The sequence below is a fragment of the Enterobacter cloacae complex sp. SHL021 genome (assembly GCF_049237765.1).
GTDB classification, from domain to species: domain Bacteria; phylum Pseudomonadota; class Gammaproteobacteria; order Enterobacterales; family Enterobacteriaceae; genus Enterobacter; species Enterobacter cloacae.
This window is the reverse complement of the sequence record NZ_JBMKJG010000021.1, coordinates 57,672-98,155: the sequence shown is the minus strand read 5'-3', so window position 1 is coordinate 98,155 and position 40,484 is coordinate 57,672. Positions and strand designations below refer to the sequence as shown.

General features: G+C 57.6%; 33 protein-coding genes and 1 pseudogene (1 of these 34 only partly in view). 16 read left to right on the top strand and 18 right to left on the bottom strand.

The window, feature by feature from the left end; all coding sequences use genetic code 11:
• Nucleotides 1-125: 125 nt before the first annotated feature.
• Together ACOTZF_RS19610 and rbn are read right to left on the bottom strand one after the other, a co-directional pair.
• Entirely contained in the window at nt 126-1,130 is a 1,005-nt protein-coding gene (locus tag ACOTZF_RS19610; RefSeq protein WP_013098100.1) for a chemotaxis protein, read from the bottom strand.
• A 64-nt stretch (nt 1,131-1,194) separates the two neighbouring features.
• Nucleotides 1,195-2,112, bottom strand: coding sequence for a ribonuclease BN (gene rbn, locus ACOTZF_RS19605; RefSeq protein ID WP_100168257.1), 918 nt, complete (start codon nt 2,110-2,112; stop codon nt 1,195-1,197).
• A gap of 70 nt (nt 2,113-2,182) precedes the next feature.
• Between rbn and ACOTZF_RS19600 the strand changes: the two genes are divergently transcribed.
• The 8 genes from ACOTZF_RS19600 to menE all read left to right on the top strand — a co-directional run bounded on the left by ACOTZF_RS19600 (nt 2,183) and on the right by menE (nt 10,103).
• Nucleotides 2,183-2,644 (top strand): GNAT family N-acetyltransferase, encoded by a 462-nt coding sequence (locus tag ACOTZF_RS19600; RefSeq protein WP_038983959.1) that lies wholly within the window; start codon nt 2,183-2,185, stop codon nt 2,642-2,644.
• A 53-nt stretch (nt 2,645-2,697) separates the two neighbouring features.
• Complete coding sequence (gene elaB, locus ACOTZF_RS19595; RefSeq protein WP_028028061.1) at nt 2,698-3,003, top strand: stress response protein ElaB; 306 nt, start codon at nt 2,698-2,700, stop codon at nt 3,001-3,003.
• Between the two features lie 95 nt (nt 3,004-3,098).
• A complete protein-coding gene (gene menF / locus ACOTZF_RS19590; RefSeq protein WP_129252143.1) occupies nt 3,099-4,394 on the top strand; it encodes an isochorismate synthase MenF in 1,296 nt (431 codons plus the stop codon).
• Between the two features lie 88 nt (nt 4,395-4,482).
• Complete coding sequence (gene menD, locus ACOTZF_RS19585) at nt 4,483-6,153, top strand: 2-succinyl-5-enolpyruvyl-6-hydroxy-3-cyclohexene-1-carboxylic-acid synthase (RefSeq protein ID WP_129252145.1); 1,671 nt, start codon at nt 4,483-4,485, stop codon at nt 6,151-6,153.
• Nucleotides 6,150-6,926, top strand: a complete 777-nt coding sequence (gene menH / locus ACOTZF_RS19580) for a 2-succinyl-6-hydroxy-2,4-cyclohexadiene-1-carboxylate synthase (protein ID WP_129252147.1) — start codon at nt 6,150-6,152, stop codon at nt 6,924-6,926. Before menD ends, menH begins: the two co-directional genes overlap by 4 nt.
• The gene (gene menB / locus ACOTZF_RS19575; RefSeq protein WP_013098093.1) at nt 6,923-7,780 is read left to right on the top strand and encodes a 1,4-dihydroxy-2-naphthoyl-CoA synthase; all 858 of its coding nucleotides are present in this window, start codon (nt 6,923-6,925) and stop codon (nt 7,778-7,780) included. Before menH ends, menB begins: the two co-directional genes overlap by 4 nt.
• Nucleotides 7,780-8,745: an o-succinylbenzoate synthase gene (gene menC / locus ACOTZF_RS19570; RefSeq protein WP_129252149.1), complete on the top strand. Its 966-nt coding sequence runs from the start codon at nt 7,780-7,782 to the stop codon at nt 8,743-8,745. Before menB ends, menC begins: the two co-directional genes overlap by 1 nt.
• Nucleotides 8,742-10,103 (top strand): o-succinylbenzoate--CoA ligase, encoded by a 1,362-nt coding sequence (gene menE / locus ACOTZF_RS19565; RefSeq protein WP_058651757.1) that lies wholly within the window; start codon nt 8,742-8,744, stop codon nt 10,101-10,103. Before menC ends, menE begins: the two co-directional genes overlap by 4 nt.
• On the opposite strand, the gene ACOTZF_RS19560 is transcribed toward menE, so the two are convergent.
• Genes ACOTZF_RS19560 through ACOTZF_RS19550 form a run of 3 tightly spaced genes read right to left on the bottom strand, consistent with a single transcriptional unit; the run spans nt 10,104 to nt 13,050 of the window.
• Nucleotides 10,104-11,615, bottom strand: coding sequence for a tripartite tricarboxylate transporter permease (locus tag ACOTZF_RS19560; RefSeq protein ID WP_013098090.1), 1,512 nt, complete (start codon nt 11,613-11,615; stop codon nt 10,104-10,106).
• 11 nt (nt 11,616-11,626) lie between these two features.
• Nucleotides 11,627-12,058 carry a tripartite tricarboxylate transporter TctB family protein gene (locus ACOTZF_RS19555; protein ID WP_013098089.1) on the bottom strand — a complete coding sequence of 144 codons (432 nt, stop codon included), beginning with the start codon at nt 12,056-12,058 and terminating at the stop codon, nt 11,627-11,629.
• 11 nt (nt 12,059-12,069) lie between these two features.
• Nucleotides 12,070-13,050 carry a Bug family tripartite tricarboxylate transporter substrate binding protein gene (locus tag ACOTZF_RS19550; protein WP_029881726.1) on the bottom strand — a complete coding sequence of 327 codons (981 nt, stop codon included), beginning with the start codon at nt 13,048-13,050 and terminating at the stop codon, nt 12,070-12,072.
• Nucleotides 13,051-13,199: 149 nt separating this feature from the next.
• Between ACOTZF_RS19550 and tctD the strand changes: the two genes are divergently transcribed.
• The 4 genes from tctD to ACOTZF_RS19530 all read left to right on the top strand — a co-directional run bounded on the left by tctD (nt 13,200) and on the right by ACOTZF_RS19530 (nt 17,234).
• Nucleotides 13,200-13,874 carry a transcriptional regulator TctD gene (gene tctD, locus ACOTZF_RS19545; protein WP_013098025.1) on the top strand — a complete coding sequence of 225 codons (675 nt, stop codon included), beginning with the start codon at nt 13,200-13,202 and terminating at the stop codon, nt 13,872-13,874.
• Nucleotides 13,861-15,270 (top strand): sensor histidine kinase, encoded by a 1,410-nt coding sequence (locus ACOTZF_RS19540; RefSeq protein WP_129317576.1) that lies wholly within the window; start codon nt 13,861-13,863, stop codon nt 15,268-15,270. The genes tctD and ACOTZF_RS19540 overlap by 14 nt, the downstream gene beginning before the upstream one ends.
• Nucleotides 15,271-15,401: 131 nt before the next feature.
• Nucleotides 15,402-15,941: a YfaZ family outer membrane protein gene (locus tag ACOTZF_RS19535; protein WP_013098023.1), complete on the top strand. Its 540-nt coding sequence runs from the start codon at nt 15,402-15,404 to the stop codon at nt 15,939-15,941.
• Nucleotides 15,942-16,034: 93 nt separating this feature from the next.
• Nucleotides 16,035-17,234 (top strand): nicotinamide mononucleotide deamidase-related protein YfaY, encoded by a 1,200-nt coding sequence (locus ACOTZF_RS19530; protein ID WP_020690657.1) that lies wholly within the window; start codon nt 16,035-16,037, stop codon nt 17,232-17,234.
• Between the two features lie 32 nt (nt 17,235-17,266).
• On the opposite strand, the gene glpC is transcribed toward ACOTZF_RS19530, so the two are convergent.
• The 3 genes from glpC to glpA are packed head-to-tail and all read right to left on the bottom strand — an operon-like array spanning nt 17,267 to nt 21,289.
• Nucleotides 17,267-18,457, bottom strand: coding sequence for an anaerobic glycerol-3-phosphate dehydrogenase subunit GlpC (glpC, locus tag ACOTZF_RS19525; protein ID WP_129252152.1), 1,191 nt, complete (start codon nt 18,455-18,457; stop codon nt 17,267-17,269).
• A complete protein-coding gene (gene glpB, locus ACOTZF_RS19520) occupies nt 18,454-19,671 on the bottom strand; it encodes a glycerol-3-phosphate dehydrogenase subunit GlpB (RefSeq protein WP_129317575.1) in 1,218 nt (405 codons plus the stop codon). Before glpB ends, glpC begins: the two co-directional genes overlap by 4 nt.
• Entirely contained in the window at nt 19,661-21,289 is a 1,629-nt protein-coding gene (glpA, locus tag ACOTZF_RS19515) for an anaerobic glycerol-3-phosphate dehydrogenase subunit A (protein WP_045292153.1), read from the bottom strand. Before glpA ends, glpB begins: the two co-directional genes overlap by 11 nt.
• A gap of 255 nt (nt 21,290-21,544) precedes the next feature.
• On the opposite strand from glpA, the gene glpT reads away from it, so the two are divergent.
• Nucleotides 21,545-22,897: a glycerol-3-phosphate transporter gene (gene glpT, locus ACOTZF_RS19510; protein WP_013098018.1), complete on the top strand. Its 1,353-nt coding sequence runs from the start codon at nt 21,545-21,547 to the stop codon at nt 22,895-22,897.
• 11 nt (nt 22,898-22,908) lie between these two features.
• Nucleotides 22,909-23,967, top strand: a complete 1,059-nt coding sequence (glpQ, locus tag ACOTZF_RS19505) for a glycerophosphodiester phosphodiesterase (protein WP_058651754.1) — start codon at nt 22,909-22,911, stop codon at nt 23,965-23,967.
• A gap of 24 nt (nt 23,968-23,991) precedes the next feature.
• On the opposite strand, the gene ACOTZF_RS19500 is transcribed toward glpQ, so the two are convergent.
• The 8 genes and pseudogenes from ACOTZF_RS19500 to ubiG form a co-directional block, all read right to left on the bottom strand.
• Nucleotides 23,992-24,315 (bottom strand): LysR substrate-binding domain-containing protein, encoded by a 324-nt coding sequence (locus ACOTZF_RS19500; protein ID WP_277817374.1) that lies wholly within the window; start codon nt 24,313-24,315, stop codon nt 23,992-23,994.
• Nucleotides 24,316-24,431: 116 nt separating this feature from the next.
• Nucleotides 24,432-24,902 (bottom strand): annotated as a pseudogene (locus ACOTZF_RS19495) (LysR family transcriptional regulator); the annotation flags it as partial.
• 49 nt (nt 24,903-24,951) lie between these two features.
• The gene (locus ACOTZF_RS19490; RefSeq protein WP_421636196.1) at nt 24,952-26,472 is read right to left on the bottom strand and encodes a GMC family oxidoreductase; all 1,521 of its coding nucleotides are present in this window, start codon (nt 26,470-26,472) and stop codon (nt 24,952-24,954) included.
• Nucleotides 26,402-28,093 carry a GMC family oxidoreductase gene (locus tag ACOTZF_RS19485; protein WP_058651753.1) on the bottom strand — a complete coding sequence of 564 codons (1,692 nt, stop codon included), beginning with the start codon at nt 28,091-28,093 and terminating at the stop codon, nt 26,402-26,404. The genes ACOTZF_RS19490 and ACOTZF_RS19485 overlap by 71 nt, the downstream gene beginning before the upstream one ends.
• A gap of 119 nt (nt 28,094-28,212) precedes the next feature.
• On the bottom strand, nt 28,213-28,467 hold the full coding sequence (gene yfaE / locus ACOTZF_RS19480; protein ID WP_013098013.1) for a class I ribonucleotide reductase maintenance protein YfaE: 255 nt from the start codon (nt 28,465-28,467) through the stop codon (nt 28,213-28,215).
• On the bottom strand, nt 28,467-29,597 hold the full coding sequence (gene nrdB / locus ACOTZF_RS19475; protein ID WP_013098012.1) for a class Ia ribonucleoside-diphosphate reductase subunit beta: 1,131 nt from the start codon (nt 29,595-29,597) through the stop codon (nt 28,467-28,469). Before nrdB ends, yfaE begins: the two co-directional genes overlap by 1 nt.
• Nucleotides 29,598-29,704: 107 nt before the next feature.
• On the bottom strand, nt 29,705-31,990 hold the full coding sequence (gene nrdA / locus ACOTZF_RS19470) for a class 1a ribonucleoside-diphosphate reductase subunit alpha (protein ID WP_013098011.1): 2,286 nt from the start codon (nt 31,988-31,990) through the stop codon (nt 29,705-29,707).
• Between the two features lie 348 nt (nt 31,991-32,338).
• Nucleotides 32,339-33,067 (bottom strand): bifunctional 2-polyprenyl-6-hydroxyphenol methylase/3-demethylubiquinol 3-O-methyltransferase UbiG, encoded by a 729-nt coding sequence (ubiG, locus tag ACOTZF_RS19465; RefSeq protein WP_020690665.1) that lies wholly within the window; start codon nt 33,065-33,067, stop codon nt 32,339-32,341.
• Nucleotides 33,068-33,213: 146 nt separating this feature from the next.
• On the opposite strand from ubiG, the gene gyrA reads away from it, so the two are divergent.
• Together gyrA and rcsC are read left to right on the top strand one after the other, a co-directional pair.
• Nucleotides 33,214-35,850 (top strand): DNA topoisomerase (ATP-hydrolyzing) subunit A, encoded by a 2,637-nt coding sequence (gene gyrA, locus ACOTZF_RS19460; RefSeq protein WP_129252154.1) that lies wholly within the window; start codon nt 33,214-33,216, stop codon nt 35,848-35,850.
• Between the two features lie 135 nt (nt 35,851-35,985).
• The gene (gene rcsC, locus ACOTZF_RS19455) at nt 35,986-38,832 is read left to right on the top strand and encodes a two-component system sensor histidine kinase RcsC (RefSeq protein WP_020690666.1); all 2,847 of its coding nucleotides are present in this window, start codon (nt 35,986-35,988) and stop codon (nt 38,830-38,832) included.
• An 88-nt stretch (nt 38,833-38,920) separates the two neighbouring features.
• On the opposite strand, the gene rcsB is transcribed toward rcsC, so the two are convergent.
• Both rcsB and rcsD read right to left on the bottom strand, forming a co-directional pair.
• Nucleotides 38,921-39,571, bottom strand: coding sequence for a response regulator transcription factor RcsB (rcsB, locus tag ACOTZF_RS19450; protein WP_003859405.1), 651 nt, complete (start codon nt 39,569-39,571; stop codon nt 38,921-38,923).
• 16 nt (nt 39,572-39,587) lie between these two features.
• Nucleotides 39,588-40,484, bottom strand: the 3' portion of a protein-coding gene (rcsD, locus tag ACOTZF_RS19445; protein WP_023619743.1) for a phosphotransferase RcsD. The gene runs 1,776 nt beyond the window's last position; 897 of the gene's 2,673 nt are visible here — the last part of the coding sequence; its start codon lies off the right edge, out of view — the gene reads right to left on this strand; the stop codon is at nt 39,588-39,590.

Sequence of the window (40,484 nt, the reverse complement as noted above, 5' to 3'; positions counted from 1 at the left end):
GTTAACGAGATGAAAAAGCTGGGAAAAGAGTACAGTAATATGGTCATGGTGGCATGACCATATTACTGGGGATCCCTCAGCCCTGTGGGAGAGGGACGGGGTGAGGGCTCCAGCCCGCACCAGACTTAAGCCAGCTGTTTCCTGCTAATCAACGGCCCGTCAATCTTCTTCATCGAACGGTCCAGCACCTCTTCAATCACCGACGACAGCTCGTTCAACTCAAACTTCGCCACGTAGCCATCGGCCTTCACTTTACGAATATGATCTTCGTTGGCGTTGCCCGAAAGCGAAGAGTGGATCACAACAGGAATATCTTTCAGCAGCGGGTCGGTTTTGATTTTGCGCGTCAGCGTGAAACCGTCCATCTCTGGCATTTCGAGGTCGGTCAGCACCAGGGCAATTTTATCGGTGATCGGCACCCCTTCAGCCTGCGCCTGCGCGGCCAGCACGCCAATTTTCTCCCATGCGTCTTTACCGGTGATATGCAGTTGCGCCGGGATCTCCATAGCCTGTAATCCCTTCTCCAGCATGGAGCGCGCGACTTTGGAATCTTCCGCTACAATCGCCACAGCGCCAGGCTTGATGTGGAACTTAGTGGTCTGCAGATTCGTGGCGTGCAGATCGTGGTTGGCCGGCGTGATGTCATACAGGATCTGCTCAACGTCCAGCACCATCGCCAGCTCGTTGGTATCGGTCTTTTCGTCCAGACAGGCGATACTGGTGATGTAACGTCCGCTGACGGCGGTTTCCGCCGCGTGAACCTGCTTCCAGTCGAGGCGCATGATGTTCTCAACCGATTCCACCGCAAACGCCTGCACGCTGCGGGCATATTCGGTGATCAGCAGGATGTTGAGCCCCGTCGTCGGCTTACAGCCCGCCACGGCGGCCAGGTCGATCACCGGGATCACCTGATCGCGGATATTCACCATCCCCATCAGCGGGGACTTCATCCCTGCGGGTTTGGTGAACTCCGGCATCGGCACAATTTCACGCAGCTTAAAGACGTTAATGCCAAACAGCTCGGATTTATTTTCATTCAGAGACGTGCCCAGACGGAACAGCAACAGCTCAAAACGATTCGACAGGGTGAGATTTGCCCTGTCATCAATATCTTTCTGGAAATTATCCATTCTACCCTCAAGTGAAATGCTGCCCTTTTAATCGTTATCGGCATCCTGAGAGAAAAATGAAGGACTAAACGCTGACCTGAGTGAAATCGTTGGCCAGCTCACATGCCGGGAACACGTCGCGGCACTCTGCCAGCAGTTTTTCACAGCCGTGGGCGTCATAGCGCGAGCTGACATGGGTGACAATCAATCTTCCGACGTTCGCTTCACGGGCAAGCGCCGCCGCCTGACGTGTTGAGCTGTGACCCCGGCTGTTGGCTTTCTCTTCCATCGCCGTTTCAAGCGTGGCTTCGTGCACCATCACATCCACCTCTCGCGCCAGTTGCAGGGCCGCAGGGCAGGGCGCGGTATCGCCAAAAATCGCCAGTTTTTTCCCTGGCTGCGGTGGGGCGAGATAGTCCTGGCCATTAATCGTGCGGCCGTCCTCAAGCGTGACGGTTTCGCCCTGTTTCAGGCGCTGAAAAAGCGGTCCGGGCTTCACACCATCGGCAATCAGCGCAGCGGCGTCGAGCGCGCCGGGCTTATCATGCGCTTCGATGCGGTAGCCATAGCACTCAACCGGATGGTTGAGCGGCCGGGCGGTGACGGTATAGTCCCCGTCATCCAAAACCAGCCCCTCGGTTATCTCAATCACCTCCAGCGGATAATCTGTCCACGACCCGCTCAGGCGCAGCGTGGTTTCAACAAACTCACCAGTACCCGCCGGTCCGTAAATCGTCAGCGGGTTGGCATTACCCGCCATCGAACGGCTGCACAGCAGGCCCGGCAGGCCAAACAGGTGATCGCCATGCAGATGCGTGATAAAGATCTTATCCAGCTTACCGGGATGATAAGCGGTGTGTAACAGCTGATGCTGCGTTCCTTCGCCACAGTCAAACAGCCACAGTCCGCCACGGGTTGGGTGCTGCAGATCCAGCAGGATCGCGGTCACGTTTCGTGTGCGTGTTGGCACGCCAGCGGACGTACCCAGAAAAATCAGTTCCATAACGCAATCAGCCCTTTGCCGAATGGGGGAGGGTTTAGTATAACGTGATGAACCCAGGAAGGAGACCGACATGATCCAGTGGCAAGATTTACACCATAGTGAACTCACCGTTCAGACACTGTACGCCCTGCTCAAACTGCGCTGCGAAGTGTTTGTTGTGGAACAAACCTGCCCGTATCAGGACATCGATGGTGATGATCTGGTGGGCGAGAACCGTCATATTCTCGGCTGGAGGGATAACGAGCTGGTGGCGTATGCGAGGATTCTGAAAAGCGAGGACGATTTTGAGCCTGTCGTTATTGGTCGCGTCATTATTAGCGGCAAGGCGCGCGGTGAAAAACTGGGCTATCAGCTGATGGAAAAAACGCTGGAGGCATGCCAAAAACAGTGGCCAGACAAGGCGTTATACCTTGGCGCACAGGCGCACCTTCAGTCTTTCTACGGCCACTTTGGCTTTATGCCGGTCACGGACGTGTACGACGAAGACGGCATTCCTCATATCGGTATGGCGCGGGAAGTGAAACAGGCGTAATGGCAGGTCGTTGGCTATAGTTAGCGGACTGGTGTACTAACATGGAGAAAAATATGTCATTTCAATCCTGGGATACCCGTGTCGATGACGACCTGACGTTACTGAGCGAAACGCTGGAAGAGGTGTTACGTTCGTCCGGCGACCCTGCCGATCAGAAATATATCGAACTCAAGGCACGTGCCGAACAGGCGCTACATGACGTCAAAACCCGCGTCAGCCATGCGTCCGACAATTACTACTACCGCGCAAAAAAAGCGGTGTATCGCGCCGATGATTACGTCCATGAAAAACCGTGGCAAGGCATTGGTGTCGGAGCGGCGGTGGGGCTGGTGCTGGGGCTGCTTCTGGCCCGTCGTTAACCCCTGAATCGGACGCTTAACCCCTCCCTATACGTGGGTACTGATATTTCTGATGGTACCCCGTATACTAAGCGTTTTTACAGGGAGAGGTTCGCGTGCATTCGATTTCCAACGCGCTGGAACGTCTGCGTACTCAGCTTGCGCAAGCGTTACCCGCTACACCCGGCTTACGTCACGTTGACGTCTCTTTCCCGTTAAACGACGCTTTCGACCCTCTCGCCTGGCTTGGTGCTCAGTGCCTCTTTCCCCAGTTTTACTGGCAGCAGCGTAACGGTGATGAAGAGCTGGCTGCGCTGGGCGCCGTCATCCATTTTTCCTCCCTGGCTCAGGCTTCGCAGTTTTTACAGCAACAGCCTGTAGCGAACGACATGCGGATCTGCGGCCTGAATGCCTTCACCCCGGAGCAGGGCAGTCTCTTTTTACCCCGCCTGCTGTGGCGACGTTCTGCCGGGACCGCCACGTTGCGTCTGCAGCTGTGGAGTGACCGTTCCCTTCAGGAAGATGCCGATGCGGCGCTGGCGTTCTTACAGCAGCTTCGCGATGCCCGACCAATCCGCCCGCTCTCAGCCCAGGTAGTGCAGGAGACCCATCAGCCGCAAAAACCGGAATGGCTACGCCTTATCCGCCAGGCGACAGAGACCATCGCGCGCGGCGAGGTCGAAAAGGTGGTGCTCGCCCGGGCAACCGATCTGCAGTTCAGTCAGCCGGTGAATGCCGTGGCGCTGATGGCGGCCAGCCGTGCCCTGAATCTCAACTGCTATCATTTCTGCATGGTTTTCGATGCCAGCAACGCGTTTCTTGGCTCCACACCTGAACGGCTGTGGCGGCGGCGCGGCAACCTGCTGCGTACCGAAGCGCTGGCCGGTACCGTCGCCAGCCATCCCGATGACAAGCAGGCCCGCCTTCTGGGCGACTGGCTGATGAACGATGATAAAAACCAGCGTGAAAACATGCTGGTGGTAGAGGATATCTGCCAGCGGCTGCAGCACCATACCCGGACGCTGGAAGTCCTGCCAGCGCAGGTTATGGTGCTGCGCAAAGTGCAGCATCTTCGCCGCTGCATCTGGACCGAGCTCAAGCATGCGGATGATGAGCAATGTCTGCATGTGCTGCAGCCGACGGCTGCGGTTGCCGGGTTACCGCGCCAGCCAGCACGCGAATTCATACACCGCGTTGAACCTTTCGACCGGGAGTGGTATGCCGGATCCGCCGGATATCTGTCGCCAGAACAAAGCGAGTTCTGCGTGGCCCTGCGCTCGGCGCGCGTCCATGACGCCACCGTCCGTCTTTACGCCGGGGCGGGGATCGTCAGCGGTTCCGATCCGGAACAGGAGTGGCAGGAGATCGAAAATAAAGCCGCAGGCTTGCGCTCTCTGCTCCTGAAGGATTAGTACTGATTCGCGCAATCCCGATTCATATCAAAATTCTATTTTTTTCTATTATTTATACTGTGTCGCATTCTTGATACCGGACAATCTCATGTCAGTAAGTTCTTTTAACCGACGCTGGGCGACGGTGATCCTTGAAGCCCTGACTCGCCATGGCGTCAGGCATGTGTGTATTGCGCCGGGCTCACGCTCCACACCGCTGACGCTGGCGGCAGCAGAGAACCGGGCATTTATTCACCACACCCATTTTGACGAGCGCGGCCTGGGCCACCTGGCTCTGGGGCTGGCAAAGGTCAGCAAGGAACCGGTGGCGGTGATCGTCACCTCCGGTACTGCCGTGGCAAACCTCTATCCGGCCCTTATCGAAGCCGGGCTGACCGGTGAGAAACTGGTTCTGCTGACGGCCGATCGCCCGCCCGAGCTTATTGACTGCGGAGCGAACCAGGCTATTCGTCAGCCGGGCCTCTTTGCCTCGCATCCTTCGCAGACGGTTTCGTTACCCCGACCCACGCAGGACATTCCCGCAAGCTGGCTGGTCTCGACCGTCGATCATGCCATGGAGACGTTGCGCAGCGGGGCGTTACATATTAACTGTCCGTTTGCCGAGCCGTTGTACGGCGAAATGGACGACACCGGTCTTGCCTGGCAGCAGCAGCTTGGGGACTGGTGGGAGAGCGAAAAGCCGTGGCTGCGCGAGCAGACACACCTTGAGAGCGCAAAGCAACGTGACTGGTTTTTCTGGCGACAAAAACGCGGCGTGGTTATTGCCGGGCGCATGAGCGCCGCCGAAGGCAGGCAGGTGGCCGAATGGGCACACACCCTTGGCTGGCCGCTGATTGGCGACGTGCTGTCCCAGACCGGACAGCCGCTGCCGTGTGCCGATCTCTGGCTCGGGAATGCGAAAGCGGTGACTGAACTGGCGCAGGCGCAGATTGTGGTTCAGCTGGGCGCAAGCCTGACCGGCAAACGGTTACTGCAGTGGCAGGCAACCTGTAGCCCGGAAGAGTACTGGCTGGTGGATCCGCTGGAAGGGCGGCTCGATCCGGCGCACCATCGCGGTCGTCGTCTGGTGAGCGACATTGACACCTGGCTGGCGCTCCACCCGGCGGAAAAGCGCGCCCCGTGGGCCGTTGAGATCCCGGCGCTGTCGCGTCAGGCGTGGGAGTTGACCGAAGCACAATGCGAAGAATTTGGTGAAGCGGAGCTGGCGCACCGTATTTACCGGTATCTGCCGGAGCAGGGGCAACTGTTTGTCGGCAACAGCCTGGTGGTGCGTCTGATTGATGCGTTCTCAAAACTGCCTGCGGGCTATCCGGTCTACAGTAACCGGGGAGCCAGCGGCATTGACGGGCTGATCTCCACGGCGGCGGGTGTGCAGCGAGCCAGCGCGAAATCCACGCTGGCGATCGTGGGCGATCTTTCAGCGCTGTACGATCTCAATGCGCTGGCGCTGCTGCGGCAGGTGTCGGCGCCGTTTGTGCTGATTGTGGTCAACAATAACGGCGGGCAGATCTTCTCCTTGCTGCCGACACCGCAGAGCGAACGCGAGCGCTTCTACCTTATGCCGCAGAACGTGCAGTTTGAACATGCCGCAGCGATGTTTAACCTGAAATACCACCGCCCGGAAAACTGGGAAGCGCTGGATGCAGCCCTGAGCAGCGCCTGGCGACAGCCCGGTGCAACGCTGATTGAACTGGTCGTCAACGAGGCTGACGGTGCGCAGAAGCTGCAAAGTCTGCTGGCGCAGGTGAGCCACCTGTGATCCTCACAGGCGCGCAACAGGCCGGTAAGCCAGGTTACCCCTGGCTGGTCTTTTTGCATGGATTTTCTGGCGATTGCCGCGAGTGGCAGACGGTCGGCGAGGCGCTCAGCGATTATCCCCGGCTTTATCTCGACCTGCCGGGGCATGGCCGGTCCGCCAGTATTGCCGTCACGGGGTTCGACGAGATGAGTGACGTGCTTAATCGAACCCTTGTTAGTTACAACATACTTAACTACTGGCTGGTGGGGTACTCCCTTGGCGGCCGCATTGCGATGTTTCATGCCTGCCAGGATCCTGCGGGGCTTTGCGGCATCATCGTGGAAGGCGGACATCCGGGCCTGAAGGGGGTCGCAGCACGAGAGGCACGAGCAGCATCCGACCATCTGTGGGCGCAGCGTTTTCGCACGCAGCCCCTCTCAAACGTCTTTGCCGACTGGTATCAACAGCCTGTCTTTGCCTCCCTGACGGACAGCCAGCGCAGGGCGCTCATCGCCCTGCGCTGTCGCAACGCGGGCACAAACCTGGCGATGATGCTTGAGGCAACCTCGCTCGCCGTGCAACCAGACCTGCGTGCCGCACTCAGCGAGCGAAATTTCCCTTTTAATTATCTCTATGGCGAACGTGACGAGAAGTTCGCGGCCCTGGCCGCTGAACTGAACGCTGTTCGCCATGTCATTCCAAACGCCGGACACAACGCCCACCGGGAAAATCCCGGGGCGGTTAGCGCGAGTCTGGCTCAGATACTGCGTCGTCGAATAAAGGACACTCTATGATCTATCCTGATGAAAACATGCTCTATGCACCGGTTGAATGGCAAGACTGCTCCGAAGGTTACACCGACATTCGTTACCACAAATCGGCTGACGGTATCGCCAAAATCACCATTAATCGTCCGCAGGTGCGTAACGCCTTCCGTCCCCTGACCGTAAAAGAGATGATTCAGGCCCTGGCGGATGCGCGCTATGACGACAACATCGGCGTTATCGTCCTGACCGGGGAAGGCGAAAAAGCGTTCTGCTCCGGTGGCGATCAGAAAGTACGCGGTGACTACGGCGGATACCAGGACGATGCGGGTACCCATCACCTGAACGTGCTTGATTTCCAGCGTCAAATCCGTACCTGCCCAAAACCCGTGGTGGCCATGGTGGCAGGCTACTCCATCGGCGGCGGCCACGTGCTGCACATGATGTGCGATCTGACCATTGCCGCAGAGAACGCCATCTTCGGTCAGACGGGCCCGAAAGTCGGCTCTTTTGACGGCGGCTGGGGGGCTTCTTACATGGCGCGCATTGTCGGTCAGAAAAAAGCCCGCGAAATCTGGTTCCTGTGCCGTCAGTATAACGCCCAGGAAGCGCTGGATATGGGCCTGGTTAACACCGTGGTGCCGATTGCCGATCTCGAAAAAGAGACCGTTCGCTGGTGTCGCGAAATGCTGCAGAACAGCCCAATGGCGCTGCGCTGCCTGAAAGCGGCCCTGAACGCTGACTGTGACGGTCAGGCGGGTCTGCAGGAGCTGGCGGGTAACGCCACCATGCTGTTCTACATGACCGAAGAGGGTCAGGAAGGGCGCAACGCGTTTAACGAAAAACGCCAGCCAGACTTCAGTAAATACAAACGGAACCCGTAATGCGTCGCGCGCAGGTATACCGCTGGCAGATACCGATGGACGCGGGCGTGGTGCTGCGTGAACGGCGGTTAAAAACCCGTGATGGCTTCTTCGTGCAACTGCAGCAGGGCGAAGGGCAGGGCTGGGGCGAGATTTCGCCTCTGCCGGGCTTTAGCCTGGAGTCGCTGGAGGAGGCGCAGGCTGCGCTGATGGTATGGGTAGATGAATGGCGTACAGGCCTGAATCCGCCGCTGCCCGATCTCCCTTCCGCCGCGTTTGGCATCAGCTGCGCGCTCGCGGAGCTCGACGGCAGCCTCCCTGATGAGGCCGATTACCGTGCCGCGCCGCTCTGCACGGGCGATCCGGACGAGCTGTTTGCCTTGCTCAGCGCAATGCCCGGCGAGAAAGTGGCGAAAATCAAAGTCGGTCTTTACGAAGCGGTACGCGACGGCATGGTCGCTAACCTCTTGCTGGAGGCGATCCCCGATCTCCGCCTGCGTCTGGATGCCAACCGCGCCTGGACGCCGCTTAAGGCGCAGCAGTTCGCGAAGTACGTCAACCCGGCGTACCGCAGCCGCATCGCTTTTCTGGAAGAGCCGTGCAAAACCCGTGAGGATTCACGCGCTTTTGCCCGAGAAACCGGCATTGCCATCGCCTGGGATGAAAGCCTGCGCGAGGCGGACTTTGCCTTTAGCGCCGAGCCTGGCGTCAGCGCCGTGGTCATAAAACCGACGCTAACGGGCAGTCTGGCGAAGGTGCGCGAACAGGTGGCGGCAGCGCATGAGGCAGGGCTGACGGCGGTGATCAGCTCCTCCATCGAATCCAGCCTTGGGCTGACGCAGCTGGCGCGCATTGCCGCCTGGTTAACGCCCGACACCATCCCGGGGCTGGATACGTTAAACCTGATGCAAACCCAGCTCATTCGCCCGTGGCCGGGGAGCGCGCTGCCGTGCGCGGGCGTTGAGGCGCTGGAGCCGTTGCAATGAGTTTTAGCGACTGGCCGTGGCGGCACTGGCGCGAGCAGCGTGCTGATACACCGGCTCTGCGTCTCAACGACGAGGTGCTGAGCTGGCAACAGCTCTGCACCCGCATCGACAATCTGGCTGCAGGGTTTCATCAGCAGGGTGTGGAGGCGGGTGACGGCGTGCTGCTGCTCGCCCATAATCACCCGCAGACCCTGCTGGCATGGCTGGCGCTGCTCCAGTGCGGCGCGCGAATTCTTCCGGTTAATCCCCAGCTCCCGCATCCCCTGCTGGAGGTATTACTTCCGCAGATGACGCTGCGTTTTGCGCTGGTGCTGGACGGTCACTATGACGGGCTCGCCGCGCTTAGCATGCATGCTCCGTCCGGCGAATACCGCGTGGCATGGCAGCCTGAGCGGCTGGCCTCGATGACGCTCACCTCCGGCTCCACCGGGCTGCCGAAAGCGGCCGTTCATACCTGCGGGGCGCATCTTGCCAGCGCTGAGGGCGTCCTCGCGCTGATGCCCTACGGCGAGGATGACGACTGGCTGCTTTCGCTGCCGCTGTTTCATGTCTCCGGGCAGGGGATCTTATGGCGCTGGCTGCAGGCTGGCGCGCGCTTAACCGTACGCGAGAAGCAGCCGCTGGAGCAGGCCTTGCAGGGGTGTACGCATGCCTCGCTGGTGCCAACCCAGCTCTGGCGTCTGCTCAATACCCACCAGCGGATCGCGCTGAAAGCGGTACTGCTGGGCGGGGCCGCCATCCCCGTTGAGTTGACGCAACAGGCGCGCGCGCAGGGTATTTCTACGTTTTGTGGCTATGGCCTGACGGAGTTTGCCTCTACCGTCTGCGCGAAAGAGGCTGACGGTGAGCCGGACGTGGGCAGCGCATTGCCGGGCAGGGAGGTGCAGGTCGTTAACGGTGAAGTGTGGATCAAGGCGCAAAGCATGGCCTCAGGCTACTGGCGCGACGGCGCGTTGCTGCCGCTCACGAATTCAGAGGGCTGGTTTGCCACCCGCGATCGCGGCGAACTGCATGACGGTCGCCTGACGATCCTCGGTCGGATGGATAACCTCTTTTTCAGCGGAGGCGAGGGCATTCAGCCGGAGAGTCTTGAGCGGATTATCGCGACCCATCCGCACATCAGCCAGGTCTTCATTGTTCCGCTGAATGATGCCGAATTTGGTCAGCGTCCGGTAGCGGTGGTGGAGTGTGAACCGGGAACGGATATTACCCGCTTGCCGGAATGGGTACAGGGCAAACTGGCGCGATTTGAGCAGCCCGTGCACTGGCTGGTACTGCCTGCGGAGTTAAAAAATGGCGGGATTAAGATCTCCCGCCAGGCGTTAAAACAGTGGGTGAATGCCCAGCTGTCAGGTTAATTAGCCGACATCGGGCTGCGGCTTACGCTGACGACGCAGCAGGCGCAGCACCGGCGGCACGACCACCACCACAATAGCCAGCACCAGCAGGATCTTCGCCACATTGCTGTCCCACAGAATGGCGACATCGCCATTGCTGATGGACAGGGCGCGGCGCAGGTTCTGCTCCAGCATCTCACCCAGCACAAAGCCCAGAATCAACGGCGACATCGGGAAGTGCATTTTACGCAAGATGTAGCCGAACACCCCCAGCACCACCATCAGAATCAGGTCGAAGGTGGTGCTGTGTACCGCATACACCCCCACCGCCGAGACGGCCGCGATTGCGGGTACCAGGAACCACAGCGGAATGGTCAGCATACGGGTGAACAGGCCAATCAGCGGGATGTTCATGACCAGCAACATTACGTTGGCAATCAGCAGTGCCGCAATCAGCCCCCAGACGATATCCGGCTGTTCGGTGAACATCGCCGGTCCTGGCGTGATGTTATAGAGCGTCAGCGCCCCCATCATCACCGCCGTGGTACCGGAGCCGGGCACGCCGAGCGTCAGCATGGGAATAAACGAGCCACAGGCCGAGGCATTGTTGGCCGCCTCGGGTGCGGCGACGCCGCGAATATCGCCTTTACCAAAGCTGTCGCTGTTGCCGCTGAGTTTTTTCTCCGTCATGTAGGTGATGGCGCTGGCGATGGTCGCCCCGGCGCCCGGCAGAATGCCGACAAAGAAGCCAATGACCGCTGAACGCAGCGTGGTACCGATACACTGCACCCCCTCTTTGGCGTTAAAGAGCATCCGGCCAGTTTTACGCACCAGCGTCTGCCCGCTGCTGGTATGTTCCAGCATCAGTAAGATCTCAGAGACAGAGAACAGACCAATCACGACCACGATAAACTGCACGCCGTCGGACAGGTGAACGCTGTCGAAGGTAAAGCGATAGACCCCGGTGTTGGCATCCACGCCGACGGTGGCTAACCCTAAGCCAATCAGCGCAGACAAAAACGATTTCAGTGGGTTTTGTGCCATCATGCTGCCGAGACAGGCAATGGCGAAGACCATCAGGGCAAAATATTCTGCTGGGCCAAACGCCAGCGACCATTGGGCCAGCGCAGGCGCAAACAGAATGATGCCGCCAATGGCAATCAGCGAGCCAAAGAACGAACTGACGGCGGAAATAGACAGCGCCACGCCGCCGCGCCCCTGCCGCGCCATCGGGTAACCATCCAGCGCGGTCATAATGGCCGCCGCATCCCCGGGCACGTTGAGCAGTATTGACGAGATTCGGCCGCCATATTCACAGCCGATGTAGACCGTCGCCAGCAGGATCAGCGCTGATTCCGCAGGCAGATGCAGGGCAAACGCCAGCGGGAGCAAAATAGCGACCCCGTTGATGGGCCCAAGCCCAGGCAACAGACCGACGATCGTCCCGACGAAGCAGCCGATCAGGGCGATCACCAGGTTTTCCGGGGTCATCGCCACAGCGAACCCCTGTGAGAGGTAAATCCAGGTATCCATAGCGTGCTCCGTTAATTAAGCCAGGCGCCAAGCGGCAACGTCACATCCAGCAGGCGGTCAAAGGCGTACCACAGGAAAATGCCCATCACCACGCCCGAGATCCCCGCCGCAGGCAGGCTGGCGTTAAACAGCGTGCCGATGACCATCGTCAGGATGGCTGTCGCCACCGGGAAGCCGAGCCATTCAAAGCCCCAGGCATACATCAGCAGCACAATGACCATCACCAGCAGCCGCTGCAAAATGCGCTTAGGCGGCCACTCTACGGTATCCGGGTGGCGTAACAGCATGGCCACCGAGCAAAGCAGCATCAGGCCGACAATGCCCATTGGAAAGGGGCGGGGCCCCACGGGTTCATAGCTGTATTCGCTGTGGATCTGCCAGGCGACGAACATCCCGCCAATGCAGAGCAACAACCAGATCCCGGCAAAAATGCGATCGCTCATAGCGCCTCCGGTTATTTGGCCAGGCCAAACGCTTTTGCTTTCTCGCGGTAGTCATTCACCTGTTTTTTGACATACTCGTCCAGCTGCTTGCCGTTCAGGTTGAACTCAAACAGTCCGCGCAGATCGCGCTGCTTTTTAAATTCGTCTGTCTGCTGCAATTTGTTAAAGGTGTCGACCCACCACTGGTATTCGGCATCGGTCACTTTTGGCCCGACAAAGAAGCCGCGGATAATCGGCCAGACGAGGTCATAACCCTGTTCTTTTGCAGTCGGCACGTTTGCCAGCTGTCCCGGCAGACGGTTTTCGGAGAAGACCGCCAGCACGCGGATTTTATCGCCGTTCAGGTAGGGCACCATTTCACTAAGGTCACCGGAAACTGCCTGCACGTGGTTGCCCATCAGCGCCGTCACCGGTTCACCGCCGCCCTCAAACGCCACGTAACGCATTTTGTGCGGATCCACTTTCGCCTGCTGCGCCAGCAGGGCGGCTTTCATCCAGTCCTGGCTGCCGATGGAGGCGCCTGCACCAATCACCACGCTGTTGGGGTCTTTTTCCATGGCGGTGAGCAAATCTTTAAGGGATTTCCACGGGGAATCTGCACGCACGGCAATCATGCCGTAGTCGGTACCGACGGTGGCCAGCCAGCGCACGTCATCCACGCCGTAGCGGCCAAACTTACCCTGGGAGAGGTTAAGCAGCGAGCCGCCGGAGAAGGCCACCACCGTGCCGGCTTCCGCCGGACGTTGCGCGACAATTGCGTTATAGGCCACCGCGCCCACGCCTCCTGGCATGTAGGTCACGCGCATCGGTTTTTCAATGGCCTTCGTCTCCAGCAGGCTGACCTGAATCAGCTTGCAGGTGAGATCGAAACCGCCGCCCGGTTTGGCCGGAGCGATACATTCGGTGCGGGACGGGGCGTCCTGCGCCTGGACAACAGAGGCACTTAACATTAATACGCTTGCAGCAATCGTTGAAAGTAATTGTTTTTTCATCGTTTATCCTCACGCCGGCGATCCGGGGGTACGGGTACGGGTTTTTTTCTGATTATGTGAACCACCTTGTAGCGGTTCCGTTGCGTGATTGTTAAAACAATAACCTTTCATTTCCCTTTCAACGCGACACCAACTTTACAGGATGTGATATGCGTCTCTTACTGGCGGAAGATAATCGTGAGCTGGCTCACTGGCTGGAGAAAGCGCTGGTGCAGGAAGGCTTTGCCGTAGACTGCGTTTCTGACGGGCGCGCGGCCGATCATCTGCTGCAGGGGGAAAATTACGCGGTGGCGATACTGGACATCGGTATGCCCGGTTTTGACGGCCTGGAGGTGGTGCACCGTTTACGTAAACGCGGCCAGACCTTGCCGGTGCTGTTTCTCACCGCACGCAGCAACGTGGCGGATCGGGTGAAAGGCCTGAACGCCGGGGCGGATGATTATCTGCCAAAACCGTTTGAGCTGGAGGAGCTGGACGCCAGGCTTCGCGCCCTGCTGCGCAGAAGCGAGGGGAGAACCCAGGAACGCCAGCGCCTTGGGGAGCTGGAGTATGACGACGACGGTTTTTTCCTGCTGCGCGACGAGCCGCTCTCGCTCACCCCGCGCGAACTGTCGCTGCTGAAGGTGCTGATGCATCGTCGCACCCGCCCCGTTTCCCGGCAGCAGTTGTTCGATCAGGTGTTTAGCCTGAACGACGACGTCAGCCCGGAGAGTCTCGATCTTTACATTCATCGCCTGCGCAAAAAGCTGAGCGGCAGCGGCGTGCGGATCACCACCCTGCGCGGACTGGGCTATGTGCTGGAGTGCGGCGATGAAGTGGGTTAAGCCTCAGTCGCTTTATCTGCAACTGCTGCTTTTTCTCGGCCTGCCGCTGCTGTTGCTGTGGGGATTATCGGCTTTTAACAGTTACGTCAGCGCCCTGCAGGCGGCGACCCAGGCGTACGACCGCACGCTGTTATCTTCGGCGCGTACCGTCTCTGAGCGGCTGGAGGTGCACAACGGCAAGCTGCTGGTTGATGTTCCCTGGGTGGTGCTCGACAGCTTTGAGCTGAACATGAACGATCGTCTCTATTACAAGGTGGTTGACCCGGAGGGGCGGGTGATCTCCGGCTATGACGATCTGCCGAACATGCCCCCCTCCACGTCGCGCACCACGCACTATCCCGCGCTGGCCTGGTTTTATCATACCGAGTATCGCGGCCAGGCGATCCGCGTGGCGAAGCTGCTCCAGCCAATTAACGAAGACAATGTTTCCGGTATGGCGGAGATCTACGTCGCCGAAACCTTGCAGTCGCGGCGCTATCTCGCCACTCAGCTTCTGTTTTCATCGCTCGTTTCGCAGGGATTGCTGGTGCTGCTGACGCTGGTCTTAACCGCCTGGCTGCTGCGCCGCGTGCTGCGCCCGATGCGTCAGCTCTCTTCGCTGATGGTGCGCCGTGAGCCTGGGCTGCTGGCCCCGCTGCCGGAGCTGCTGCCCTGGTCGGAAACGCGGCTGCTGATCGTGGCTTTTAACCGTTATATCGACAGATTACGCGGCGTGCTTTCCCGCCAGGAGCGCTTCAACGCCGATGCGTCTCATCAGCTCAAAACGCCGCTGGCGGTGCTCAAAACCCAGGTTTCCGTTGCCCTGACGCGAAACGATCCGGCCCTGTGGCAGGAGAGTTTACGCGCCATGAACGTGACGCTGGATAACACCATCGTCCTCACCGAACGGCTGCTGCAACTCTCCACGGTGAGGCGCAAAGAGCAGGGGGATCGCCAGTTTGCGCCGGTGGACCTGGTTCAGGTGGTGCAGAACTGCTGTTTCTCCAGACTGACGCAGGCGCGCAGCAAGGCGATCGATTTGGGTTATGACGGCATTCAGCAACCCGTCATCATAGACGGTGATGAGGTGCTGCTGGGGGAGCTGTGCGCCAACCTGCTTGAGAACGCGATCAAGTACACCCCGGCAGGAGGCATTGTTACCGTGTTCCTGCACACCGACGCGGGCGGCGTTGAGCTCAGCGTGGAGGATAGCGGGCCCGGCATCGAAGACAGCCAAATTCATCAGGCAATACTGCCTTTCCATCGGCTCGACAACGTCGGGGACGCCAGCGGATCGGGTATCGGGCTGGCGCTGACGAGCGATATCGCCCGGCTTCACCGAAGCCACCTGCAGCTTTCCCGCAGTGAGGCTCTGGGAGGGCTGAGCGTAAAAATGCGCTTTCTGTTGCTGACGTAAAAAAACCGCGCGTTTCAAATCGTTACAATCTACTTGCCCGCCGCACGCAGAGTGCTTGATCGCCAGGCGTCTCAGGTTAAAATCTCGCGGTTTTTTTGGGACTTTTCTATAAATTGCGCGGGAACATGATAATGAAAAAAGTGGCATTGATGGGCTTAGGCCTGATATTCGTTTCGGCGGCGGCTAACGCCATCAGCTTTAACGGCTCAGCGGGTCAGGATTACACTCATCTGGGCTTTGGCCTGGGTACCGAGACCGCCGGTCTGGCGATGACCGGCGGCTGGACGCATAACGACGACGATGGCGATGCGGCAAGCCTCGGCCTGGGTCTGAATATTCCTCTTGGCCCGTTCCTGGCCACCGTCGGCGGTAAAGGCATCTACACTAACCCGAACGACGGCGACGAAGGGTACGCGGCAGCGGTGGGCGGCGGTCTGCAGTGGAAAATTGGCGACAGCTTCGGCCTGTTTGGTGAGTACTACTACTCTCCGGACTCCCTCTCCAGCGGTATCGACAGCTATGAAGAAGCCAACGCGGGTGCGCGCTGGACCATCATGCGCCCAATTACCATTGAAGCGGGTTATCGTTATCTGAACCTGGCGGGCAAAGACGGCAACCGCGACAACGCGCTGGCTGACGGCCCGTACGTGGGCGTCAGCGCAGGCTTCTAACCCCTCCGGCGCGGCGTCCGTCGCGCCAGTTTCTCTCCTCTCCATGCCGGTGATTGCGCTATAGTGTTTTCACCATATAAGCGGGAGAACACAATGATTAATGTGGAGATGTTATCCACCGGCGACGAAGTGCTGCATGGACAGATTATTGATACCAATGCTGCCTGGCTTGCCGATCTTTTCTTTGAGCAAGGATTACCGTTAACGCGCCGCAATACCGTAGGCGACAGTCTTGAGTCGCTGGTGACCGTTCTGCGCGAGCGTAGCGAACACTGCGACGTGCTGATTGTGAACGGTGGGCTCGGCCCTACCAGCGACGATCTCAGCGCGCTGGCTGCCGCGACCGCCAAAGGCGAAGGGCTGGTGTTGCACGAGGAGTGGCTGGCCCACATGGAGCGTTTCTTCTCCGAACGTGGCCGCGTGATGGCACCCAGCAACCGCAAACAGGCTGAAATCCCGGCCAGCGCCGAACTGGTCGATAACCCGGTGGGTACTGCCTGCGGTTTCGCCGTTCAACTGAACCGCTGCCTGATGTTCTTCACGCCGGGTGTCCCGTCTGAATTTAAGGTGATGGTCGAACAGCAGATCCTGCCGCGCCTTCGCCAACGTTTTACCCTGCCTGAACCGCCAGTCTGCCTGCGCCTGACCACCTTTGGCCGTTCGGAAAGCGATCTGGCGCAGAGCCTCGATCACCTGCCGCTGCCGCCGGGGGTATCCATGGGCTATCGCTCTTCCATGCCGATCATTGAACTCAAGCTCACCGGGCCTGCCACGCAGAAAGCGGCGATGCTGGCGCTCTGGCCGGAAGTGCAGCGCGTGGCGGGCGAAAGTCTGATTTTCGAGGGCACGGAAGGGCTACCGGCGCAGATTGCGAAGCATCTGCAGTCGCGCCAGCTGAGCGTCACCCTCAGCGAGCAGTTCACCGGCGGCCTGCTGGCGCTGCAACTGTCGCGCGTTAATGCTCCGCTGCTGGCCAGCGAGGTGGTGCCGTTCCAGCAGGAGACGCTGGCGCAGACGGCGCGCTGGGCGTCAGAACGCCGGGTCAACCATTTTGCCGGGCTGGCGCTGTTTGTCGGGGGTATGGATGAGGAATATCTCAACTTTGCGCTGGCTACGCCGGAAGGGACGCATGCCTTAAGAGTCAAAATGAGTATCACCCGCCACAGCCTGGCGGTGCGTCAGGACGTCTGCGCCATGATGGCGCTGAACATGCTGCGTCGCTGGCTGGCAGGTAAAGAGGTAGCCAGCGAGCACGGCTGGATCAACGTGGTGGAATCGCTGTTCGTTGAGTGACCGGTTTGCCGGGGCGGCGGCCCCGGCGATACCTAACCCAGGGCCTTCGCCAGCAACGTGATCGGATGCTCGCAGCGCTTGCTGGTGGACATCTCTATCTGCCACTTGCAGGTTTCGCAGTCGGTCACCACGATATCCGCGCCGCTCTCTTCAATCTGGCGGAACAGCGGCGTGCCAATTGCCTGTGATGTTTCGTAATTTTCACGCTTAAAGCCGTACGTCCCCGCAATGCCGCAGCAGCGCGAATCCAGCACCGTCAGCTCCAGCCCTGGAATTAACCGCAACAGTTCCAGCGTGTAAAGCGCCCAGCCCATTTTTTCCATATGGCACGGCGTGTGGTAGACCACTTTCAGGGGTAAATTTTTCAGCGGTAGCGTCTGCCCGCTGTCCAGCTTGCGCCACAGGAAACGGGTTGCCAGCTCGATATGTTCGCGCAGGCCGGTATTGTCCACGTCCAGCAGGTGCGGATACTCATCGCGCAGCGTGAAGGTACAGGTCGAGGAGGTGGCCAGCACCGGAATGCCTTTATCGACGATGGCCTCGCGCAGCGACGAGACGTTGCTTCTGGCCTGTTTGCGCGCTTTATCGGTAAACCCGTTGGCGATCAGCGGCACGCCGCAGCATTTCTCCTTGTTCAGTAACTGCACGCCTGTACCCATGGCGTTCAGCACTTTCAGCAGATCTTTACCCAGTTGCGGATGGTTGTAATTCACGTAGCAGCCATGGAAGAACGCGACCTGGTCGGCATACCGCGCCTGGTCTGCCGCTACGGATTTGTACCAGCGGCGGAAGGTGCCGTGGGAATATTTGGGCAAACTGCGGTGATGGTCGATCTTAAGCGTGGCATCCAGCAGCTGGCGCACCGGTTTCAGCGAGGTCGCGGCGTTCACCAGCGGGGCAAATGGCGTGGAGACGCTGCCCATCAGATCGGTATGGCTAAGAATGGCATCGCGCAGCGACGGTTTTTGCGTGCTATAGCGTGCCCGGGCGCGCTGAATAATGTCGCCGATTTTCACATCCGACGGACAGGCGACTTCACAACGTTTGCAGTTGATGCAGTATTTCAGCGCGTCATCGTACAGCGCGCCGTCCTTCAGACGCAGGCGCTCGCCGTCCGGCCCGGCCTGTTTCGGACCGGGATAGCGCGGGTTGACGCCGCTGACCGGGCAGACGGTGGTGCAGACCGTGCATTTGATGCAGCTTTCAAAGCGGGTATCGTTCATTGTTCAGCCTCCGTGCGCTGGCAAATCTGCTCTGCCACATAGAGCGCCGTTATGGCGCAGACGCCGCCGCCGCAGCCCTGGGCGATAGGATCGTATCCACCCAAAAGCGAGCCGATGGCGTAGAGATTCGGTACTGACTTTCCTGAAAGTTGCGGATGCAGCTGGTTATCCACGATTACGCCGAACTGCTGCCACGGCTGCGGGGCAAAGAAATCGCTCTGATACCAGTCCGCGCGAGAGGCGCTCTGGCGGACGTCCAGCCCCATAATCGCCTCGCGAATGCCGTCCCGACTGCTCAGCAGACCGTTGCTGAAGAAACTGCCGCTTGCCAGCACCGCGTAACGCGTACGAAGCGGAATATCGTCGTGGTTGCGGGTCCAGATTTCGCTCACCGAGCCGTCAGTCAGGGTGATTTTTTTCACTTCATCACCCCCCATCCACACGCCTCCCTGGACCACAAACTGGCGCTGAAGCTGGGTATGCAGGCGAATACCGGGCACCGACGGAGGAAGCGTTGGCAGCAGGCCGAGCGAGCAGGGCAGGCGGTCGGACAGCCAGCGCCACAGCCGGTTGTCTTGCAAGCCAAAGCAGGCGGGCATAAACAGCGCATCGCATCCCTCTGCAAGCGGTTTGAGCGCCTCATACAGCAGCGGCCATTTCTCTTCGTTATCGAGCAAACGGGCAATATTCACCGCGCGGAACTCGCTGGGGTTGTCGCGCAGGACATCCAGCTCAGGAAGGTCAATCTCTGCCGTTTCAGCGTTGACCCCCTGGCGACTGAGCGAGGCCGCTGCCAGATGGGGCTGAAAATCCAGAAAACCGCTAATGCCCACCACCCGCACGCGCGTGGCCTTGTACGGGGCAACGGGCACCTCCTCCGGGCTGAGCCAGGCGGAACGCAGGGTGCCAAGCGGCGTGACGCGCGCGTGATTTTGCCTGGCACTCCCCTGCATACGTGCGCCGCAATCAGCCAGCAGCGCTTCGGTTTCCAGGGCAAAGCGGTCAATGTGCTGCGCGCCAGTCAGGTGATAAGGATGCTCTGCCGGCAGTTTTTCGCGGTACGTTTCGTCCACCAGATCCAGCGAGCCCGACGAGAAGTGCAGGGCGCTCTGGCCCCGGGTGATAATGGCGCAGCGCAGTCCCTGCTTCGTGAGTTTGATGCCACAGAGCAGACCCGCCAGCCCGCCGCCGACGATCACCGTATCAAATTTCATCGCGTTGCTCCTTCTCAAGACCGCAAAGCCCCTGGTACACCCAGCGGGTAAATTCGCTTTCACGCAGGGCATCGCCCCAGGCGACAGGCTGAATGCCTTTCCAGCGCTCGTTCAGAAAATCGCTGAGCTGATCGAGCGACTGGGTGGCGGTGGTGGTATGAAAACGCTGCAGCAGTCCGGCGGCACGGCAGGCACACAGTTCGCCCTGACAGGTGCCCATTCCGACGCGGGTGCGGCGGCGGAGATCGAGCAGGCTATTCACCGTCAGATTCTCCACCGCGTATTGCACTTCCCCGGCGGTAACGGCCTCGCACTCGCATACCAGACTGCGGCTCAGCCGTCCTTCACCCAGCCAGACCGGTGTTCTGTCGCCATGGCGATAGACAGCCGAACCACGCAGGGGGGCAGGCAGGGAGATAATTTTTTGCAGCGTTTTCTCGGTGGACTGGCGCGAGCCGGGCAGGGGCTGTTCTGCGGTCACGCACGGTTCGCTATTGCCCAGCTTGCGGCAGACAGCATCCGTCGCCCATTCGGCCATCAGGCGGTAGGTCATCAATTTACCGCCGGTGATGGTGATGAAGCCGTCCAGCCCGTCGCGCTCGGCATGGTCAAGCAGCACAATGCCACGGCTGACGTTGCGCCCGCTCGGGTCGTTATCGCTGGCGACAAGCGGACGCACACCCGCGTAGGCGCGCAGGATGCGGGTCTGGGCCATCACCGGCGCCAGTTTTTCTCCTTCGCGCAGCAGGATGTCGACCTCTTCTGCGGTGACCCGATTGTAGTCAATCTCGCTGTAGTCAACGTGGGTGGAGGTGGTCCCGATTAACGAAATGGTATCGCCGGGGACAAGGATGTCTGCGTCAGACGGTTTACGGCAGCGGTTGATGACATGGTTATTAATGCGGTGGTCGAGGATCAGCAGCGAGCCTTTGGCCGGGAACATGCGCACAGATAAATCGGCGTATTCTGCGATGCGTTGCCCCCAGATCCCCGCCGCGTTGACCACCACAGCGGCATACAGCTCGCTGTGTTCGTTGTACTGCGTATCCAGGACCCGCACGCCCACGATGCGATGCCCCTCACGGATAAGCCCGGTGACCTGATGGCCGGTCAGGATCCGCGCGCTGTGCTCGCGGGCATCCAGCATGTTGGCCGCCGTCAGACGAAACGGATCCACGGTGCCGTCCGGGACTTTTACTGCACCCGTCAGTGCCGGATTAACCGAAGGTTCGATGCGGCGAGCGAGGGCCGGGTCAATGGCTTGCGCCTGAATTCCCGCGGCCTGGCAGGCGGTAATGAAAGTTGACTGAAAGGCGAGATCGTCTTCGGGAAGCGTAATAAACAGGCCGTCGGTCGGTTCAATACAGTGGCGGGCGATACGTCGCAGGATCTGATTTTCGGCGATACATTCGCGTGCCGATTCGCCGTCGGTAACGGCGTAGCGGGCGCCGCTGTGCAGCAGGCCATGATTGCGTCCGGTAGCGCCGGTCGCAATATCATGGCGCTCCAGGAGCGTGACGCTCAGCCCTCTGAGCGCACAGTCGCGTGCGATGCCAGCGCCGGTCGCGCCCCCGCCAATGATAATCACATCGCTGTAGCGTGGATCGTGAATTGTCATTGTCATCCCTCTGTGTTCGTTTTTTATCATTTAGCCACATGAAAACTGTGGTTTGTTTGATTTCGAACACAAACGAGCGAAATTCGAAAGTGAAACGTGATTTCATGCGCTTTTTTGCGCATGTTGTCATATTTCTGTAACAATTTGTGCGTTGATTCACAGTAACAATCACCGTGATTTCTTAACATCCCCGCCTTGCTGGAGTTTGGGGCAGTTAAACCCCTGTAAATTCAATACATGGCCACGGAGGCTGTCATGCTCAGTATCTTTAAACCTGCGCCGCACCGGGCGCGTCTGCCTGAGGCAGAAATAGATCCGCTTTACCGCCGCCTGCGCTGGCAAATCTTCCTGGGGATCTTCTTCGGGTATGCGGCGTATTACCTTGTGCGTAAAAACTTTGCCCTCGCCATGCCTTATCTGGTTGAGCAGGGCTTTTCGCGTGGCGATCTCGGGTTCGCGCTGTCGGGGATCTCCATCGCCTACGGCTTTTCGAAATTCATCATGGGATCGGTGTCGGATCGCTCGAATCCGCGCGTGTTCCTGCCAGCCGGTCTGATCCTGGCGGCGGCGGTGATGCTGTTTATGGGCTTTGTGCCATGGGCAACGTCCAGCATCGCCATTATGTTTGTGCTGTTGTTCCTGTGCGGCTGGTTCCAGGGGATGGGATGGCCGCCATGCGGGCGTACCATGGTGCACTGGTGGTCGCAAAAGGAGCGTGGCGGCATCGTGTCGGTGTGGAACTGCGCGCATAACGTGGGTGGCGGCATTCCGCCTCTGCTGTTCCTGCTGGGGATGGCCTGGTTCAACGACTGGCACGCTGCGCTCTATATGCCTGCCTTTGGCGCCATTCTGGTGGCGATTATCGCGTTTGCGCTGATGCGCGATACACCGCAGTCCTGCGGCCTGCCGCCGATTGAGGAGTACAAAAACGACTATCCGGATGATTACAGCGAGAAGCACGAAGAAGAGCTGACGGCAAAGCAGATCTTCATGAAGTACGTGTTGCCAAACAAACTGCTGTGGTACATCGCGGTTGCGAACGTGTTTGTTTACCTGCTGCGTTACGGCATCCTCGACTGGTCACCGACCTACCTGAAAGAGGTGAAGCATTTCGCGCTGGATAAATCCTCCTGGGCCTACTTCCTGTACGAATACGCGGGGATCCCGGGGACGCTGATTTGCGGCTGGATGTCGGACAAAGTATTTAAGGGCAACCGTGGCGCAACGGGCGTCTTCTTTATGACGCTCGTGACCATTGCCACCGTCGTCTACTGGCTCAACCCGCCGGGTAACCCGGGCGTGGATATGACCTGTATGATCGTCATCGGCTTCCTGATTTATGGTCCTGTTATGTTGATCGGTCTGCATGCGCTGGAACTGGCACCGAAAAAAGCAGCCGGTACGGCGGCAGGCTTTACCGGTCTGTTTGGCTACCTGGGCGGTTCGGTCGCGGCGAGCGCCATCGTGGGCTATACCGTTGACTTCTTCGGCTGGGACGGCGGCTTTATGGTAATGATCGGCGGCAGCGTGCTGGCGGTACTGCTGCTGATTGTTGTGATGATCGGTGAAAAACGTCACCACGCGGACGTGCTGGCGCGTCGTCAATAAGGAGCATTGCCATGAAATTAACTCAATTAGCGACCGGTCTGCTGCTGGCGGGCCTGATGACCGGCTCCGCACTGGCGGCGGATAAAATCGTTATTGCCCATCGCGGCGCAAGCGGCTATCTGCCGGAGCATACGCTGCCGGCGAAAGCGATGGCCTACGCGCAGGGGGCCGATTATCTTGAGCAGGATCTGGTGATGACAAAGGACGACCAGCTGGTCGTCCTGCATGACCACTATCTTGATCGCGTGACCGATGTGGCGGAGCGTTTCCCGGACCGCGCCCGTAAAGATGGTCGTTTTTACGCCATCGATTTTACTCTGGATGAAATCCGCTCTCTGAAGTTTACCGAAGGCTTCGAGATTGAAAACGGCAAGAAGGTGCAGGTTTATCCGGGACGTTTCCCGATGGGTAAATCTGACTTCCGTATCCATACCTTCCAGGAAGAGATTGAGTTTGTTCAGGGGCTGAACCACTCGACGGGCAAAAATATCGGTATCTATCCGGAAATTAAAGCCCCTTGGTTCCATCACCAGGAAGGGAAGGATATTGCCGCGAAGACGCTGGAGGTGCTGAAGCAGTACGGCTACACCAGCAAGAAGGACAAAGTTTATCTCCAGTGTTTTGACGCCGCGGAACTGAAGCGCATCAAAACCGAGCTGGAGCCAAAGATGGGGATGGATCTCAATCTGATCCAGCTGATTGCCTATACCGACTGGAACGAAACCCAGGAGAAGCAGGCAGACGGCAAGTGGGTAAACTACAACTACGATTGGATGTTCAAACCGGGCGCCATGAAGCAGATCGCGCAGTACGCCGACGGGATCGGGCCGGATTACCACATGCTGGTGGCGGAAGGTTCAACCCCGGGCCACGTGAAGCTGACGGCGATGGTAAAAGAGGCACACGCCAGCAAGATGCAGGTGCATCCGTATACGGTGCGTGCTGACCAGTTACCGCCGTACGCCACGGACGTGAATCAGCTTTACGAGGTGTTGTATAAGCAGGCGGACGTAGACGGGTTGTTTACGGATTTCCCGGATAAAGCAGTTTCATTCCTGCATAACAAGTAATACAAGGGGCCGTAAGGCCCTTTTTTATTCGGGCAGTAGGCCGGCCAGCCTTAGCTTTTTTTCCCATTCTGGCTCTGGCCCTAGCTGTTCTGCGACCAGGTTGACCAGCGCCTGGATCACCGGCGAGGCGCGACGCGTCTGGCGATACAGGGCCACAATGTTGCCACCATCCGGTTGCCAGCCGGGTAAAATAATATTCAGTTCTCCGCGCAATATCGCATCAGCACCTAAAAATAACGGCATGACCACAATCCCAAGCCCTGCTTTGGCGGCTTCCAGCAGGCTGAAAGCATTATCCGAACGCAGACGATTTCTGACGCGCCAGTTCTGGCGCTGCCCGTTATGCAGTAGCTGCCAGCAACCGCCTGGCGCACGGTGGGTATATAACAGTCCGTCATGCTGCCCAGCTCAACGGGGTGCACAGGCGTGCCCCGTTGCGCCAGATAGTCCGGGCTCGCGCACAGCCAGGTCAGATTGCGCGCCAGCGTGCGGGCGATGAGCGTAGAGTCCGGGACGAGACCCAGGCGGATGGCGATATCAAAGTCGGGCTGATGCATATTAATCTGCCGATCTTCTGTCGAGATATCGAGAGACAGTCCCGGATGAGCGCCAATAAATCCGGCCAGGATCGTCGACAGATGGGTGGTCATAAAGGTATGCGAGGTGGCGATACGCAGCTCGCCGTGAAGCTCGCTGCGTGAGGGTGCTACGGCTTCTTCCGCCTGTGTGACTTCGTCAAGGATACGCACGCACTCCTGATAAAAAAGCAGACCCGCTTCCGTCAGGCTAAGGCGGGGCCCACGCTCCAGCAAGCTTGCGCCAAGCCGTTTCTCCAGCATCTTGACGCGCTGGCTGACCACCGATTTTGATGTCCCCAGCTTTGCCGCCGCGCCAACAAAGCTTTGCGACTCAACAACCGAAACAAACGTGCTCATCTCCACGAACTTGTTCACACAGGCGCTCCTTTATGGCTTATTCGGTTTACTATGCGCCGTTCAGGGAGCCGGAAAAACGGCTGGCGAGATATTCTGCCGCCATGATCACATCCGGGTTAGTCGCCTGAGAGGGAACGTCCGGGAACAGCGAGGCATCGACGACAAACAGCCCGTTAATGCCAAAGACGTTGCCGCACGCGTCCACGACTGCTGCCGGATCGCTTTCTTTACCCATCGGTGCTGTCGCGCTGAGGTGTAGATTGCTTTTCACCGTCGCACGCTGCTCCTCAGCTATCTGCTGGTCTGTTTTGGCGAGTTTACCGCCTTTAACTGCCGGGACTTCGCCAGTAACCAGTGCCTGCAATGGACCTTCCTGCACCAGTGCCCGGGACAACTTCACCGCTTCGACCATCCGCATGACGTCGCGCTCGTCGCCCAGCAGATTGAGATCGATGCTGGGGGCGAGCAGCGGATTGCGGCTCGTCAGTGTCAGACGCCCACGGGCACAGGGGCGAGCCACGGTGAAAAAGAGCTGGAAACCCGCCCCGTGTGGAAACAGTCCTGGATCGACGAAGTGGTTATTGCTGATATACAGATCCAGTTCGTTGGCTGCGGCCAGCGAAGATTGTGTCCAGAGCGTTGCACCTATTGGGGGATAGCTGGCATGTTCTGCAGAGGTCGCCAGCATGATCCCGTTCACGGGTTGTTCCTGCAAATTGCGGCCAACGGGGAGATCCTGTTTTAGCGGGATTTCCAGACGGCGTAAATCGTCAGCAGGACCAATGCCGGAGCGTAACAGAATGGCTGGCGTACCGGCCGCACCGGCACAAAGGAACACGCAGTCGGCAGCGATCCGTGTCCCATCCGCAAGCTGTATGCCGTTCACCCGCGAATTGTCTATCAGCGCTTTATCCACAACCGTCATGCCGACAATTGACAGATTCTTGCGCGCCCGAACCTCCGCCGTCAGGTAGACCATGCCAGTGTTTTGCCGGATGCCGTTGACAACATTCAGTGGATAGATGGCGACGCCGTGTTGTTGTTCGCCGTTAATATCGTCAATGGCGGCAAAGCCGTGAGCGCGACAGGCGTGATAAAACGCCTGACTTGCCGGACTGAGTGTCTCAAGCGCAGGTAATCGCACCGGAACGGGACCGTGGCGGCCATGCCAGCGATCGTCGCCATAGTCGGCATTTTCAAGCCGTTTGAACCACGGTAAGACCTTATCAAACGACCAGTCGCTCAGGCCGCGCTTTACCCAGCGGTCAAAATCGAATTTAGGGGCGCGAACAAACGCGCCTGCGTTGATCGTGGAGCCGCCACCGAGCACTTTGGCCCGCAGATGACCAGAGGTGTGATCGGTTCCCGTTGCCGCGCCGTGTTCCCAGACGTAATCACCGCCGCCAACAGAGTGGCTTTGCGCCAGTTCGTCCGGCCAGCCATCGGGGGCAAAGACGGGGCCGCCCTCCAGCAGCAATACCTGGCAGTCAGGGTTCTCGCTAAGACGTGCGGCGAGAACCGCACCCGCTGAACCACCGCCTGCGACTATGACGTCGTACGATTGTTTCATTATTCTGGCGCTGTTTTCCGGCTTGATGGATACCATTTTTCCTCTCCTCATGAATATCGTTACGCAGCGCATCAGCCAGTTTTTCTGCCATCATGATGATGGTCGGATTGAGGTTGATGAGCGGGATTTCGGGCAAGATCGATGCGTCGATGACCCGTAAGTCATGCAGACCATAGAGGCACCCGTTTTCATCCACCACGGCATAGGGGTCATCAGGGGGTCCCATCGGTGCGGTGGAGCAGGGATGCTGGAGGGTGCTAACCCCCTGCGCCAGAGCCTGGCGAATGTCAGATTCATCATCCCCGACCGAGGCTCCCGGGCTGATTTCGTACTCAATGAGCTGGCGCAGCGGCGGCATATCCGCCAGCAGGCGTGCCAGACGAAAACACTCGACCATCCGGCGCATGTCATCTTCTGTCGTCAGGTGATTAAGCGCTATTTCCGGTGCATCGTGAGGGTCACGGCTCTTCAGGCGGATGTAGCCTGTGGAGCTGCAATGCATGAGTTCCAGCCCGAGGGAGAAGGCGACGCCGGTTGGGCTGAGGTCTGCAGGTAACAGATGCGAAGGGGAAATGGCAATGTCCATTTCGCGGGCTGATTTGGCAAAGCTTGAATTCGTCCAGATCTGGGCGGCGACAACCGGATGCTCGTGGCCCTTAAGTTCGGCTTTTCCGGCGAAGTTGATCCAGTAGAAGGCGTGATCCCGCAGACGCTCACCCACCGGGGCCTCTTTCACGACGGGGATCGACAGCGATTCCAGATGGTGGCGTGGGCCGATGCCTGAGCGCAGCAATATCGCGGCAGAACCATAGGCGCCGGCGCTGAGGATCGTCTGGCGGGCAAAGCACTGTTCCCCGTCGGCAAGCTGCACGCCTTTGACCCGGTTCTCCTCAACGATCAGCTTGTCCGTGAGCGCCCCATACACGATGGTCAGGTTCGGGCGCTGGCGCACCTTGCGGGTAAGCCATGCCATTCCGGTATTCACCCGAACGCCGTTAATGATATTCATCGGATTGGGCCCGGCGCCGTTGTTGGCTTCTGGGTGGTTAAAGTCTTCAACCCGCGCAAAACCCAACTGCCACGCCGCTTCCAGGGTGGCCCGCTGAACTGGGGTGATCTCCTCTAACGTCATCTGATGGATCGGAAGTGGACCTTCACGACCGTGATATTTATCCTCACCCAAAGGGTAGGTTTCCATCTTTTTGTAGTAGGGCAGCACATCCTCATATTTCCAGCCCTTAAGCCCTTTTGCCGTGATGCGTTCGAAATCCCAGGGGAGCGCCCGGCAGGCGACGGCGGCGTTAATGGCTGAACTTCCGCCGAGGGTTTTACCGCGCGGAGTATAGACGGGATCGGGCTGGCTGACCGGGCTGGCGTAATAGCCCCATTCATATCGCTGATCGCCATTCGCCGCGATAATATTGCCGCTGTAAAGCAGTTCCGGATAGCCATCGGGATCAAAAGACGGACCATATTCCAGCAGCAGAACACGTGTCTGCTCATCTTCGCTAAGACGTGCTGCCAGCACTGCCCCGGCAGAGCCCGCGCCAACGATAATAATATCGTAGGGCATCTGCTCAGGGGATGTGGTCATGAACTGCTCTAAGGATAAAACGGACATTGCTGATGGCCTCCTCAGGTGGATATACCGTTAGAGTAAGCGGCATGAGGAGGGGTGAACAGGTGAGGAAAGGCGAATCACGGGTTCGTAAATCACGAACCCGAAAGGAGGGGTTGGCGCTATATTTCTATTTCAATATCACCTTTTGCCCGGCAGCAGCAGGGCAAAATTTCCCCTTCATTGATAAAGGCCAGCGGTTCGGTCAGCCAGTCCACCTGGCCGGTGACCAGGCGGCAGCGGCAGGAGCCGCAATAGCCTTCACGACACTGATACTCTACCGTCACCTGATTCGCCTCAAGGGCTGCCAGCAGGGAAGGGTGCTCTTCCTGGCACAGCACTTCTGTGCCCGAAAGACTCAGCGTTACGCGCGTCATCAGAGCTGGAAATTGCTCAGGTCGTCAGTGTTGACTTCAGAATCAATCTGACCGACCAGGTAAGAACTGACTTCCACTTCTTGTGGCGCCACCTGCACGTTATCGGACACCAGCCAGGTGTTGATCCACGGGATCGGGTTGGAACGCGTCTGGAATGGCAGATCGAGACCGACCGCCTGCATACGGATGTTGGTGATGTACTCAACGTACTGGCACAGAATGTCTTTGTTCAGGCCAATCATGGAGCCGTCGCGGAACAGGTAGTCTGCCCACTCTTTCTCCTGCTGTGCGGCCAGCACGAACAGGTCGTAGCACTCCTGCTTGCACTCTTCAGCGATTTCCGCCATCTCCGGGTCGTCTGCACCGCTGCGCAACAGGTTCAGCATGTGCTGGGTGCCGGTCAGGTGCAGGGCTTCGTCACGGGCGATCAGACGGATGATTTTGGCGTTACCTTCCATCAGCTTGCGCTCGGCAAACGCAAAGGAGCAGGCAAAGCTCACGTAGAAGCGGATGGCTTCCAGGGCGTTAACGCTCATCAGGCACAGGTACAGCTGCTTTTTCAGCGCGCGCAGGTTCACGGTGACGGTTTTGCCGTTCACGTTGTGGGTCCCTTCGCCCAGCAGGTGCCAGTAGCTGGTCATCTCGATCAGCTCGTCGTAATAGTGGGCAATCCCTTCCGCGCGTTTCTGAATCTGCTCGTTGGTGACGATATCGTCAAACACCACCGCCGGATCGTTAACGATATTGCGGATGATGTGGGTGTAAGAGCGGGAGTGGATCGTCTCCGAGAACGCCCAGGTTTCCACCCAGGTTTCCAGTTCCGGAATGGAGATCAGCGGCAGCAGGGCAACGTTCGGGCTGCGGCCCTGAATGGAGTCCAGCAGCGTCTGGTACTTCAGGTTACTGATGAAAATGTGTTTTTCATGCTCCGGCAACGCCTGGAAATCAATACGATCGCGGGAAACGTCAACTTCCTCCGGACGCCAGAAGAAGGAGAGTTGCTTTTCAATCAGCTTTTCGAAGATGTCATATTTTTGCTGATCGTAGCGTGCCACATTGACCGGCTGGCCGAAGAACATCGGCTCTTTGAGCTGGTCGTTTTTCGTCTGTGAAAAGGTGGTATATGCCATGAGTGTGTCCTGTGGTGTTATTTCCCCCTCGTCCCGGCCCTCTCCCACAGGGAGAGGGGGAAAGAGTACCCTCTCCCGGTGGGAGAGGGTTAGGATGAGGGGATTTATTAGATCTTACATGCGCCGCTTTCGCAGCCATCATCCTGAATTGACGGTGCCAGATCGTCCTGCGCGTCTTCTGCACCATCACGGGTGTTGTGATAATACAGAGTTTTCACGCCAAATTTGTACGCGGTGAGCAGGTCTTTCAGCAGTTGCTGCATTGGCACTTTACCAGACGGGAAACGCGTCGGGTCGTAGTTGGTATTGGCAGAGATCGACTGATCGATGAATTTCTGCATGATACCCACCAGCTGCAGATAGCCGTCATTGTTTGGCATTTCCCACAGCAGCTCGTAGTTGTCTTTCAGCTGCTCGTAATCCGGCACCACCTGGCGCAGGATACCGTCTTTCGACGCTTTGATGCTGACGTGACCGCGCGGCGGCTCGATACCGTTGGTGGCGTTAGAGATCTGCGAAGAGGTCTCAGACGGCATCAGGGCAGAGAGCGTGGAGTTGCGCAGGCCGTGAGTCTTAATGGACTCACGCAGTGCTTCCCAGTCCAGATGCAGCGGCGCGTTTGCAATCGCATCCAGGTCTTTCTTGTAGGTGTCGATTGGCAGAATGCCTTTCGCATAGGTGGTTTCGTTAAACCACGGGCATGCGCCTTGCTCTTTCGCCAGCTCGTTAGACGCTTTCAGCAGGTAATACTGGATCGCTTCGAACGTTTCGTGGGTCAGGTTGTTCGCGCTGCCGTCGGAGTAACGCTTACCGTGTTTCGCCAGCCAGTAGGCGAAGTTGATGACGCCGATACCCAGCGTACGACGGCCCATTGCGCCGCGTTTCGCCGCCGGGATTGGGTAATCCTGGTAGTCCAGCAGGGCGTCGAGCGCACGGACGGCCAGCACTGCCAGCTCTTCCAGCTCGTCCAGGCTCTTAATCGCGCCCAGGTTGAACGCAGACAGCGTACACAGCGCGATTTCGCCGTTTTCGTCGTTCACGTCTTCCAGCGGTTTGGTCGGAAGGGCGATCTCCAGGCACAGGTTAGACTGGCGCACTGGCGCAACAACCGGATCAAACGGGCTGTGGGTGTTGCAGTGGTCAACGTTCTGGATGTAGATACGGCCGGTAGAGGCACGCTCCTGCATCATCAGGGAGAACAGATCGACCGCCTTCACGCGCTGTTTACGGATGCTGTCGTCTTTTTCGTATTTGGTGTACAGACGTTCAAACTCGTCCTGATCGGCGAAGAACGCGTCATACAGACCCGGGACATCGGACGGGCTGAACAGGGTAATGTCTTCACCTTTCAGCAGACGGGTGTACATCAGTTTGTTGATCTGCACGCCGTAGTCCATGTGACGCACGCGGTTACCTTCAACACCACGGTTGTTTTTCAGTACCAGCAGGCTTTCGACTTCCAGGTGCCACATTGGGTAGAACAGGGTTGCCGCACCACCGCGCACGCCGCCCTGAGAGCAGGATTTTACTGCGGTCTGGAAGTGCTTGTAGAACGGGATACAACCGGTATGGAACGCTTCACCGCCGCGAATTGGGCTGCCCAGGGCACGAATGCGGCCGGCGTTGATACCGATACCGGCACGCTGGGAGACGTATTTGACAATCGCGCTGGAGGTCGCGTTGATGGAATCCAGGCTGTCGCCGCACTCGATCAGTACGCAGGAGCTGAACTGACGGGTTGGGGTACGCACGCCAGACATAATCGGCGTCGGCAGAGAAATCTTGAACGTAGAGACCGCATCATAGAAACGCTTAACGTATTCCAGACGGGTGTCACGCGGGTAGTTAGAGAACAGGCAGGCGGCCACCAGAATATAGAGGAACTGGGCGCTCTCGTAGATTTCGCCCGTGACACGGTTCTGGACCAGGTATTTGCCTTCGAGCTGTTTCACCGCTGCGTAGGAGAAGTTCATATCACGCCAGTGATCGATAAACCCGTTCATCTGCTCGAACTCTTCTTCCGTATAGTCTTCCAGCAGATGCGTGTCGTATTTACCCAGCTCAACCATTTTCACCACGTGGTCGTAAAGCGCAGGCGGCTCGAACTGGCCGTAGGCTTTTTTACGCAGGTGGAAAATCGCCAGACGTGCAGCGAGGTACTGATAATCCGGCGCTTCGCGGGAGATCAGATCCGCCGCCGCTTTGATGATGGTTTCGTGGATATCAGACGTTTTGATGCCGTCGTAGAACTGAATATGGGAACGCAGTTCAACCTGGGAGATAGATACGTTGTTCAGGCCTTCTGCTGCCCAGTCGAGAACTCGATGGATTTTGTCCAGATTGATACGCTCGGTAGTACCGTCGCGCTTTGTCACCAGCAGACTCTGATTCATGTGGGTTTTACCTGTCCGTGAAATAAAAAAATATCCCCCGTTTATCCACAGATCCGCCTTGTGACTAACTCTGTGGATAAATACTACATATAGGGGTTTTGCGATAAGAGAAACGCTATATGGTGAGTATTCTAGTAAGGATTCTTTTCAGTACAAGGGTTGATTTTGACGTTAAATTGAGGTTGTGAAAGGGTAAAAAAGGCTAAGTCCTCATGCTGTAAGGCCTGGAAGAGATGTCAATAATTAAGAAAAAAAATTCAAAATTTGATCGAGTGCTGATTTCTTCAACGGGAGGTCAGAATTGCGCAACATGATGTCGCGCATTCTTTATAAGAATAATGGATGACGTTAGTCGTTTTTGGCGGTGGTGTGCAACATATAGTTAACATCCACGCCCGGGGCGAGTTTGAATTTATCGGTCAGCGGATTGTAGTGCAGACCGGTGATGTGCTGCTCCTTGAGCCACGTCTGGTCAACCCAACCCAGTAACTCGGCAGGCTTGATGAATTTCTTCACGTCGTGTGTACCTTTGGGCACCATGCGCAGTACATACTCTGCGCCGACGACGGCCATCAGCCAGGCTTTGCCGTTACGGTTGATGGTCGAGAAGAAGACCTGGCCGCCCGGTTTCACCAGTTTTGCGCAGGCGTTGACGACGGACTGCGGGTCGGGAACGTGCTCCAGCATCTCCATGCAGGTGACCACGTCGTACTGGTGCGCATGTTTTGCCGCGTGTTCTTCAACGGTTTCCTGCACGTACTCCACCTGAATCCCGGACTCCAGCGCATGCAGACGGGCAACCTGCAACGGTTCAAAACCCATATCCAGGCCGGTGACGGTGGCCCCTTCGCGCGCCATGCTCTCTGCCAGGATGCCGCCGCCGCAGCCGACGTCGAGCACTTTTTTACCGAACAGACCGCCGGAACGCTCCGCGATATAGCCCAGACGCAGCGGGTTGATGCGATGCAGAGGTTTGAACTCACCTTCGAGATCCCACCAGCGGGACGCCACCGCTTCAAATTTGGCAATCTCTTCGTGGTCTACGTTGTGAGCCACCGGGGATTTTTCGGCATTCATGGGCGCTTTTACTCCTTATTTAGCAAGACGAATGAGTATATCAGGCAATCCCTGTGAATAAAGCGTATAGGTTTACCTGTATCACCGCGGCTGTGTTATAATTTGCGACCTTTGAATCCGGGATACAGTAGAGGGATAGCGGTTAGATGAGCGACCTTGCGAGAGAAATTACACCGGTTAACATCGAGGAAGAGCTGAAGAGCTCCTATCTGGACTATGCGATGTCGGTCATTGTTGGCCGTGCGCTGCCGGACGTCCGCGATGGCCTGAAGCCGGTACACCGTCGCGTACTATACGCCATGAACGTATTGGGCAATGACTGGAATAAAGCCTACAAAAAATCTGCCCGTGTCGTTGGTGACGTAATCGGTAAATACCATCCCCATGGTGATTTCGCGGTGTACAACACCATCGTTCGTATGGCGCAGCCTTTCTCGCTGCGTTACATGCTGGTAGATGGTCAGGGTAACTTTGGTTCTATCGACGGCGACTCCGCCGCGGCAATGCGTTATACGGAAATCCGTCTGGCGAAAATTGCCCATGAGCTGATGGCCGACCTGGAAAAAGAGACGGTTGATTTCGTTGATAACTACGATGGCACGGAAAAAATTCCTGACGTCATGCCAACGAAGATCCCTAACCTGCTGGTGAACGGTTCGTCCGGTATCGCCGTAGGGATGGCGACCAACATTCCGCCGCACAACATCACCGAAGTGATCAACGGCTGCCTGGCCTATATCGACGATGAAGACATCAGCATTGAAGGGCTGATGGAACACATCCCGGGCCCGGACTTCCCGACGGCGGCCATCATCAACGGTCGTCGTGGTATTGAAGAAGCGTACCGCACCGGTCGCGGCAAGATTTACATCCGTGCCCGCGCCGAAGTGGAAGCAGATGCCAAAACCGGCCGTGAAACCATCATTGTTCACGAGATCCCGTATCAGGTGAACAAAGCGCGACTGATTGAAAAAATCGCCGAGCTGGTAAAAGAAAAACGTGTTGAAGGCATCAGCGCGCTGCGCGACGAGTCTGATAAAGACGGTATGCGCATCGTGATTGAAATCAAACGCGACGCGGTGGGCGAGGTTGTGCTGAACAACCTGTACTCCCAGACTCAGCTGCAGGTCTCCTTCGGTATCAACATGGTTGCACTGCACCATGGTCAGCCGAAGATCATGAACCTGAAAGAGATCCTGAGCGCGTTTGTCCGTCACCGCCGCGAAGTGGTGACCCGTCGTACCATTTTCGAACTGCGTAAAGCGCGTGACCGTGCCCACATCCTTGAGGCACTGGCTGTGGCGCTGGCCAACATCGACCCGATCATCGAGCTGATCCGTCGCGCGCCAACCCCGGCGGAAGCGAAAACCGCGCTGATTTCCCGTCCGTGGGATCTGGGCAACGTTGCGGCAATGCTGGAGCGTGCCGGTGATGACGCCGCGCGTCCTGAGTGGCTGGAACCTGAATTCGGCGTGCGTGATGGTCAGTACTACCTGACTGAACAGCAGGCCCAGGCGATTCTGGATCTGCGTCTGCAGAAACTGACCGGCCTTGAGCATGAAAAACTGCTCGACGAATATAAAGAGCTGCTGGAGCAGATCGCTGAACTGCTGCACATTCTGGGCAGCGCAGAGCGCCTGATGGAAGTGATCCGCGAAGAGCTGGAGCTGATCCGCGATCAGTTCGGCGATGAGCGTCGCACCGAAATCACCGCCAACTCCGCAGATATCAACATCGAAGACCTGATCAACCAGGAAGACGTTGTTGTGACCCTGTCTCACCAGGGCTACGTGAAGTATCAGCCGTTAACTGACTACGAAGCACAGCGTCGTGGTGGTAAAGGCAAATCTGCGGCACGTATTAAAGAAGAAGACTTTATCGACCGTCTGCTGGTGGCGAACACCCATGACACCATCCTCTGCTTCTCCAGCCGGGGTCGTCTGTACTGGATGAAGGTCTACCAGTTGCCGGAAGCGAGCCGTGGTGCACGTGGTCGTCCGATCGTTAACCTGCTGCCCCTGGAAGCGAACGAACGTATCACTGCCATTCTGCCGGTACGCGAGTACGAAGAGGGCGTGAACGTCTTTATGGCGACCGCCAGCGGTACCGTGAAGAAAACCGCGCTGACCGAGTTCAGCCGTCCACGTTCTGCCGGTATCATCGCGGTGAACCTGAACGAAGGCGATGAGCTGATTGGCGTCGATCTGACTTCAGGCAAAGATGAAGTCATGCTCTTCTCCGCAGCCGGTAAAGTGGTGCGCTTCAAAGAAGACGCCGTCCGCGCAATGGGTCGTACCGCAACGGGCGTTCGCGGTATCAAACTGGCGGGCGAAGACAGCGTCGTTTCTCTGATTATTCCGCGCGGGGAAGGGGCTATCCTGACCGTGACGCAGAATGGTTACGGTAAACGTACCGCGGAAGGGGAATACCCAACCAAGTCGCGTGGCACGCAGGGCGTTATCTCTATCAAGGTGACCGAGCGCAACGGTTCCGTTGTGGGCGCGGTGCAGGTAGACGATGCCGACCAGATCATGATGATCACCGATGCCGGTACGCTGGTGCGTACCCGCGTGTCGGAGATTAGCGTGGTGGGTCGTAATACCCAGGGCGTTATCCTCATCCGTACGGCGGAAGATGAAAACGTGGTGGGTCTGCAACGTGTTGCTGAGCCAGTGGACGACGAAGAGCTCGACTCCATCGACGGTAGCGTCGCGGAAGGTGATGATGATATCGCACCGGAAGTGGACACCGACGATGATGCAGCGGATGATGCTGACGAGTAATGTCTCCTGACGCATAAAGGGCCGGATTCCGGCCCTTTTCTTTTGCAGATGCAGACAAGTCAACGTTGCGACAAGCCGCGTTTACCGCTACCTTAACCACATTCTTTTTGACCCCGACGGCGGAGCCTCGCCCCTTTGAAATACCTCGTCTCCTTTCGAACCACGCTGAAAGTCTCTCGCTATCTGTTTCGGGCGCTGGCGCTCTTGCTTTGGTTACTGGTGGCCTTGTCCTCGGTGTTTTACATCGTTAACGCGCTGCACCAGAAAGAAGCGGAGATCCGTCAGGAATTTAACCTAAGTTCCGATCAGGCCCAGCGCTATATTCAGCGCACCTCCGACGTGATGAAGGAGCTGAAGTACATTGCCGAAAATCGCCTGACGGCGGAAAACGGTATTCTTGCCATCCGCGGCCGTAATGACAAAACCGAAGTACCGGATTTCGAGCCGCTGTTCCCGGATTCCGACTGCTCCGCCATGAGCAACACCTGGCGCGGTTCCCTGGAATCGCTCTCCTGGTTTATGCGCTACTGGCGCGACAACTTCTCCGCCGCCTATGACCTGAACCGCGTGTTCCTGATTGGCAGCGAAAACCTCTGCATGGCCGACTTTGGCCTGCGTGATGTGCCCGTCGAACGTGATGATGCGCTGAAAAGCCTGCATGAACGCATTTTGAAATACCGCAATGCGCCGCAGGACGAGCGCGGGAATAACATCTTCTGGATAAGCCAGGGGCCGCGCATGGGTGTGGGCTATTTCTATGCGCTGACGCCGGTTTATCTGGGCAATCGCCTGCAGGCGCTGCTGGGCATTGAACAGACCATCCGCATGGAAAACTTCTTCACGCCGGGCAGTCTGCCGATGGGAGTGACCATTCTGGATGAGAACGGCCATCCCCTGATTTCACTCACCGGGCCGGATAATCGCCTGAACGTCGATCCGCACTGGATGCAGGAGCGTTCGTGGTTTGGCTATACCTCAGGATTCCGTGAGCTGGTGCTGAAGAAAAGCTTACCGCCATCGTCGCTGAGTATTGTCTATTCCCTGCCGGTGGATATGGTGCTTGAGCGGATCCGTATTCTTATCATGAATGCCATCCTGCTGAACGTGCTGGCCGGTGGCGCGCTGTTTACCCTGGCGCGGATGTATGAGCGGAAGATTTTTATCCCCGCTGAAAGCGATGCCCAGCGTCTGGAGGAACACGAGCAGTTTAACCGTAAGATTGTTGCCTCCGCACCGGTGGGGATCTGTATCCTGCGCACCCAGGACGGCACCAATATCCTCAGTAATGAACTGGCGCATAACTACCTGAACATGCTGACGCACGAGGACCGGCAAAGGCTGACGCAAATTATCTGTGGTCAGCAGGTGAATTTTGTCGACGTGCTGACCAGCACCCACACCAACTTACAGATAAGCTTCGTGCATTCGCGCTATCGCAATGAAAACGTGGCGATTTGCGTGCTGGTGGATGTCTCAGCACGTGTGAAGATGGAAGAGTCTTTGCAGGAGATGGCCCAGGCGGCAGAGCAGGCCAGCCAGTCGAAATCCATGTTCCTTGCCACCGTCAGTCACGAACTGCGTACGCCGCTGTACGGGATTATCGGCAACCTCGATCTGCTGCAAACCAAAGAGCTGCCGAAAGGCGTTGATCGCCTGGTGACGGCGATGAACAACTCTTCAAGCCTGCTGCTGAAAATCATCAGCGACATTCTCGACTTCTCGAAAATTGAGTCCGAGCAGCTGAAAATTGAACCGCGCGAGTTCTCTCCGCGCGAGGTGATGAACCACATCAGCGCCAACTATCTGCCGCTGGTGGTACGTAAACAGCTGGGTCTCTATTGCTTTATTGAGCCAGACGTACCGCTGACGCTGCATGGCGATCCTATGCGTCTGCAGCAGGTCATTTCGAACCTGCTCAGTAACGCCATCAAGTTCACCGACATCGGCTGTATCGTGTTGCATGTGTGCCGGGCAGGGGACTACCTGAGCATTCGTGTGCGTGATACTGGCGTTGGGATCCCGGCGAAGGAAGTGGTTCGTCTGTTTGACCCGTTCTTCCAGGTTGGTACCGGCGTGCAGCGTAACTTCCAGGGGACCGGGCTGGGGCTGGCAATTTGTGAGAAGCTCGTCAGCATGATGGACGGCGATATCTCGGTGGATACCGAACCCGGTATGGGCAGCCAGTTCACCATTCGTATTCCGCTCTATTCTGCGCAGTATCCGGCGAAAACGACGGTTGACGGCCTGAGCGATAAGCGCTGCTGGCTGGCGGTACACAACGCCTCGCTGAATGATTATCTGACGGCACTGCTGAACCACAGCGGCGTGCGGGTTTCCCGTTATGAAGGCCAGACGCCGGACGTGGACGATGTGCTGATCACCGATGACACGCTGGCGCAACCGTGGCAGGGAAGGGGCGTGGTGATGTTCTGTCGTCGTCACATCGGTATTCCGGTTGAGCGTGCGCCGGGCGAGTGGGTTCACAGTGTGGCGACGCCACATGAGCTGTTGGGGCTGCTGGCGCGCATCTACAGCGTGCAGCTCGAAGAGAACGATGGCGCGGCGACCCTCCCGTCACCGGAATCGCTGGCGTCGGTGAACGACGATATGATGATTCTGGTCGTGGATGACCATCCGATTAACCGTCGCCTGCTGGCTGACCAGCTGGGCTCGCTGGGTTATCAATGTAAGACCGCTAATGACGGCGTGGATGCGCTGAATGTGCTGAGTAAAAACCATATTGATATCGTTCTCAGCGACGTGAATATGCCCAATATGGACGGCTATCGTCTGACGCAGCGTATCCGCCAGCTTGGTCTGACGTTGCCGGTGGTTGGCGTCACGGCGAATGCGCTGGCGGAAGAGAAACAGCGCTGCCTGGAGTCAGGAATGGACAGCTGTCTGTCGAAACCGGTTACGCTGGACGTATTAAAGCAGACATTGTCGATTTACGCGGATCGCGTGAGAAAAACGCGGACATAAAAAAGGCCCGTAAGGGCCTTTTACTTTTCACCCTCTCCCCGTGGGAGAGGGACGGGGTGAGGGCATCAGAACGCACACCCGTTCTGGATCAATCCTTATCCGTCGCGCTCAGCGTCACGGAGGAGAGATAGTTCAGCAGCGCGATATCGTTGTCCACGCCCAGTTTCATCATGGCTGATTTCTTCTGGCTACTGATGGTTTTAATACTGCGGTTCAGCTTCTTGGCAATCTCGGTCACGAGGAAACCTTCAGCGAAAAGACGCAGAACTTCGCTCTCTTTTGGCGACAGGCGTTTGTCACCGTAGCCACCTGCACTGATTTTTTCCAGCAGACGAGAGACGCTCTCAGGGGTGAACTTTTTGCCTTTCTGCAGCGCAGCCAGCGCTTTAGGCAGGTCAGTTGGTGCGCCCTGTTTCAGTACAATCCCTTCGATATCCAGATCCAGCACGGCGCTCAGAATCGCCGGGTTGTTATTCATGGTCAGAACAATGATCGAGATGTCCGGGAAGTGACGTTTAATATATTTGATGAGCGTGATCCCATCACCGTATTTGTCTCCAGGCATGGAGAGATCGGTAATGAGCACGTGTGCATCAAGTTTTGGGAGGTTATTGATCAGTGCTGTAGAGTCTTCAAATTCACCGACTACATTCACCCACTCGATCTGTTCAAGTGATTTGCGAATACCGAACAGTACAATCGGATGGTCATCGGCAATAATTACGTTCATATTGTTCATGTATTAGGCTACCTTGCTACAGCAAGCTTTTGACGTAGGCGTCAATGTCGCTGATGTATTTTTCAATGCCAGAGGCATCTTTCTCACGAATTAGATGTTCCAGCGTTTCACATAACTGCTTGCCGGGAACCAGATTAAGCATGGCAAACACCCCTTTAAGCCGGTGTGCTGTCTGCGCCAGCGCTGCAAAATCATTCGCAGCGGACTCAGTATACAACCGCTTAACATCATCTGGTACTGTATCAACAAAGAGTGAATAATATCCGCTGGCGTGAAGCTCGGCATTTTCATTGCCGCCTAACGGGGATTCCGCTATCTCTTCCTGCGCCAGTTGCTCTTCTATTAGTTGTAGTACAGCTTCCTGCATCGCATTGCTTATATTAAAGTTGACGCGCAGCTGGCCTGGGCCGATTTTTCGCACGCCTGGCTCATCATCGCTTAAAAGCAAGCCGGAGGCAGTAAGATTAGACGGATTATCAGTTAAAAACAGATCAAATTCTTGACTTGAGAGTCTTTCATCCGGCGTGATGCAGGCCGCACCCCAGTTTTCCAGCAGGCGTACCACGATATTGCGGATCTCGTTCGAGGTCACATCCACCATCACAACCACATCGTCCAGCAGGCGTTCTTCATCTTCTTCCTGAGGATTGGCGGCCATTTTTACGTGCAGCGAATAACGGGTGCCAAGCGATTCACGGGCTTTAATGTTCAGATGGCCGCCAAGCTTACGCGCCAGCTGATCGCACAGCCAGAAGGTCAGGGCATTGGCCTTACCGTAGCGATCGCTTTGGGTATCGTTCAGGAACGGGAAGTGCAGATTATCAATCTCACTGGTTGTGACGCCTTCACCGGTATCGAGGATACGGAACGTCAGACGATCCTCCGCGGACTCGTCGGTATTGACCTCAAGCGT

Coding starts and splice junctions, on each gene's coding strand:
- ACOTZF_RS19535 (WP_013098023.1), top strand. CDS start 15,402: ATGAAAAAAGTGGCATTGATGGGCTTAGGCCTGATATTCGTTTCGGCG.
- elaB (WP_028028061.1), top strand. CDS start 2,698: ATGTCATTTCAATCCTGGGATACCCGTGTCGATGACGACCTGACGTTA.
- ACOTZF_RS19540 (WP_129317576.1), top strand. CDS start 13,861: ATGAAGTGGGTTAAGCCTCAGTCGCTTTATCTGCAACTGCTGCTTTTT.
- menC (WP_129252149.1), top strand. CDS start 7,780: ATGCGTCGCGCGCAGGTATACCGCTGGCAGATACCGATGGACGCGGGC.
- yfaE (WP_013098013.1), bottom strand. CDS start 28,467: ATGACGCGCGTAACGCTGAGTCTTTCGGGCACAGAAGTGCTGTGCCAG.
- ACOTZF_RS19490 (WP_421636196.1), bottom strand. CDS start 26,472: ATGAAACAATCGTACGACGTCATAGTCGCAGGCGGTGGTTCAGCGGGT.
- ACOTZF_RS19555 (WP_013098089.1), bottom strand. CDS start 12,058: ATGAGCGATCGCATTTTTGCCGGGATCTGGTTGTTGCTCTGCATTGGC.
- nrdB (WP_013098012.1), bottom strand. CDS start 29,597: ATGGCATATACCACCTTTTCACAGACGAAAAACGACCAGCTCAAAGAG.
- menD (WP_129252145.1), top strand. CDS start 4,483: ATGTCAGTAAGTTCTTTTAACCGACGCTGGGCGACGGTGATCCTTGAA.
- ACOTZF_RS19600 (WP_038983959.1), top strand. CDS start 2,183: ATGATCCAGTGGCAAGATTTACACCATAGTGAACTCACCGTTCAGACA.
- glpQ (WP_058651754.1), top strand. CDS start 22,909: ATGAAATTAACTCAATTAGCGACCGGTCTGCTGCTGGCGGGCCTGATG.
- ACOTZF_RS19560 (WP_013098090.1), bottom strand. CDS start 11,615: ATGGATACCTGGATTTACCTCTCACAGGGGTTCGCTGTGGCGATGACC.
- ACOTZF_RS19530 (WP_020690657.1), top strand. CDS start 16,035: ATGATTAATGTGGAGATGTTATCCACCGGCGACGAAGTGCTGCATGGA.
- glpB (WP_129317575.1), bottom strand. CDS start 19,671: ATGAAATTTGATACGGTGATCGTCGGCGGCGGGCTGGCGGGTCTGCTC.
- glpC (WP_129252152.1), bottom strand. CDS start 18,457: ATGAACGATACCCGCTTTGAAAGCTGCATCAAATGCACGGTCTGCACC.
- ACOTZF_RS19485 (WP_058651753.1), bottom strand. CDS start 28,093: ATGTCCGTTTTATCCTTAGAGCAGTTCATGACCACATCCCCTGAGCAG.
- menB (WP_013098093.1), top strand. CDS start 6,923: ATGATCTATCCTGATGAAAACATGCTCTATGCACCGGTTGAATGGCAA.
- menE (WP_058651757.1), top strand. CDS start 8,742: ATGAGTTTTAGCGACTGGCCGTGGCGGCACTGGCGCGAGCAGCGTGCT.
- glpT (WP_013098018.1), top strand. CDS start 21,545: ATGCTCAGTATCTTTAAACCTGCGCCGCACCGGGCGCGTCTGCCTGAG.
- rbn (WP_100168257.1), bottom strand. CDS start 2,112: ATGGAACTGATTTTTCTGGGTACGTCCGCTGGCGTGCCAACACGCACA.
- nrdA (WP_013098011.1), bottom strand. CDS start 31,990: ATGAATCAGAGTCTGCTGGTGACAAAGCGCGACGGTACTACCGAGCGT.
- glpA (WP_045292153.1), bottom strand. CDS start 21,289: ATGACAATTCACGATCCACGCTACAGCGATGTGATTATCATTGGCGGG.
- ACOTZF_RS19610 (WP_013098100.1), bottom strand. CDS start 1,130: ATGGATAATTTCCAGAAAGATATTGATGACAGGGCAAATCTCACCCTG.
- ubiG (WP_020690665.1), bottom strand. CDS start 33,067: ATGAATGCCGAAAAATCCCCGGTGGCTCACAACGTAGACCACGAAGAG.
- gyrA (WP_129252154.1), top strand. CDS start 33,214: ATGAGCGACCTTGCGAGAGAAATTACACCGGTTAACATCGAGGAAGAG.
- ACOTZF_RS19550 (WP_029881726.1), bottom strand. CDS start 13,050: ATGAAAAAACAATTACTTTCAACGATTGCTGCAAGCGTATTAATGTTA.
- rcsB (WP_003859405.1), bottom strand. CDS start 39,571: ATGAACAATATGAACGTAATTATTGCCGATGACCATCCGATTGTACTG.
- tctD (WP_013098025.1), top strand. CDS start 13,200: ATGCGTCTCTTACTGGCGGAAGATAATCGTGAGCTGGCTCACTGGCTG.